General features: G+C 53.8%; 43 protein-coding genes and 4 pseudogenes. 16 read left to right on the top strand and 31 right to left on the bottom strand.

The annotated features are described in order from the left end of the window. The first annotated feature begins 24 nt into the window (after window positions 1–24). Entirely contained in the window at window positions 25–1,638 is a 1,614-nt protein-coding gene (pckA, locus tag EB241_RS12790) for a phosphoenolpyruvate carboxykinase (ATP) (RefSeq protein WP_124233548.1), read from the top strand. A gap of 244 nt (window positions 1,639–1,882) precedes the next feature. Here the strand turns inward: pckA and EB241_RS12785 are convergent, their stop codons facing one another. From EB241_RS12785 to ompR, 3 genes are all read right to left on the bottom strand, one after another. Beyond that, window positions 1,883–2,392, bottom strand: coding sequence for a hypothetical protein (locus tag EB241_RS12785; protein WP_124233547.1), 510 nt, complete (start codon window positions 2,390–2,392; stop codon window positions 1,883–1,885). A 234-nt stretch (window positions 2,393–2,626) separates the two neighbouring features. Next, window positions 2,627–3,979, bottom strand: a complete 1,353-nt coding sequence (gene envZ / locus EB241_RS12780; RefSeq protein WP_124233546.1) for a two-component system sensor histidine kinase EnvZ — start codon at window positions 3,977–3,979, stop codon at window positions 2,627–2,629. Next, on the bottom strand, window positions 3,976–4,695 hold the full coding sequence (gene ompR / locus EB241_RS12775; protein ID WP_001157751.1) for an osmolarity response regulator transcription factor OmpR: 720 nt from the start codon (window positions 4,693–4,695) through the stop codon (window positions 3,976–3,978). Before ompR ends, envZ begins: the two co-directional genes overlap by 4 nt. 300 nt (window positions 4,696–4,995) lie before the next feature. Here ompR and greB point away from each other — a divergent pair, with 300 nt between their 5' ends. The 5 genes from greB to EB241_RS12750 all read left to right on the top strand — a co-directional run bounded on the left by greB (window position 4,996) and on the right by EB241_RS12750 (window position 12,443). Beyond that, window positions 4,996–5,475: a transcription elongation factor GreB gene (greB, locus tag EB241_RS12770; RefSeq protein ID WP_124233545.1), complete on the top strand. Its 480-nt coding sequence runs from the start codon at window positions 4,996–4,998 to the stop codon at window positions 5,473–5,475. 94 nt (window positions 5,476–5,569) lie between these two features. Further along, window positions 5,570–7,906, top strand: a complete 2,337-nt coding sequence (locus tag EB241_RS12765; protein ID WP_124233544.1) for a Tex family protein — start codon at window positions 5,570–5,572, stop codon at window positions 7,904–7,906. A gap of 144 nt (window positions 7,907–8,050) precedes the next feature. Then, on the top strand, window positions 8,051–8,275 hold the full coding sequence (gene feoA / locus EB241_RS12760) for a ferrous iron transporter A (RefSeq protein ID WP_124233543.1): 225 nt from the start codon (window positions 8,051–8,053) through the stop codon (window positions 8,273–8,275). 13 nt (window positions 8,276–8,288) lie between these two features. Beyond that, entirely contained in the window at window positions 8,289–10,592 is a 2,304-nt protein-coding gene (gene feoB / locus EB241_RS12755) for a Fe(2+) transporter permease subunit FeoB (RefSeq protein ID WP_124233624.1), read from the top strand. A 126-nt stretch (window positions 10,593–10,718) separates the two neighbouring features. Further along, complete coding sequence (locus EB241_RS12750; RefSeq protein ID WP_124233623.1) at window positions 10,719–12,443, top strand: alpha-amylase family glycosyl hydrolase; 1,725 nt, start codon at window positions 10,719–10,721, stop codon at window positions 12,441–12,443. A gap of 34 nt (window positions 12,444–12,477) precedes the next feature. On the opposite strand, the gene EB241_RS12745 is transcribed toward EB241_RS12750, so the two are convergent. Further along, complete coding sequence (locus EB241_RS12745) at window positions 12,478–12,747, bottom strand: YdgH/BhsA/McbA family protein (protein WP_124233542.1); 270 nt, start codon at window positions 12,745–12,747, stop codon at window positions 12,478–12,480. A 178-nt stretch (window positions 12,748–12,925) separates the two neighbouring features. Beyond that, window positions 12,926–13,696, bottom strand: a complete 771-nt coding sequence (gene bioH / locus EB241_RS12740; protein ID WP_124233541.1) for a pimeloyl-ACP methyl ester esterase BioH — start codon at window positions 13,694–13,696, stop codon at window positions 12,926–12,928. 34 nt (window positions 13,697–13,730) lie between these two features. Here bioH and gntX point away from each other — a divergent pair, with 34 nt between their 5' ends. Continuing rightward, window positions 13,731–14,414, top strand: coding sequence for a DNA utilization protein GntX (gene gntX, locus EB241_RS12735; RefSeq protein ID WP_124233540.1), 684 nt, complete (start codon window positions 13,731–13,733; stop codon window positions 14,412–14,414). A 58-nt stretch (window positions 14,415–14,472) separates the two neighbouring features. Next, window positions 14,473–15,048, top strand: a complete 576-nt coding sequence (gene nfuA / locus EB241_RS12730; protein WP_124233539.1) for a Fe-S biogenesis protein NfuA — start codon at window positions 14,473–14,475, stop codon at window positions 15,046–15,048. A 33-nt stretch (window positions 15,049–15,081) separates the two neighbouring features. Here nfuA and malQ read toward each other — a convergent pair whose 3' ends face one another. The 5 genes from malQ to glpE form a co-directional block, all read right to left on the bottom strand. After that, a complete protein-coding gene (gene malQ, locus EB241_RS12725) occupies window positions 15,082–17,178 on the bottom strand; it encodes a 4-alpha-glucanotransferase (RefSeq protein WP_124233538.1) in 2,097 nt (698 codons plus the stop codon). Between the two features lie 9 nt (window positions 17,179–17,187). After that, window positions 17,188–19,590 (bottom strand): maltodextrin phosphorylase, encoded by a 2,403-nt coding sequence (malP, locus tag EB241_RS12720; protein WP_124233537.1) that lies wholly within the window; start codon window positions 19,588–19,590, stop codon window positions 17,188–17,190. A gap of 211 nt (window positions 19,591–19,801) precedes the next feature. Beyond that, window positions 19,802–20,560, bottom strand: coding sequence for a DeoR/GlpR family transcriptional regulator (locus EB241_RS12715; protein ID WP_124233536.1), 759 nt, complete (start codon window positions 20,558–20,560; stop codon window positions 19,802–19,804). Between the two features lie 39 nt (window positions 20,561–20,599). Beyond that, entirely contained in the window at window positions 20,600–21,418 is an 819-nt protein-coding gene (glpG, locus tag EB241_RS12710; RefSeq protein WP_124233622.1) for a rhomboid family intramembrane serine protease GlpG, read from the bottom strand. A 68-nt stretch (window positions 21,419–21,486) separates the two neighbouring features. Next, entirely contained in the window at window positions 21,487–21,816 is a 330-nt protein-coding gene (gene glpE / locus EB241_RS12705; protein ID WP_124233535.1) for a thiosulfate sulfurtransferase GlpE, read from the bottom strand. A gap of 223 nt (window positions 21,817–22,039) precedes the next feature. Between glpE and glpD the strand changes: the two genes are divergently transcribed. Next, on the top strand, window positions 22,040–23,548 hold the full coding sequence (gene glpD / locus EB241_RS12700) for a glycerol-3-phosphate dehydrogenase (RefSeq protein ID WP_124233534.1): 1,509 nt from the start codon (window positions 22,040–22,042) through the stop codon (window positions 23,546–23,548). 472 nt (window positions 23,549–24,020) lie between these two features. Here glpD and EB241_RS12695 read toward each other — a convergent pair whose 3' ends face one another. The 4 genes and pseudogenes from EB241_RS12695 to EB241_RS21130 form a co-directional block, all read right to left on the bottom strand. Continuing rightward, window positions 24,021–24,692 (bottom strand): DUF2931 family protein, encoded by a 672-nt coding sequence (locus tag EB241_RS12695; protein ID WP_124233533.1) that lies wholly within the window; start codon window positions 24,690–24,692, stop codon window positions 24,021–24,023. Beyond that, window positions 24,689–26,554: a phospholipase effector Tle1 domain-containing protein gene (locus tag EB241_RS12690; RefSeq protein ID WP_124233532.1), complete on the bottom strand. Its 1,866-nt coding sequence runs from the start codon at window positions 26,552–26,554 to the stop codon at window positions 24,689–24,691. The genes EB241_RS12695 and EB241_RS12690 overlap by 4 nt, the downstream gene beginning before the upstream one ends. Before the next feature lie 2 nt (window positions 26,555–26,556). Continuing rightward, complete coding sequence (locus EB241_RS12685) at window positions 26,557–26,883, bottom strand: hypothetical protein (protein WP_233592604.1); 327 nt, start codon at window positions 26,881–26,883, stop codon at window positions 26,557–26,559. 233 nt (window positions 26,884–27,116) lie between these two features. Then, window positions 27,117–27,352 (bottom strand): annotated as a pseudogene (locus EB241_RS21130) (helix-turn-helix domain-containing protein); the annotation flags it as partial. A 3-nt stretch (window positions 27,353–27,355) separates the two neighbouring features. Here EB241_RS21130 and EB241_RS12675 point away from each other — a divergent pair. Beyond that, window positions 27,356–27,607, top strand: a pseudogene (locus EB241_RS12675) (DUF4158 domain-containing protein); the annotation flags it as partial. On the opposite strand, the pseudogene EB241_RS21515 reads toward EB241_RS12675, so the two are convergent. The 7 genes and pseudogenes from EB241_RS21515 to asd all read right to left on the bottom strand — a co-directional run. Further along, window positions 27,600–27,689: pseudogene (locus EB241_RS21515) on the bottom strand (IS200/IS605 family transposase); the annotation flags it as partial. The pseudogenes EB241_RS12675 and EB241_RS21515 sit on opposite strands and share 8 nt — an antisense overlap. 103 nt (window positions 27,690–27,792) lie before the next feature. Then, window positions 27,793–30,240, bottom strand: a complete 2,448-nt coding sequence (glgP, locus tag EB241_RS12665) for a glycogen phosphorylase (RefSeq protein WP_124233531.1) — start codon at window positions 30,238–30,240, stop codon at window positions 27,793–27,795. A 21-nt stretch (window positions 30,241–30,261) separates the two neighbouring features. Continuing rightward, a complete protein-coding gene (gene glgA, locus EB241_RS12660) occupies window positions 30,262–31,695 on the bottom strand; it encodes a glycogen synthase GlgA (protein ID WP_124233530.1) in 1,434 nt (477 codons plus the stop codon). Window positions 31,696–31,778: 83 nt separating this feature from the next. Beyond that, window positions 31,779–33,065 (bottom strand): glucose-1-phosphate adenylyltransferase, encoded by a 1,287-nt coding sequence (glgC, locus tag EB241_RS12655; protein WP_124233529.1) that lies wholly within the window; start codon window positions 33,063–33,065, stop codon window positions 31,779–31,781. 14 nt (window positions 33,066–33,079) lie between these two features. Continuing rightward, window positions 33,080–35,062, bottom strand: a complete 1,983-nt coding sequence (gene glgX, locus EB241_RS12650) for a glycogen debranching protein GlgX (RefSeq protein ID WP_124233528.1) — start codon at window positions 35,060–35,062, stop codon at window positions 33,080–33,082. Beyond that, a complete protein-coding gene (glgB, locus tag EB241_RS12645; protein ID WP_124233527.1) occupies window positions 35,059–37,245 on the bottom strand; it encodes a 1,4-alpha-glucan branching enzyme in 2,187 nt (728 codons plus the stop codon). Before glgB ends, glgX begins: the two co-directional genes overlap by 4 nt. A 350-nt stretch (window positions 37,246–37,595) precedes the next feature. Next, a complete protein-coding gene (gene asd / locus EB241_RS12640) occupies window positions 37,596–38,705 on the bottom strand; it encodes an aspartate-semialdehyde dehydrogenase (protein WP_124233621.1) in 1,110 nt (369 codons plus the stop codon). Between the two features lie 391 nt (window positions 38,706–39,096). Here asd and EB241_RS12635 point away from each other — a divergent pair, with 391 nt between their 5' ends. The 4 genes from EB241_RS12635 to EB241_RS12620 all read left to right on the top strand — a co-directional run bounded on the left by EB241_RS12635 (window position 39,097) and on the right by EB241_RS12620 (window position 43,791). Further along, window positions 39,097–39,690, top strand: a complete 594-nt coding sequence (locus EB241_RS12635) for a YhgN family NAAT transporter (protein WP_124233526.1) — start codon at window positions 39,097–39,099, stop codon at window positions 39,688–39,690. A 305-nt stretch (window positions 39,691–39,995) separates the two neighbouring features. Further along, window positions 39,996–41,348, top strand: coding sequence for an MFS transporter (locus EB241_RS12630; RefSeq protein ID WP_124233620.1), 1,353 nt, complete (start codon window positions 39,996–39,998; stop codon window positions 41,346–41,348). Next, window positions 41,326–42,666, top strand: a complete 1,341-nt coding sequence (locus EB241_RS12625) for an enolase C-terminal domain-like protein (RefSeq protein WP_124233525.1) — start codon at window positions 41,326–41,328, stop codon at window positions 42,664–42,666. Before EB241_RS12630 ends, EB241_RS12625 begins: the two co-directional genes overlap by 23 nt. Window positions 42,667–42,675: 9 nt before the next feature. After that, entirely contained in the window at window positions 42,676–43,791 is a 1,116-nt protein-coding gene (locus EB241_RS12620; RefSeq protein ID WP_124233524.1) for a lactonase family protein, read from the top strand. Window positions 43,792–43,902: 111 nt separating this feature from the next. Here the strand turns inward: EB241_RS12620 and gntU are convergent, their stop codons facing one another. From gntU to EB241_RS12600, 4 genes are all read right to left on the bottom strand, one after another. After that, a complete protein-coding gene (gntU, locus tag EB241_RS12615) occupies window positions 43,903–45,243 on the bottom strand; it encodes a gluconate transporter (protein ID WP_124233523.1) in 1,341 nt (446 codons plus the stop codon). Window positions 45,244–45,252: 9 nt separating this feature from the next. Further along, on the bottom strand, window positions 45,253–45,786 hold the full coding sequence (gene gntK / locus EB241_RS12610; protein ID WP_124233522.1) for a gluconokinase: 534 nt from the start codon (window positions 45,784–45,786) through the stop codon (window positions 45,253–45,255). A 204-nt stretch (window positions 45,787–45,990) separates the two neighbouring features. Next, window positions 45,991–46,986: a gluconate operon transcriptional repressor GntR gene (gene gntR, locus EB241_RS12605; RefSeq protein ID WP_124233521.1), complete on the bottom strand. Its 996-nt coding sequence runs from the start codon at window positions 46,984–46,986 to the stop codon at window positions 45,991–45,993. Between the two features lie 95 nt (window positions 46,987–47,081). Further along, window positions 47,082–47,777 (bottom strand): pirin family protein, encoded by a 696-nt coding sequence (locus EB241_RS12600; RefSeq protein ID WP_124233520.1) that lies wholly within the window; start codon window positions 47,775–47,777, stop codon window positions 47,082–47,084. Between the two features lie 341 nt (window positions 47,778–48,118). Between EB241_RS12600 and EB241_RS12595 the strand changes: the two genes are divergently transcribed. Beyond that, window positions 48,119–48,613, top strand: a complete 495-nt coding sequence (locus EB241_RS12595; protein WP_124233519.1) for a GNAT family N-acetyltransferase — start codon at window positions 48,119–48,121, stop codon at window positions 48,611–48,613. 273 nt (window positions 48,614–48,886) lie between these two features. On the opposite strand, the gene EB241_RS12590 is transcribed toward EB241_RS12595, so the two are convergent. From EB241_RS12590 to EB241_RS12570, 5 genes and pseudogenes are all read right to left on the bottom strand, one after another. After that, a complete protein-coding gene (locus EB241_RS12590; protein WP_124233518.1) occupies window positions 48,887–49,513 on the bottom strand; it encodes an AvrPphF family type III effector in 627 nt (208 codons plus the stop codon). Between the two features lie 873 nt (window positions 49,514–50,386). Continuing rightward, window positions 50,387–50,452, bottom strand: a complete 66-nt coding sequence (locus EB241_RS21510; protein WP_233592605.1) for a hypothetical protein — start codon at window positions 50,450–50,452, stop codon at window positions 50,387–50,389. A gap of 392 nt (window positions 50,453–50,844) precedes the next feature. Next, window positions 50,845–51,123 (bottom strand): hypothetical protein, encoded by a 279-nt coding sequence (locus EB241_RS21505; RefSeq protein ID WP_233592602.1) that lies wholly within the window; start codon window positions 51,121–51,123, stop codon window positions 50,845–50,847. 436 nt (window positions 51,124–51,559) lie between these two features. Then, window positions 51,560–52,545 (bottom strand): annotated as a pseudogene (locus EB241_RS12580) (IS630 family transposase). Window positions 52,546–52,875: 330 nt separating this feature from the next. Beyond that, a complete protein-coding gene (locus tag EB241_RS12570; protein WP_124233516.1) occupies window positions 52,876–53,481 on the bottom strand; it encodes an OspG family effector kinase in 606 nt (201 codons plus the stop codon). A 398-nt stretch (window positions 53,482–53,879) separates the two neighbouring features. Here EB241_RS12570 and EB241_RS12565 point away from each other — a divergent pair, with 398 nt between their 5' ends. Beyond that, window positions 53,880–54,632 carry a hypothetical protein gene (locus tag EB241_RS12565; protein WP_124233515.1) on the top strand — a complete coding sequence of 251 codons (753 nt, stop codon included), beginning with the start codon at window positions 53,880–53,882 and terminating at the stop codon, window positions 54,630–54,632. A gap of 978 nt (window positions 54,633–55,610) precedes the next feature. Here the strand turns inward: EB241_RS12565 and ggt are convergent. Then, window positions 55,611–57,353, bottom strand: coding sequence for a gamma-glutamyltransferase (ggt, locus tag EB241_RS12560; RefSeq protein WP_124233514.1), 1,743 nt, complete (start codon window positions 57,351–57,353; stop codon window positions 55,611–55,613). Window positions 57,354–57,671: the final 318 nt, after the last annotated feature.

Genomic DNA, 57,671 nt, shown 5'->3' with positions numbered 1-57,671 from the left:
CAGAGTTAAAAAAGGAGCAGTACTATGCGTGACCTGACCCCGCAAGACCTCGTGGCTTATGGCATCACAGATACGGTTGAGATTATCCATAATCCTGATTTCAACACCCTCTGGCAGGAAGAAACCCGCCCGGAACTGCAAGGGTATGAGCGCGGCACCGTTACCCAGTCAGGCGCGGTGGCTGTCGACACCGGGATCTTCACCGGCCGTTCGCCAAAAGATAAATATATCGTTCGTGACGATACCACGCGTGACACGCTCTGGTGGAACGATCAGGGTAAAGGCAAAAACGACAATCAACCTCTGTCACAGGAGACCTGGCAGCAGCTAAAGTCTCTGGTCACGGCGCAACTTTCTCACAAACGCCTGTTTGTGGTCGACGCCTGGTGCGGTGCCAACCCGGACACCCGACTCTGCGTGCGTTTTATTACCGAAGTGGCCTGGCAGGCCCATTTCGTTAAAAACATGTTTATCCGCCCTGATGCAGAGGCGCTGGCTACGTTTGAACCTGATTTTATCGTGATGAATGGCGCCAAATGCACCAATCCACACTGGCAAAAGCAGGGGCTGCATTCGGAGAACTTTGTTGCCTTTAATTTAACTGAACGCATCCAGTTAATTGGTGGGACCTGGTACGGCGGCGAGATGAAGAAAGGGTTGTTCGCTATCATGAACTATCTTCTGCCGCTCAAGGGCATTGCCTCAATGCACTGCTCGGCCAATGTCGGCCCGGCAGGCGATGTTGCCGTCTTCTTCGGTCTCTCCGGCACGGGAAAAACCACCCTCTCAACCGATCCACTGCGTCAGCTGATTGGCGATGACGAGCATGGCTGGGATGATGACGGCGTATTTAACTTTGAGGGTGGCTGCTACGCCAAAACCATCAAGCTGTCTGAACAGGCAGAGCCGGAAATTTATCATGCTATCCGCCACAATGCTCTGCTGGAAAACGTGGTAGTAAGAGCCGATGGTTCGGTGGACTATGATGACGGCGGCAAAACCGAAAACACCCGTGTGTCTTACCCGATCGATCATATTGAGAATATCGTTAAACCGGTGTCGAAGGCTGGCCACGCCCGTAAGGTCATTTTCCTGACCGCTGATGCTTTCGGCGTTCTGCCGCCGGTTTCACGTCTGACACCGGACCAGACACAGTATCACTTTCTTTCGGGCTTCACCGCCAAGCTGGCAGGCACCGAGCGGGGCGTCACCGAACCCACACCGACCTTCTCCGCCTGTTTCGGCGCTGCCTTTCTGACGCTGCATCCCACACAGTATGCCGAAGTGCTGGTGAAAAGAATGGAAGCGGCAGGCGCTAAAGCGTATCTGGTCAACACCGGCTGGAACGGCAGTGGTAAGCGTATTTCGCTCAGGGACACCAGAGCCATTATCAACGCCATCCTTAACGACGATATTGACGATGCACAAACCGTCACGCTGCCGATATTTAATCTGGCAATGCCTACGGCGCTGCCGGGCGTTGACAGTGCAATCCTCGACCCGCGTAACACCTACGCAGATCCTGCAAAATGGCAAGAGAAAGCACAGGAGCTGGCACGACTGTTTATCACCAACTTTGATAAATATACGGATACGCCAGCCGGGGAAGCGCTGATACCTGCCGGCCCTCAGCTGTAATCGCCTTTGATTAACAGAGCGTCATCCAAACACCCGATGACGCCTGTTCTCTTTCAACAATGTAACCTGTCTCAGGACATCCGCAACGAATCATGGGAGCTATTGCTGTCAGTAGGATCATCGCTGGGCTCAATATGCACTCTTTGCACCTTATCATTGAAACTGAAAGATTTTTTTTAAGGGCTGCGCTGACGATCTGCTGACTGCGTTGGTTAATGCTGCTTCTCCTGAACCTGCCTTTACTTTAAGCACTTTTGATGGGCTGTCCTTCACCCGCCATCGCAGATTGCCGCTTTTCAAACGCGATTTTCAGCCCTTTTTGTTGCGGCTGTCCTTCACCCGCCATCGCAGATTGCCGCTTTTCAAACGCGATTTTCAGTCCTTTTTGTTGCGGCTGTCCTTCACCCGCCATCGCAGATTGCCGCTTTTCAAACGCGATTTTCAGTCCTTTTTGTTGCGGCGGTGCTTCACCCGCCATCGCAGATTGCCGCTTTTCAAACGCGATTTTCAGCCCTTTTTGTTGCGGCTGTCCTTCACCCGCCATCGCAGATTGCCGCTTTTCAAACGCGATTTTCAGCCCTTTTTGTTGTGGCGGTGCTTCACCCGCCATCGTAGATTGCCGCTTTTCAAACGCGATTTTCAGCCCTTTTTGTTGCGGCTGTGCTTCACCCGCCATCGCAGATTGCCGCTTTTCAAACGCGATTTTCAGTCCTTTTTGCCTTGTTTGCTTAACCTGGCCTGGCTGATTGGACACATTTTTAAATTTATTCAGAACTGAGTCTGGCGGTCTACCGTTACTGGATTTTTTTGCATTAGCAGGGGGGACTGAGTGTAAAAGAAGTGTGTAATCGGATGATATTTTCATCATAAAATGCCTCTCAATCGAATTTGAGGGATTTTATCGTCGAATCCCGTATTATTTCTGTCAGAAAAAAGCAAAACATGAACCCTGTCCCCCCGCCTCCGCTAAGATCTGGCAGGCGAGCATTTATCCCGTGGTGGCCGACACTGAGGCAACAACCGCTGGCAACGGCAGGTAAGCACGGATACGTAACCCTCCCCGTTCACTTTCTCCCATCTCAAGCGTCCCCTGATGGGCATCAATAATACGCTGAACAATGGCCAGACCCAGCCCGGTTCCACTGGTGCTGCGAGCGCTGTCCCCCCGCACAAAAGGCTGAAAGAGGTGTTTCAGCTGGTCCGGCGCTATGCCGGGTCCATCATCCTCTACCTGGAACCAGGCACGCTCCTGCTCGCTGCCGCTACTGACTTTGATCCAGCCATTGCCATAACGGGCAGCGTTCACCACCATATTGGCGGCGGCACGCTTAATCGACAACGGATTAATATCCAGCATCAGCTCGGCAGGCATTACCGCATTTTCGATTTCACGCTCATAGCCACTTTCAGCCGCGACCACTTCACCCAGCACGCCATTAAGATCCGCCCTTTCCGTCTGCATCTCCTGGCCAGTGCGCAGATAATCAATGAACTGTTCAATGATGGCATTGCACTCCTCAATATCTTTATTGATCGACTCGGCCAGGTAACCGTCTTCCTGCGACATCATCTCTGTCGCCAGCCGGATACGCGTTAGCGGTGTACGCAGATCGTGGCTGACGCCGGCCATCAGCAGCGTGCGATCATCAGCGAGTTGCTTGACTCCAGCGGCCATCTGATTGAAGGCGCGGGTCACTGAACGCACTTCTGATGCGCCATATTCGCGCAGGGGCGGCGGAATAATGCCTTTGCCCACCTGCACAGCGGCATGTTCCAGCTCCACCAGCGGCCGGTTCTGAATACGGATAAACAGCCACGCCCCGCCAATCGCCAGCAGCATAATCGCCAGCGTATAACGGAACAACGGCGAGAAGTCACCCTGATGAATTTCCGTCAGCGGCACACGTACCCAGATATCCGGCGACAGCCAGGTTTTCAGCCAGACCACCGGTGAGTTTTTATTGACCTCAACGCGAACATCAGTCGGCCCCCCCAGCTGCTGTGCCATCTGCTGGCTGAGAAACTCATAATGTTGTGCCCAGCGTAGTCCGCTCTCTTCCGCCGCTGCATTGGTATACAGCGAAATTCCCAGCTCGCGATAAATCTCACGGCGAAACGCCGGTGGCACCTCAAGTTGCGTGCCGTCTTCCAGCTGTAATCGATCGGTCATCAGCATACGCACTTCGTATGCCAGTACTTTGTTAAACTGTTGCAGGCTGGGCAGAATGGCAAAGTTCAGTACCACCAGATAGGTGGTGACCAGGCTGACAAACAACAGCGTAATGATCAGCAGCAGCGTACGGGCAAACGAGCTGCGGGGAGAGAAGCGGATCCGCCTCATGCCTTGCTGCCGTCCGGTACGAATACGTAACCCAGTCCCCAGACGGTCTGGATATAACGTGGATGCGCCGGATCTTCCTCCACCATGCGACGCAGGCGGGAGATCTGCACATCAATAGAACGCTCCATCGCGCTGTATTCACGGCCACGCGCCAGATTCATCAGCTTGTCACGGGAGAGAGGCTCACGCGGGTGGCTCACCAGCGCTTTCAGCACGGCAAATTCACCGCTGGTCAGCGGCATCGGCTCATCTTCACGGAACATTTCACGCGTACCGAGATTCAGCTTGAACTTACCAAAGGCAATCACCGCTTCTTCCTGAGAAGGAGCGCCAGGCAGCTCATTTGCCTGACGGCGAAGCACCGCACGGATACGGGCCAGCAGCTCGCGTGGGTTAAATGGTTTAGGAATGTAGTCATCTGCCCCAATTTCCAGCCCGACGATGCGATCCACCTCTTCACCTTTCGCCGTCACCATAATGATCGGCATTGGGTTGCTCTGGCTACGCAGACGACGGCAGATAGACAACCCGTCTTCGCCGGGCAACATCAAATCCAGCACCATCAGGTGGAAAGATTCACGGGTCAGCAGGCGGTCCATCTGCTCGGCGTTAGCCACGCTACGCACCTGAAAGCCCTGTTCGGTCAGATAACGCTCCAGCAGGGCGCGCAAACGCATGTCGTCATCCACCACCAGAATTTTGTAGTTCTCTTGCATGTCGATACTCCCAAGGGCGCAATTGCCTGAACGAACATTTTTAAAAAAGCTGCCTGAATGTAACAGCCAATAATGGTTTATATTCTAGCCGAAATTGTTACAAAGCATATTAAACAGCAGGTTATCTTTAATATCACCTTAAAAACCGGCGCTGATCCACAGGACTGACGTCGCGTTTGATATCGAATAGTGATGACAAACAAGCAGTAACGATAGTCAGAAAAAATACGGTTCGATTTGCATCACCGTGCGCTTAACAACAAAATAGCGTCAGCATTCCGGCGTAAGAAATGAGCACAAATGAAAACAACACTGATCACCCGCGAAGGATACGACAAGCTGAAACACGAGCTGGACTTTCTCTGGCGTGAGGAGCGACCGGAAGTGACCAAAAAAGTCACCTGGGCCGCCAGTCTTGGCGACCGCAGTGAAAACGCAGACTACCAGTACAACAAAAAGCGCCTGCGCGAAATTGACCGCCGCGTGCGTTATCTCACCAAATGCCTTGAGCAGTTGCGTATTGTCGATTACTCGCCGCAGCAGGATGGCAAAGTGTTTTTTGGTGCCTGGGTTGAGGTGGAAAACGATGACGGCGAAATTAAACGCTTTCGTATCGTTGGCTATGACGAAATTTTTGGCCGCAAAGATTACATTTCCATCGACTCACCGATGGCCCGTGCGCTACTGAAAAAGGCCATCGGTGACGTGGCAACCGTCCATACACCGGCAGGCATTGCGGTCTGGTATATCAATGAAATTAACTACGTCACCCCTTCCTGAAACGATGGTTAATACGCATTGAGCTGCCCGACCGCTGGAAATTGTCGCCTGCAATCCGTATAACTGTCCGCTGTTCTTAGCTACCAAGTAACCGATGATGAAAGATTCGCTGAGCCACATAATTGCAGGTGAGTTGCAGGCACGAACAGAACAGGTTGATGCCGCTGTTCGTCTGCTGGATGAAGGGAATACCGTGCCGTTTATCGCACGTTATCGTAAAGAGGTCACCGGCGGTCTGGACGACACCCAGCTACGCCAGCTGGAAACGCGCCTGAGCTACCTCAGGGAGCTGTCCGAACGCCGCCAGTCGATTCTCAAATCGATTGATGAGCAGGGCAAGCTGAACGACGAGCTGGCTAATGCCATCCGCAGTACCCTGAGTAAAACCGAACTGGAAGATCTCTACCTGCCTTACAAACCCAAACGCCGTACCCGTGGCCAGATTGCGATTGAAGCCGGTCTGGAACCGCTGGCAGACACGCTCTGGCAGGAGCCATCGCACCAACCGGAAGCGCTGGCCGCCACCTTCGTTAATGCGGAAAAAGGCGTTGCCGACACGAAAGCCGCCCTCGACGGCGCACGCTATATCCTGATGGAACGCTTCGCAGAGGATGCCGGCCTGCTGGCAAAAGTCCGTGAATACCTGTGGAAAAATGCTCACCTGGTTTCCCGCGTGCTGGAAGGTAAGGAAGAAGAAGGGGCGAAATTCCGTGATTACTTTGATCATCACGAAGCGCTCTCTTCCGTGCCGTCACACCGTGCGCTGGCGATGTTCCGCGGCCGCAATGAAGGCGTGTTGCAGCTGTCGCTCAATGCCGATCCACAGTTTGACGAACCGCCGCGTGAAAGCCACGGCGAACAGATCATTGCTGACCATCTTAGCCTGCGGCTGAACAATGCCCCGGCTGACGCCTGGCGCAAAGCTGTAGTGAGCTGGACCTGGCGTATTAAGGTAATGCTTCATCTTGAAACCGAACTGATGGGTACCGTGCGTGAGCGGGCAGAGGATGAAGCAATCAATGTCTTCGCCCGCAACCTGCACGATTTGCTGATGGCGGCACCGGCAGGAATGCGCGCGACGATGGGACTCGATCCTGGCCTGCGCACCGGGGTGAAAGTGGCGGTAGTGGATGCCACCGGCAAGCTGGTCGCCACCGACACTATTTACCCCCATACCGGCCAGGCTGCCAAAGCCGCCGCCGCCGTGGCGGCACTCTGTACCCAACATCAGGTTGAACTGGTGGCAATTGGCAACGGCACCGCCTCACGTGAGACGGAGCGCTTTTTCCTTGATGTGCAGAAACAATTTCCACAGATAAAGGCCCAGAAAGTGATCGTCAGCGAAGCCGGGGCCTCCGTATACTCCGCCTCGGAGCTGGCCGCGCTTGAATTTCCTGACCTTGACGTGTCAATTCGCGGTGCCGTCTCCATTGCCCGCCGCTTGCAGGACCCGCTCTCTGAGCTGGTGAAAATCGATCCGAAGTCCATCGGCGTGGGTCAGTATCAGCATGATGTCAGCCAGAGCCAGCTGGCGAAAAAGCTGGATGCGGTGGTGGAAGATTGCGTGAATGGTGTGGGTGTCGATCTGAATACCGCTTCAGTGCCACTGCTGACCCGCGTTGCCGGACTGAGCAAAATGATCGCCCAGAATATTGTCAGCTGGCGTGATGAGCATGGTCGCTTTCAGGATCGCCAGCAATTACTGAACGTCAGCCGCCTGGGGCCAAAAGCGTTTGAACAGTGCGCCGGTTTCCTGCGCATCAACCACGGCGATAACCCGCTTGATGCATCGACCGTGCACCCCGAAGCCTATCCGGTGGTAGAGCGTATCCTGGCAGCCACCCGGCAGGCACTGACTCAGCTGATGGGTAATCCTTCTGAACTGCGTAACCTGCGCGCCGTGGACTTTACCGATGAGCGCTTTGGTGTTCCCACCGTCACCGATATCATCAAAGAGCTGGAAAAGCCTGGCCGCGATCCCCGCCCGGAGTTCAAAACCGCTCAGTTCGCTGAAGGCATTGAAACCATGAACGATTTGCTTCCCGGCATGGTGCTGGAGGGCGCCGTCACCAACGTGACCAACTTTGGTGCCTTTGTTGATATTGGCGTGCATCAGGATGGTCTGGTGCACATCTCGTCCCTGTCAGACAAGTTTGTTGACGACCCGCATAAAGTGGTCAAAGCGGGAGATATCGTCAAGGTGAAGGTGATGGAAGTGGATTTGCAGCGTAAACGCATTGCGCTGACCATGCGCCTTGATGAACAGCCGGGTGAAACCAACGCCCGTCGCAATGGCAACGCCAACGCTGCCCCCCGTGATAACCAGCGAGCGCCTCAGGGCAAAGCGCGCCCGCGTCCGGCAGCCTCACAGCCTGCTGGCAACAGCGCTATGGGCGATGCGCTGGCCGCCGCATTTGGCAAAAAACGTTAATCGTCAGCGGAGCGGATCGCCCGCTCCGCTCCTTTTACGTACCCGGTAAACTTGTCCTGTATCAACCTGAGCAAGAATCATTCTCATTATAATCACCTGTGTTGACAATAATAGTCGGTGAAAATACCGAATCGGTGATTATTTATGCAATATATTCCTGGGAAAGATTACCAAATCCTGAGTTACTCTCCAGACGTCAGTACCGCCTTCCGGCAAAAGCTGCTTTCTCTCGGCCTGCTGCCGGGGGCTTTTTTCAAGGTAAGACGCACCGCACCTTTGGGCGATCCCGTCCAGATTGAAACCCGCCGCTTCAGCCTGATGCTGCGCAAAAAAGATCTGGCATGCCTGCGCATAGCCCCTACTGACTGACGCGAGCGTAATGATGAACAGAATCACTATCGGGCTGATTGGCAATCCCAATTCCGGCAAAACGACCCTGTTTAATCAACTTACCGGTGCCCGGCAGCATGTCGGCAACTGGGCTGGCGTTACCGTCGAGCGTAAACAGGGATCTTTCAGCACCGGGCAGCATAAGGTTCAGCTGGTTGATCTCCCCGGCACTTACTCCCTCACCACTATTTCACCGCAAACATCGCTGGATGAGCAGATTGCCTGCCACTTTATATTAAGCGGAGAAGCCGATCGGGTGATTAATGTGATTGACGCCAGTAATCTGGAGCGCAATCTTTATCTGACACTGCAATTGCAGGAGCTGGGTATTCCCTGCATCGTCGCGCTGAATATGCTGGATATCGCACGTAGCCAGCATATTCATATCGACGTTGCGGCACTGGCTGAGCAGCTTGGTTGTCCGGTCATTCCGCTGGTCTCCAACCGGGGAGAAGGGCTGGATGAACTCAGGCAGGCGATTGATAACCTTCCCCGCCGCACCGGTCATGTCGGGTTAATTTATCCGCAAACCGTGGAAGATAACGTGTCGCGTCTCACTACCGCCATGCCGCAGGACTTTTCTGCGCGTCAGCGCCGCTGGCTGGCGCTGCAAACCCTGGAAGGTGATATTTTCTGCCGTTCACAGTGTAGTGAGGCCGCGGCTTTGCTGCCCAACCTGCCGGGGGTGGAAAACGGTCCCCTTGATATTGCCCGCACCCGCTATCACGCCATTGACACCCTTTGCCACAGGGCAACGGCGATGCAGAATGCCACGCCCCATCGTCTCTCCGCGCGGCTCGACGCGCTGGTATTGAACCGCTGGCTGGGATTTCCGCTATTCCTGGCGGTGATGTATCTGATGTTTTTCTTTGCCATCAGCCTCGGTGGCGCTTTGCAACCCCTGTTTGAAGTAAGTTCGACGGCGATTTTTGTACATGGCTTGCAGTGGCTCGGCGCGATACTCCATTTTCCTGAGGTGCTCACGCTGTTTCTGGCACAGGGGATCGGCGGCGGCATCACTACCGTCATGCCGCTGATCCCACAAATTGGCCTGATGTACCTGTTCCTGTCGCTGATGGAAGACTCCGGTTACATGGCCCGTGCGGCTTTCGTGGTTGACCGACTGATGCAGACGCTGGGTTTACCAGGCAAATCCTTTGTTCCCCTGATCGTGGGTTTTGGTTGCAACGTCCCGGCGGTGATGGGCGCACGAACCCTGGAAGCCCCCCGCGAACGGCTGATAACCATCCTGATGTCGCCATTTATGTCCTGTGGCGCAAGGCTGGCGATCTTTGCGGTATTTGCATCAGCCTTTTTCGGCCAACGCGGTGCAGTGGTGGTGTTCAGTCTTTACCTGCTGGGCATAGTCGCCGCCATTCTCACCGGCCTGTTGCTGAAAAATACCCTGCTACGCGGGGAAGCATCGCCGTTCGTGATGGAACTGCCGACCTGGCATATTCCCCATCTGAAAAGCCTGTTATTACAGGCATGGCAACGGCTGAAAAGCTTTGTTTTCAGGGCGGGTAAAGTGATTGTCGTGGTGAGTATGTTTATTGGCGCGCTGAACAGTTTCTCATTGAATGGGCAGCCGGTTTCCGGCATCAATGATTCAGCACTGGCCAGCGTCAGCCGCCAGTTAACGCCATTACTTGGCCCGCTGGGTGTCACAGCGGATAACTGGCAGGCCACGGTCGGGCTGGTGACGGGAGCGATGGCAAAAGAGGTGGTGGTCGGCACGCTTAACACACTTTATACCGCACAGGCGCTGCACGAAGAGGCATTCAATGTCAGTGAGTTCAGCCTGCTGGCGGAATTGAAAGACGCGGTCATCCAGTCCTGGGAGAGTCTGAAAAGTACTTTCAGCCTGAGCGTCCTGTTTCATCCGATTGACGCCAGTAAAGGTGACGGCGAGATGGACAGCGGGCCGATGGGCGTCATGCACAGCAAATTTGGCAGTGACGCGGCGGCTTACAGCTATCTGATCTTCGTGCTGCTGTATGTGCCCTGCGTTTCGGTGATGGGCGCGGTGGCGCGAGAAAGTGGCCGTCGCTGGATGCTGTTCTCTGTGCTGTGGGGACTCAATCTGGCCTGGTCGCTGGCGACGCTCTTTTATCAGTTTGCCACCTTTGGCCAGCACCCGCCGTCTGCGGCGATAACCATCGCCGCGGTGACAGGCTTTAATCTTCTGATATGGACGCTATTAAAACGGGTGAGACTGGCACCGGAGCGTCTGACGGTCAGGATGGTGACGGAGAAAAACTGCGCAAACTGTACCCGAAGCGGCAACTGCCACTGAACGATAACAGGCCAGCACAGTCGCAACCTGATACCGCCACCGTAAAAGGTTCAGGTTGCGATTTCGAAGCAACTGTCTACAGTGAATTCACATGGCGTTAACGATGCGGTGGCAAGCTGTCTGAGTATGGAAATTATCAATCAGTTAATCGATGAAATCTATGACAATACCTTTCCCGCCGACGCGCTGGCCGCACTGACCCGCGCTATCGGGCAGGCACGCGATGCGCTGACGCATCCCCGCAAAGCACACTGGGATGAAAAAGATGTGGTGCTGATCGCCTATGCCGATCAGTTTCACCAACCGGGTATCCCAACGCTGCAAACCTTCTCCCACTTTTATCAACAACATTTTCAGTCCACGTTCAACCTGGTGCATCTGCTGCCTTTCTTTCCGTATTCCTCAGACGATGGTTTTTCGGTGATTGATTATCATCGGGTTAGCGAGCCATGTGGTCACTGGACAGATGTTGCTGAACTGCACCGGCACACGCGGCTGATGTTCGATTTTGTCTGTAACCACATGTCCGCTCACAGCACGTGGTTTCAGCACTTCCTCAGCCAGGATCCGGGCTGGCAGGATTTTTTTATCAGTATCAATCCTGCCACCGATCTGAGTGCCGTCACCCGCCCGCGAACATCTCCGCTGCTGACGCCTTACCGGATGGCCAGCGGTGAGACAAAATATATCTGGACCACCTTCAGCGCCGACCAGGTTGACCTCAACTATGCCACCCCTGCGGTACTGCTGAAAATGGTGGGGGTGCTGCTGGATTATCTGCTTAAAGGGGCTGACTATGTGCGGCTTGATGCCGTGGGATATATGTGGAAAACGCCCGGCACCTCCTGCATCCATCTGCAAAAAACGCATCAGCTGGTCAAACTGTTGCGTGCCATTGTGAATCAGGTCGCACCGGGAACGGTTATTCTCACCGAAACCAATGTGCCGCATGATGAAAATATCCGCTATCTCGGTAACGGCGGTGATGAAGCTCAGATGGTTTACCAGTTCTCCCTGCCGCCGCTGGTGCTGCACGCCATTCACTACGGAAAGTCGCACGCCCTGAAGCAGTGGGCAAGCTCATTGCCCACCGGCAGGGGCACCACCAGCTGGTTTAACTTTCTCGCGTCCCACGATGGCATTGGCCTGAACGCACTGCGCGGTATCCTGCCCGAAAGCGAAATTACCTCGCTGGTCTGCGACCTTTTGCAGGAGGGGGCGCTGGTTTCTTATAAAACGAATCCTGATGGCACCACCAGTCCGTACGAAATCAATGTTACCTACCTTGATGCACTGAATAAAAAAGATGACGACGACGAGACGCGCCTGCGACGCTTTATGCTGGCCCACGCCCTGCTGCTGGCTTTTCCTGGCGTGCCTGCGGTTTATGTGCAAAGCATTCTTGGTTCAGGTAACGATCTGGCTGGCGTGCAGGAGACAGGCTGTAACCGGGCGATCAACCGGCAAAAATATCACCCTGATGACATTGCAGCAGAGCTGAACAAGGCCAGTTCGCTACGCCACAGGATCTTCCACCAACTGAGCCAGCTGATTCAGTTACGCACCCGGCAATCCGCCTTTCATCCTGATAATGCAATGACCGTGCTGGAAAGCGATAATAGCGTGCTGGCTATCCGGCGTCAGTCAGAGCAAACGCGGCAGCAGCTGCTGTGTGTTTATAACTTCAGCCACCAGGACAGACTTTATACCCTGCCAGAGGCAGAAGGCTGGCGTAACGTTATTAGCGGGGAGAAGGTCGCAGGCGATTGGCCACTGACGCTGACGCCATTTGGCTGGGCGTGGTTACAACGTTGCGAAGGTGAGCAGGCGGGATATGCCAGTTTGTCCTGACAATAAAGGCGGGGTTTCCCCCGCCGGCGGATATTTACTTATACACATCGGCAACGGCGCTGAATTTACCGTGTTCGCGGCCCGCAATTACCAGATAGTATTTACCGCCTTTCTCATCCGCCAGTTTTGACAGCTCGTGTCTGGCATCCATCGGAGATGTCGCTTTAGCAGTAGTGTTAACTGTACCAATTTTCTCCAGTTTCAGTTTTGTCACTTCTTCTTTAGTCACTTCTTTAGCAGCCAATGCACCAAAAGAGACGGTTCCTGCCAGAAGGCCAATAACCACAGCTTGAATCATTTTCATCAAAGACACTCCACATTAATTTTGTTTTAGGTGATAAGCAGCCGCTTGATGAGATTGCAGGGAGAGAGAAAATGCCCGGCTCCCTGGACAGCTCAGAGGTAAAAAGTTAGCGCCCCTGCTTACCCCAATAATTATTGTCGGTTATGTACAATGTGCCAGTTTTTAATGGGAATTTACTTCAGTGCCTGGCGGAAAAATCGATAATTTTCTCGCAAAACGTTTCAGCATGGGAAATGAATGGCGCATGGGCGGCTTTTTCAATGATGACGGACTCACTGCCCGGCCAGTGCACATCAAGTAAGGCGGCGATACCGCGCGGCACCAGCCCATCCAGCGCGCCGTAAATCCGCAACAGCGGTACTCGTAACGCCATCATTTCGCTACGCAGATCGGCGGTGCGCAATATTTCCAGGCCAGCATTCAGCACCGCGATATCAGGGGCCGGTAGCGACAACACCACGTTTTTCAACTGTCGCGCATCCTGGCGAGCCGATTCACTGCCCATCGTCTGTAAGGCAAGAAACCGCTCCACGGTGCGCTGGAAATCGTCGCTCAGTTGCTGTTGAAAACTGCTCAGCGTCTCCGGCAGGATGCCGGGCCAGCCAGCCTCTGCGCTAAAACAGGGAGACGACGCGACGCTAACCAATCCGCGGACCCGCTGCGGATAGTCCAGGGCTAACTGACTGGCGACCAGCCCACCCAGTGACCAGCCCAGCCACAGCGCCTGGGGCGGGGCCACTGGCATCAGCGCTGCCACCATGTCCTTCAGGCTCTGCGGCGCAAAGCCCCGGCTGCGGCCATAGCCTGGCAGATCCACAAGGTGCAGACGAAAATGCGGGCTGAGCCGGTTAATCGTGTTATGCCAGACTTCCGCGTTCAGTCCCCAACCGTGCAGCATCACAAGATCGCGATCGCCGCTGCCAATGGTCTGCCAGTAAAGCTGAGTCATCCGTTAATATCCCGTTTTTGCCATGGAGGCCGCTATGCTATCAATGCCCAGCACCTGTTGGCTATGCCGGATGCCACTTACCTTCAGCGCACACGGCCTGTGCAGTGTGTGCCTGCGCCAGCTCCCCAAAACGTTGCCCTGCTGTCCCCGCTGCGGCCTGCCTGCATTACATAGCCGTTCTCCATGCGGCCGCTGCCAGCTCCATCCTCCCGCCTGGCAACGGATGATTTATGTTACCGACTGGCAATTTCCACTGAGGGAATGGGTTAAACAGCTGAAATTTCACCACGGGACAGCGCTGTCGCCGCTGCTGGCGCGGTTGATGCTCCTCAGCTGGCTGTCGGCCCGTCGTCAGTTTGCACTCGACAGGCCCGATCTGCTGTTGTGCGTGCCGCTCCATCGCCAGCGCGCCTGGCGGCGTGGCTACAATCAGATGGATGATATTACCCGACGGCTGTCACGCTGGATCGGCTGCCCTTATGCCGCCACGGGGATCACGCGCCAGCGGAAAACGCGGATCCAACACCGCCTTCGCGCCAGCAAACGGAAAATAAACGTGCGCGGCGCGTTCTCACTTGAAATCGATGTGCAGGGACGGCATATCGCGCTACTGGACGATGTGATCACTACCGGCAGCACCATGCAGGAAATCAGCCGGATTTTGCTGGCCGCCGGTGCGGCAAGCGTGCAGGTATGGAGCCTTTGCCGGGCCTTGTAGAGCGTCGGTGATGGGCGTATTATAACCAACTAAATTAGTCAACTATTGAGCAATCGCCATGATCCGAATTACAGACTCTGCCCAGGAGCATTTCGCCAAACTGCTTTCCAAACAGGAAGCAGGCACTCAGATCCGCGTATTCGTTATTAATCCGGGTACGCCAACCGCCGAGTGTGGCGTCTCCTACTGCCCACCCGATGCGGTAGAAGCCACCGATCAAGAGCTGAAGTTTGAGAAACTGTCTGCTTTTGTTGATGAACTGAGCGCGCCTTACCTGGAAGAGGCTGAAATTGACTTCGTTACCGACAATCTGGGTTCACAGCTGACGCTGAAAGCGCCCAACGCTAAAATGCGTAAGGTAAACGATGATGCACCACTGATTGAACGCGTCGAGTATCAGTTACAGGCACAGATCAACCCGCAACTGGCCAGCCACGGCGGCAAGGTGTCGCTGATGGAAATTACCGATGACGGCTACGCCATCCTGCAATTTGGCGGTGGCTGTAACGGTTGTTCAATGGTAGATGTCACGCTGAAAGAAGGCATTGAAAAAGAGCTGTTGGCCACTTTCCCTGAGCTGAAAGGCGTGCGCGATCTGACCGAACATCAGCGCGGCGAACATTCGTTTTACTGAAAGCGCCCCGGCGGAAAACCTCCGCCGGGCGGTTCAGGTGGTCTGTTTTCGCTGCCCTATTCTGGCCTTACGCCGCCGGTTAAGATCCTTCAGCAAGCGGTTGATACGTGAGTCGGCAAATATCTCCTCCAGCGTCATACTGAGTTTCCTTCGCCAGTTGGCATAGCTATCGGTAGTACCGGGCACATTGACCGGCAGTGCCATATCAAGCCAGTCCTCCGGCTGCAACCCAAGCAACGCACTGTGACTGTCAGCAATAAACCGCTGCATTGCACGATTCAGATCCGGGGTCATTTTCATCAGGCTGGCGCGTTTCCCGCTGCGTTTCGGCAGGCAGCCATACTGATGTAACGCATTGAGCAACGCCTGTTTTTGTCTGGCCCTGTCCTGATACAGCGACCGTAATATTACCCGGTCGGGATAAACGCCCAGTTTCTCTCCCAGCGACAAATCGCCCGCGCTCCAGAAGCCACGCAGGGTCGGCAGGTCGTGGGTCGTGGCGCTGGCCATCGACTGGCGCGGCCAGGCGTCAGGGGAGCGATAAGTGTCGATATTTTCCTGTTCAAACCACAGTACTTTCCAGGAATAGACGCCGCTGTCGCGAAGCTTCGCCACGATCTCTGGCGGAACGGTCCCCAAATCTTCACCGATCACCATACACCGGTGCCGCTGGCTCTCCAGGGCAAGAATGGCCAGCAAGTCATCCACCGGATAGTAGACATAAGCACCAAAGTCAGCGGTTTCTCCTTTCGGTATCCACCACAGACGAAGCATCGACATAACGTGATCGATACGCAGCGCGCCGCAACTGGCCATATTGGCCCGTAAAAGTTCGATAAATGGCTGCCATCCCCGCGCCGCCATCACATGGGGATCGGCAGGCGGCAGCCCCCAGTTCTGTCCCTGTGGGCCAAGAATATCGGGTGGCGCCCCCACCGAGGCCTGCAAACAATACAATTCACGATCGCACCAGGTTTCCGCGCCGCCTTCCGCCACGCCCACCGCCAGATCGCGGTACAGCCCAAGCGGCATTTCCAACTGCTGGCTCAGTTGCCAGCAGGCGTCAAACTGCCGGTTTGCCAGCCACTGGAGCCACAGCCAGAACTGTACTTCATCCTCATGCTGGCGGCAAAAATGCTGCACCTGTTCACCGTGAACATCCTGTAAGTCCGCTGGCCAGACCGGCCAGCCCCAGCGATGCGCATCCTCCTTCAGCATCGCGCCATGCAGCGCATCAAAGGCCCCCTGCCAGAAAAGACTGCCGCCGCCCTGCCTGATAAACCCCTCGAAGTCCGTCCGGTCCGCATCATCAGCGCTACGCAGACTGAACTGCTGCCAGGCGTATCGCAGCCCCGTCAATTTCAGATCGGCAACCAGCGGGTAATCAACCCAGTCGATCTCTCTGGCCTGCTGCACTCGCCGCTGGGTAGTCTTCTGCTGCCACCAGCGTTGTGCCGCTTTACTGAGCTGAAAATCGGCGACGGCCGCCACATCAATGTAGAGCACATTCAGCCAGCGCCGTGAAGAGGGACTGTACGGGCTGGCATTTTCCGGGCTGGCAGGGTAAAGCGAATGCAGGGGATTAAGGCCAATAAACGCCCCGCCGCGTGCGGCAACTTCTGTTATCAGTTGTGCCAAATCGCCAAAGTCGCCCATTCCCCAGTTGCTACGGGAACGCACGGTGTACAGCTGGACGCAACTGCCCCACAGCTTTTCGCCCTGCAACAGCGCCTGTGGCTCGTAACAGCGTGCGGGGGCCACAATGATGCGGCACGCCCACTGTTTGCTGGCCTGACGTAAATAAAGCTGGTGGTAGCCCAGCGGCAGATTGCGCGGCAGCGCGATAGCATCACCCGCGCTGACCGACCCGCTGTATACCCGGCCATTTTCCGTCACCAGTTGCCACTGATAGTCGCCTTTTCCTGCCACCTTGATTTGCAATGAACGCTTTTGCAGAAAAACCTTGCAGGGTGGCAGCGGGCCGGGTTTCAGCTCACGGGCTGGCGACATCGCCGCCAGCAAACGCTGGCGGATGTCACTGTCGATCTCTTGCGTTTCGCCACGCGCATTAATATACCTGGCGGCAATCCCCGCGGCGGCGGCGGCCTGTTCAAATGACTTACGCTTCATGACATCTCCTCAGCGCTGTGCCTGCCAGATCCGCTGCTGATAGTCACGAATAGAACGGTCAGAACTGAACATGCCGCTACGGGCCGTGTTGAGGATTGCCGCCCGCGTCCATGCCTCCCTGTCACGCCAGAGCGCCTCAACCCGCTTCTGTGCTGCCATATAGCTGGCAAAATCAGCCAGCACCAGCCAGGGATCGCCTCCTTTGCCAAGGCTGCTCAACATCATATCGAAAGCATGTTTATCACCACCGCTGAAGAAGCCTTTTTCCAGCTCTTTCAAAATGGCATCCAGATGCTTGTCCTTTTTTCGCAGCTTAACGGGGTCATAGCGTTTTGCTTTCAGGGCTTTTACCTCGTCCACGGTATGACCGAAAATAAAGATATTCTCTTCGCCCACCTGTTCAGCGATTTCAACATTGGCCCCGTCCAGCGTGCCGATGGTCAGGGCGCCGTTCAGCGCCAGTTTCATATTGCCGGTGCCGGAAGCTTCATAGCCTGCGGTGGAGATCTGCTCAGAGAGATCGGCAGCCGGGATCATCAGCTCCGCCGCCGTGATGCGGTAATCCGGGATGAACACCACCTTCAGCCTGTCACCGATTACCGGGTCGTGATTAATTTTCTCCGCCACCTTGTTGATAGCGTAGATAATGTTCTTGGCAAGGTAATAGCCGGGAGCCGCTTTGGCCCCAAACAGGAAAACGCGCGGCACCATTTCCATCTGCGGGTTATCGCGAAGCTGTTTATAGCAGGAAAGAATGTGCAGCAGGCCAAGATGCTGACGTTTATATTCATGCAGACGTTTGATCTGCACGTCAAAAAGGGCATCCGGGTTGACCTTAATACCTGTCAGGCTATCGATATATTCCGCCAGCCGGACCTTGTTATCATGTTTAATCTGCCGGAAGCGTTGGCGAAAAGCCGCATCCTCGGCCGCTGGCTCCAGGCCTTTAAGTGCATCAAGGTGATTTACCCATTCCACCTTCAGCGTTTCATCGATCAGCCCGGACAGTGCGGGGTTGCACTGTTTCAGCCAGCGGCGCGGCGTAATGCCGTTAGTGACATTATGAAACTTCTGCGGCCACAGCTGGTGATATTCCGGGAACAGATCTTTCACCACCAGATCGGAATGGAGCGCCGCCACACCGTTGACGGCAAAGCCGCTGACCACGCACAGGTTAGCCATGCGTAACTGATGATCATAGAGCACCGCCAGCTTTTCCCATTTTGCTTCATCCCCTGGCCAGTGTTTATCCACCACCTTTTTAAAACGCTTGTTGATCTCTTTTACAATCATGTAGTGGCGTGGCAGCAGCGAACGCACCAGCTTCTGATCCCAGCGCTCCAGCGCTTCCGGCATCAGGGTATGGTTGGTATAGGCGAAGGTTTTACTGGTGACAGCCCAGGCCTGATCCCACGCCATCTGGTGCTCATCAAGCAGGACACGCAACATCTCAGGGATGGCGATGGTTGGATGGGTATCGTTTAGCTGGATCACTTCATAGTCTGACAACTCGCTGATTTTCCGTCCGGCACCAAGGTGGCGTCGCAAAATATCCGCCACCGAACAGGCGCACTGAAAATACTGCTGCATCAGCCGCAATTGCTTACCCTGCTGATGATTATCATTGGGATAGAGCACCTTGGTCAGCTTTGCCGCATCAATACCCTGCTGTTCAGACTGCAAAAACTTACCGTCATTAAACAGGGTCAGGTTGAAAGGTTCCGGGTGGGTCGCCTGCCACAGCCTGAGAGGCTGAACAACGCCATTATGATAACCGGTGACGGGCAAATCCCAGGCTTCGCCACGCAGAGTTACCGCAGGGTGCCACACAAAGCTATCCGCGTTGGTTTTGACTACCTTGCCACCAAAACCAACCGGCACATCCAGCGCCGCATTGTGACGAAACCATGGATAGCGTTCACGATGCCAGTCATCCGGTGCTTCACGCTGCTGGCCGTGGTGAAATGACTGGCGAAACAGGCCATACTGATAGTTAAGACCATAGCCAGTAGCAGACTGCCCCACCGTCGCCATCGAATCCAGAAAGCAGGCAGCCAGCCTCCCCAGACCGCCGTTACCCAACGCCGGATCCACCTCCTCTTCCAGCAGTTCGCTCAGGGAAACCTGATGCTCTGCCAGCGCGGCTTTCACCTCGTTAAACCAGCCGAGATTCATCAGGTTATTGCCGGTCAGCCTGCCGATTAAAAATTCCATTGAGAGGTAATTTACATGCCGCTGCTTCTTTGCCGGTTTGGCGGCTGGCATGGCGGCCAGCAATTCTGCCAGCGCACCGCTCAGCGCCTGCCACCACTGATGGCGGGTCATTTCCGTGGCGGAAGCTAAACCAAGGTGCTGCCACTGGCGGGTCAGTGCCGCCTCAAAACGTGCCAGATTAAATTTCTGCTGCGACATACCGCTTCCTTCTGCAAAGGGAAAAGGGGAATTGGAATTGCAAATTGGCCGGAACTCTTACAGTTAAGACCCGAACAGCAGAAATTGCGCGTTTGCAGGGAGATAAAATTCAGCCCGCACGGCGCGGGCTGAATTTGTGCTACAGAAGGTGGTCGGTAAAGATTGCTATCAATGGGCTTATTTCATCTTACCCTGGGAACCAGAGTCCCTTTCAGCACAGCTCCAGATGCACCTCATGCTGTTGAATGGTTTTCAGCACGCTGGGCGGCGGTAGCCCGTCGGTGAACAGGTAATCGATCAGGCTCATGTTGCCCAGATTTACCATGGCATTACGGCCAAATTTTGAATGGTCAGTCACCAGCATCACACAGCGGGAATTCTCAATAATTGCGCGTTTGGTGCGAACTTCATGATAATCAAAGTCCAGCAGCGACCCATCCATATCAATGCCGCTGATGCCCAGAATGCCGTAATCAAGACGAAACTGGGAAATATAGTCAAGGGTTGCCTCGCCCATGATGCCACCATCGCGGGTGCGCACCTCTCCACCCGCGACAATCAGACTGAAATCCGGCTTGGACATCAGCAGCATCGCCACATTGAGGTTGTTGGTCACCACACGCAAATGATTATGGTTGAGCAACGCATGGGCGACCGCCTCTGGCGTGGTGCCGATATCAATAAACAATGAAGCACCATCCGGGATCTGGCTGGCGACACGCTGGGCAATGCGGGCTTTTTCCGCCGACCACATCATTTTACGGTCCTGCCAGGCGGTATTTTCGGATGTGGAGGGCAGCGCCGCACCACCGTGATGGCGCTGGATTTTGTTCTGCTCCGCCAGATCGTTTAAATCACGGCGAATCGTTTGTGGGCTGACGGTAAAGTGATCCACCAGTTCTTCGGTACTGACATATCCCTGGCGCCGCACCAGATCGATAATGGCGTCGTGACGTTGCGTTTGCTTCACAAAACTCTCCTGTTTGCCGCGTCCCTGCTAACATTCCGGTCAGGATTTTCTCTGCCGGGTATCAACAAATGCCATCGCCAGCCCAACCAGCAGGCCGGTAACGTGCGCCGCGTTGGCGATAGAGAGGCCGAACCAGCCCATATAGCCAACCACCAGCCAGATAATGGCAAACGCCATCATCCCGCGCTCAAGGTAAATACCGCTTGCCGGATCGCGCTCTCCCCGCAGCCAGGCATATCCCATCAACGCATACACCGCTCCTGACAGGCCGCCAAACATCACGCCACTGAATTTTGCCTGCATCCAGCCACTGAGCAGCGCGGAAATCAGCATAATGACAAACAGCTTGCCACTGCCAAGGCGCTTTTCGATTACCCCGCCGAGATACCACCACCACAGCAGATTAAACACCAGATGCAGTAACGAAAAATGCAGTAGCGCATGGGAGAACCAGCGCCACAGCTGGTAATGCTGGTCAGCGTCCGGCCATGCCAGCCAGCTCATCACCGTTGGGTAGCCAATGATTTGCATCAGGATAAACACCAGCACACAGGCTGCCATCACGCTCAGGGTCAGTGGACCGGCACGCTCACGAAGGTGGGTCATTAACGAAGTGTGCCGATAGTGGATACCGCTTTGCGTGGTGCCAGAATGCCAACTCGCCGCCTGATAACGGGGATGATTTGGCTCGCGGATAAACTGATTAAGTTCGTTTTCGACCAGATTCACTTTCGCGTCATCATCCAGCCATAGCGTGTAGTTATTTTCACGTTCAATCCGTAGCCGGACGCCTTTTGTCGCCATGTAATCAACAAAAGCCTGCGCCATGCGGGGATTAGCAAATTCAGTAATGCGCATCATCGCTTTCGGGAGCCCCTGTAAATAAAAGCCGTCAGTATATACCGCAACTCACTCAGATCGCAGGATCAGGATGACGCGGGTTGCACCTGCTGAGGGAACACCGTGCGCCACGCCTCAAAACCACCGTCAATGCTGTAAACCTGCTCAAAACCCTGCGTCAGCAAATACTGAGCGGCACTTTTACTGCTGTTACCGTGATAACACATCACCAGTACCGGCGTGTGCCGATCGCTGGTGGTGATAAATTCATGCAGTGAGTCATTGGTCAGATGAAACGCACCGCTGGCATGGGCTGTCGCAAAACTTTGCGGGTCACGAATATCGACCAGCAACGCAGGCCCGTTCGCCAGATGTGCCTGCGCCTGTTGCACACTGATGCACTCAAATTGTTCCATGATCGGATCTCACTCAATAAGGGGCGGCCATTGTAACGCGAACCCCACTGACAATAACCCGGAAAAAATAAGGGCTAAAGGCCTTTTCTGCCGATGGATATGTTATCTGGATCACGCATAAATGTTTTTATCAGGTTAACGCTGGCATCGGTTCAGGTTTACGATTATTATTATGCTCGAAAACGAACATATAAGAACTATTTCGAACATTGGAGGGGATGACGTGGAAACCAAAGACTTGATCGTAATCGGCGGCGGTATCAACGGCGCTGGCATTGCGGCTGATGCCGCAGGACGCGGCCTGTCTGTGCTGATGCTGGAAGCGCAAGATTTGGCCTGCGCAACCTCTTCTGCCAGTTCAAAACTGATCCACGGTGGCCTTCGTTACCTGGAGCATTACGAGTTCCGCCTGGTCAGCGAAGCGCTGGCCGAACGTGAAGTCCTGTTGAAAATGGCACCTCACATCGCTTTCCCCATGCGCTTTCGTCTGCCACACCGCCCACATCTGCGTCCCGCATGGATGATCCGCGTTGGGCTGTTTATGTATGACCATCTGGGTAAACGTACCAGTCTGCCAGGCAGTAAAGGGTTGCGTTTTGGTGCAGAATCGGTGTTAAAACCTGAAATTGTGCGCGGTTTCGAATATTCCGATTGCTGGGTGGATGATGCCCGTCTGGTGGTGCTCAATGCCCAGGAAGTGGAAAAACACGGTGGTGAAGTGCGTACCCGTACCAGAGTCACCCGTGCATGGCGGGAAAACGGTCTGTGGACGGTGGAAGCGGAAGATGTTGACAGCGGTAAAACCTTCACCTGGCAGGCCAGAGGACTGGTTAACGCCGCAGGACCGTGGGTCAAACAGCTGTTTGATGATGGTCTGCAACTGAAATCCCCTTATGGCATCCGCCTGATCAAAGGCAGTCATATCGTGGTGCCGCGTGTGCATGCCCAGAAGCAGGCCTATATTCTGCAAAACGAAGATAACCGTATCGTGTTTGTCATTCCGTGGATGGATGAGTTCTCCATTATCGGCACCACCGATGTTGAATACAAAGGCGATCCGAAAAACGTGCAGATTGACGAAAAAGAAACCGCCTATCTGTTAAAGGTTTACAATAATCACTTCAAAAAAACGCTCAGCGAGGAAGACATCGTCTGGTCTTACTCCGGTGTGCGTCCGCTTTGTGATGATGAGTCGGATTCACCGCAGGCCATCACCCGGGATTACACGCTTGATGTACGTGACGAGAACGGTCAGGCTCCGCTGCTGTCGGTCTTCGGTGGCAAGCTGACAACCTACCGTAAACTTGCTGAACATGCGCTGGAAAAACTGGTGAAGTACTACCCTAAAGTCGGTTCGGCCTGGACTAAAAACTGCGTGCTGCCGGGGGGTGATATTGCCGGTAGCAGTGAAGATTACGCGGCCAGCCTGCGCCGCCGCTATCCCTTTATCACCGAAGCAATGGCGCGTCACTATGCGCGCACCTACGGTAGCAACAGCGAGCTGTTGCTGAAAGAGGCGAAAAGCCTGGAAGATTTGGGCGAATGCTTTGGCCACCATTTCTATGAGGCAGAGTTGCGCTACCTGGTGAAAAATGAATGGGTACGGGAAACGGATGATGCGCTGTGGCGCCGGACCAAAGAAGGGATGTGGCTTAACGAGACACAGCGCACCCGCGTGGGTGAGTGGCTGGCAGAGCACGGCAAAAAACCGTCGTTGTCACTGGCCTCCTGAGGCGCATTACCTGAGTGGTGTTTGACGCTCAGTCTTGGCTACACTGAAAACACAAAAAGCGGGGACATCATGGTTCCCGTTTTTTATTGCTCGCCAAAAGCCACCGTCCGTTGGATTGCCCTGCGGCAAGCAGATAACAACGGGCAGACGCCGTTTTTTTATCAGTCAGGACGCGCTTATCCTGCACCAGAAGACAGCAACCAGCCCCGGAACCGATAAGCATTAAAACAGCCTGATGGGACGGGTTCTTGATCGAGATATATTCTTTCGCGCTGTTTTATAGCGGAAAAAAACATTACGTTTCATTTTTCCCTCTTACTGAGAAAACCAGAATCCCCCTGGCCAGCGTGTTCTCCTTGGGTAATGCAGTGGTGTAACTTCGGGAAGTGCAAAACATCTTCTCAGTGAGAGAAGATGTTTTGGGAACGCAATGATGAAAAAGGGTCCTGGCAGGATCCTTTGGAGGACACTGTTACCACTTCCCATAAGGATAGGTTTTCCCTTTGATAAAGTCCCTGATGTACTGATCGTATCCATCTGGAATACTGTAGTTGAAGTCAATCCGCGAAGGCACATCCTTACAGGCATCCAGTTTCTCCCCGGACAGCGTGGTGATTTTTACCGGTTCAACCGGCAGATTGTCGCCTCCCGCGCTGTTCTGCAGCCAGATACGCACTTTACCCTCAGGTGCCAGGCCGAGTAACAGGGTGTCATACCAGGCCGTATTGCCCCTCCTGTCTTTACCGGTTGGCGTCGACATGACATCCCGAAGTGACGACGAAAAGGTAATGCGCGTCTCGTAGGTTTTTTTATCAATAATGGAGTCCCAGCAGAACAGCATCAGCGCTGGCGGATGCCGGGCTTTGTTAAACTGAGCGTGTCTGCTTATCCGGCTACTCCAGCGTCCTGTGCTGTCAGGATTTTCCTGTGTACTGTCGAGGGTTCGGTAGGTCGAAACGACTTTCTCATTGTCGATGATAAGCGCTTTTGTCACCACCGCCGGTAAGGCTCGCGGGGTGAAAAATGCAAAACCAACCTCGCCGTAAGGCATTTCGCCGGTGTCTTCCGGCGTCTGTGCCCCACCCATGCGGCAACCGCTGGCCATAACCAGCATCAGCAGGGGGAAAAGTGTTTTCAGTCTCATACCTTCTTCCCGTTCATATTGTAGACGGAGCGTTGCCACTGCTCATCCGGGCGGTTGATAAAACCAATCAGCGCTGAGGGTGATGCGCCCCCGTGAATAAGGCCGTCCGTGTTGACCACAATCGCATTCCAGTTGGCCGAGCAGTGAATATGCTGCTCCGCAATCACGTCCAGCTCCTGCTGGCTGAACGCCTGCGGCGTCCGACCGCTGCGGACCGCCTTACCCATTGCCAGCGCCTTATTACACAGGGACGCAAGCTCATCGGGAATGGAGAGCTCTTTATCTTTATTCAGAATGGGATCAAACACCACCCCGGCCTCCTGCCCGGCCTCAAGCATCACCCGCAGCGCCACCCGTGACCAGTCGTTTCTGACGATCCGCCCACGTATGGTCAGCGCCGCATAGCTGCGCTTCTGCAGCTGGCCGTACCGGTCCGGGGGCAGCCTGTCGTCTGACCAGGTTTCTGCCGAAATGTCATTGGTTCGCAGCAGCGGTGCCAGGCAGGGCGATTTATCCAGGATCTGTAACTGCGCCACGGCCTGTCGGCAGGCCTGCGTCTTTTCACCTGGCTGGCTGTACGGCACCGTTTCCGGGGCCGGGCGGGTCAGAAACAGATCTTCCTTTGTGACGGGCAGATAACCGCCGCCAATATCGGAATGCACGCCCGGCAGCGCCAACTCCGGCCACGCCGGTTTCACGCTGTTCAGCGCAAAGTTAAAGCGGCATTCGTTCGCGGCGGTAATATGAAAAACGTTCTCCGCCACGCCCGGACGCAGGGTGAGCTTCACGTCACCGGTATCCGCGCTGTGCGGGTTCAGGCCGTTCACTGGCGTACCGATAGCGGCAACGGTGTCAAAGATGCCAATAAAGCGGGTCCTGCCGGACGGGGAACCATTGAAGGTCGTGTCCGCCATCCCCTGGCGGATGGCGCGGATAATGGCCGGGTCTTCGGACTGGATGCGGTTGGCAAAATGACGCGCTGCGGCGGCGCCACGGCTGAAGCCAAAGATATCAAACTGCAGGCACCTGATGACAAAATTACTCTCTGGTAGCTGCCTTTCAATATCCCTTACACTCTGAGACAGAATATTACCCAGCTGGCTCACTGCCTTTGCCGTTTTAGCAACAACGCCCGTGTCGAAGGTACCAAATCCCTGGCCAAGCTTGCTGTCAGGCTTACCCGCATCAGTGCCAATACCGTCAATGTAAACAGCGGTCTGAAAAGTACCACCCTCTGCAGGGACGTCCTGCTTATAAAGCGTACTCAGCCAGTGAATATTGGTGTAATACCCGGTATAACTGATTGCCCCACTGCCTGACACGCCAAAATGCTCACGGGCGCATTTTGCCAGAATGAACTCCGCTTCCGCGTCATTCAGGTCATAATGGCCTGCGGTAAAGGCTTTCATCATATTCTGTGTGTTGACGGCGTTATTGCCCGTTCCGTCAAAGAATACGCCAATGGTCAGCGTGATTTCCCGTGCCGGCTTCTCTTTTCTGGCTGACTGCGCATGCTGTTCCAGTTCCGTAACAGACGCGGCCGTTATACTCCAGGGAGTGTCCGGCACTGACAACGTATCCGGGGCTATCAGAAAATGTGTACCTGCCGGGCACCCACAGCGTATCTCCGCCCCATCCACCGCGACGGCAACACCGTTTGTCTGCCGGTGATCGCCGGTGATAATTTCTCCCACCTGTCCGCATTTGGGACAGGGAGTGGTTTTATCGCCGATGTAGAGCTTCAGCTTCCCCATCACCGACATACCGGGGCGACTGGCGATACAAAATGCGCCCGTGGAGGTTTTATCCCCGTCCAGCCCGACATTTTTACCGTGCACATAACAGCCTCTGTGTATCGACATTATCAGGCTCCGGCAGTCAGTACGTCATTGCCCACCGGCATACCTTCGCGTGCAACCAGCATGCCTGTCGACTGAGGTGTGCTGATAATCAGATCACCGTTGCTCAGCCTGCTGCCAACGAGCGCTGTTCCCTGCTCATGTTTCAGGAATTGCTTCCCACCGCCAGTATTAATACGGGCGGTTGAGCCGTCAGGATAAACCACCTCGTCCCCTTCCAAAGCAATATTCGCCTTACGCCCGTCTGCCAGTTCCATCTCTGAGCCATTGTATAAAGGACGAACCACTCCGCCGCGCTGCGTCAGACTGCCGTCCACGGCAATACGGTACACCGCCGTTGCCGGCTGCACACGGCAGAAGGTCTTTCAGGGCGCGGGCGTCGTCGCTTATCGACGCCAGTTGTTCCGTCGTAAACGGTGAGCTATCAAATCCGGCCAGAATCTTCGGGGTCAGTTCATTGCTATATTGCTGTTCCATATCAAATCCCTCTTTTTCCTGTGAGTTAAGTGTCTGTAACAACCAGGTGGGTTCACTTAACCAAAATTTAATGCCGACATCCGCCCGGCTAAGCTGTCTTCTCGTCCTCAGAAATTTTATAAACAGTGAAGCGGGATACTGAGCTGTCGGGCGATATTCGTTGCGCCAGTCCCTTTGCTGTGGAGCGCCATCTGTCGATGGTGCGCCTGCGGCCAAAGCGGATACCTTTCCATTTCGCTGCCTGCCTTAATTGGTGCGATCCAGTATTCTCCGCCATTCTGCCTGAGCGACAGCCAACAAAATGGTGACAACCATTTGCCCCATTAGCTGGCAGGATATTTTCATCCTGATAAAGCAGACAAATAATTTATCGGAAAAAGCCGGGGCGATCACAATCGCCTGGGGATTGCCCTGCCAATCGGGTGCGTGCGCTGCCAGGTAACTTTCTCACTGCCAGGCATTATATTGCTCGGGATCCACGATATAAACGTACTGGCGACAGGGTAGCAGATGCAGCATCGTATTATTCTCCCCGGAACCACCACCTTTATCCGACTGATTTCGGAGGTAAGGGAAAAGTGTAGAGCCTGATAGCACTGCGACCTTTCAGGTGCTCCATCAGAGTTGATATCGGGATTCCAGGTGGGGCGATCACAACAACAGACAATTAAAACCCCGGCCAGTCAGATACAGACTGGCCGGGGAGGATTACCGCCCGAACGTCGTACCATGTCACACCATCGCGGCACAACATGCAAACGCGGCTACAAACGGACTGGCTTAATTGCCCATATTTCGTCAGCGTACTCCTGAATCGTTCTGTCCGACGAGAAATACCCCATATTGGCAATATTCAGCAGCGCCCGTCGTGTCCACTCTTCCGGCTGTCGGTACAGTTCATCCACGTTATCCTGGGTATCGACATAGCTGCGATAGTCGGCCAGCAGTTGATAGTGGTCACCAAGATTCACCAACGAATCAAAAATAGTGCGGTAACGACCTGGCTCCTGCGGACTGAACGTTCCGGTGGCAATTTGTGTCAGCGCCTGGTGTAGCTCGCTATCCTGTTCATAGAACTGGTGCGAGCTGTAGCCGCTGCGGCGTAATGCCTCAACCTGCGGCGTGGTGTTTCCAAAAATAAAGATATTTTCTTCGCCAACGTGTTCCAGCATTTCCACGTTGGCCCCATCCAGCGTCCCGATGGTCAGTGCGCCGTTGAGCGCAAACTTCATGTTGCTGGTGCCGGATGCTTCCGTGCCCGCCAGCGAAATCTGTTCAGAAAGATCCGCCGCCGGAATAATGATCTGCGCCAGGCTGACGCTGTAGTTGGGAATAAAAACCACCTTCAGCTTGTTTTTTACCTGCGGATCGCTGTTGATCACCGCCGCGACATCATTGATCAGATGAATAATATGTTTCGCCATGTAGTAGGCCGACGCCGCCTTCCCGGCAAAGATGTTTACCCTTGGCACCCAGTCCGCCTGCGGATCGGCTTTGATGCGGTTATAGCGGGTGATCACATGCAGCACGTTTAACAACTGCCGCTTGTATTCGTGGATACGTTTGATTTGCACATCGAACAGCGCGTGAGGATCGATCACAATATCCATCTTTTGCGCGATATATTCCGCCAGCCGCTTCTTGTTACGTAACTTGGAATCACTGATCTGCGTCAGAAAACTGGGGTAGTCGATATGCTGTTTCAGTTCGTCCAGCTGGCTCAGTTCCGTGCGCCAGGTACGGCCAATGGTCTCATCCAGCACGTCAGACAGCGATGGGTTGGCCAGCGCCAGCCAGCGGCGCGGCGTGACACCATTGGTTTTATTGCTGAACCGGCCGGGAAAGAGCGCGGCAAAATCAGCAAACAGTGACTGCACCATCAGATTGGAGTGCAGCTCCGAGACACCATTCACTTTATGGCTGACCACCACCGCCAGCCAGGCCATACGCACCCGTCGCCCGTTGTTCTCGTCAATGATCGAAATCCGTGACAGCAGCTCCCAGTTATCCGGGTGATAATCCTGGATGGTTTTCAGGAAGTAGTCATTGATATCAAAGATAATTTGCAGGTGGCGCGGCAGGATTTTACCGATCATATCCACCGGCCAGGTTTCCAGCGCTTCCTGCATCAGCGTATGGTTAGTGTAGGAGAAGACCTGGCAGGTCACTTCAAAGGCATCATCCCAGCTGAATTTATGCTGATCGATTAATAAGCGCATCAGCTCCGGGATCGCCAGCACCGGATGGGTGTCGTTGAGATGAATCGCAATCTTGTCGGCCAGATTATCGAAAGTATGGTGCATCATCCAGTGACGGTTGAGAATGTCCTGCACCGTCGCTGAAACAAGAAAATACTCCTGACGCAGACGTAGCTCACGCCCGGAATAGGTCGAGTCATCCGGGTAGAGTACCCGCGAGACGTTCTCCGAATGGTTTTTATCTTCAACCGCCGCAAAATAATCGCCCTGATTAAATTTCCCCAGGTTGATTTCGTTACTGGCCTGCGCGCCCCATAGCCGCAGCGTGTTGGTGGCATCGGTATCAAAACCGGGAATAATATGGTCGTAGGCCATCGCCAGCACTTCTTCCGTTTCCAGCCAGCGCGAACGACCGCCCTCCTGTTGGATGCGGCCGCCAAAACGCACTTTATAACGGGTATTAAATCGCTGAAATTCCCAGGGGTTGCCGTATTCCAGCCAGTAATCCGGTGACTCTGCCTGCTTGCCGTCAATGATATTCTGTTTGAACATGCCGTAATCGTAGCGGATACCGTAGCCGCGCCCCGGCAACCCCAACGTGGCGAGAGAGTCCAGAAAACAGGCCGCCAGCCGCCCCAGCCCGCCGTTGCCCAGCCCCGGATCGCACTCTTCTTCAATCAGTTCTTCCAGATTAAAGCCCATCTCATCCAGCGCGGCGCTGGCATCCTCATACATGCCGATGGCCAGCAGCGCATTGGACAGCGTCCTTCCGAGCAGAAACTCCATCGACAGGTAGTAAACCTGGCGCACATCCTGTGACAGCTGCGCCCGATTGGAACGCAGCCAGCGCTCCACCACACGGTCACGTACCGCCAGCAGCGTGGCATTTAACCATTCATGTTTATTGGCAATGGACGGATCTTTACCAAGGGTAAACATCAGTTTATAGGCGATTGAATTCTTCAGCGCGTCCACACTCAACGTGGGCGCGTTATAGGAGAAAGGTGCGTTCATATCAAATTTCCCATTTCCTGATTACAACAGACGTTGATAGAGATCGCGGTAAGCCACTGCGGCCACCTGCCAGCTAAAATCCATCCCCATTGCCTGACGCTGGACATAGCGCCACAATGTCGGACGGGACCACAGAACAAAGGTACGACGGATGGCACGTAGCAGTGACCAGGCGTTGCTGTCCTCAAACACAAAACCACTGGCAATACCGTCTGCCAGATTTTCCAGCGAGCTGTCGCTGACGGTATCAGCCAGTCCGCCGGTTCGGCGTACCAGAGGAAGCGTGCCGTATTTCAGGCCGTACAGCTGTGTCAGTCCGCACGGCTCAAAACGGCTGGGAACCATAATCACATCCGCACCACCCATAATGCGGTGGGAGAATGCTTCGTGATAACCAATTTGCACCCCTACCTGGCCCGGATATTCGGCTGCCGCAGCGAGAAATCCCTGTTGTAATACCGCATCTCCGGCACCAAGCAGTACCAGCTGTCCGCCCTGTTCCAGCAGGCCGGGCAGCGCTTCCAACACCAGATCCAGCCCTTTCTGACGGGTCAGTCGGCTGACGACCGCAAACACCGGTACCTTCTCATCAATTTTCAGGCCCATAGCGATTTGCAGCTGGCGTTTGTTATCCTGCTTCGCTTCCAGAACGTCGCGGTTGTAGCGCGACGTCAGCAGCAGGTCATGCGCCGGGTCCCAGATGGCCGGGTCGACGCCGTTAAGGATGCCGGTAAGCCGCCCTTCCAGCTGTCGCTGCCGCAGCAGATCCTCCATGCCATAGCCAAATTCTGGCAGGGTAATCTCACGGGCATAGGTCGGGCTGACCGCCGTAATGTGATCGGCATAATACAGGCCGGCTTTCAGGTAGGATATCTGGTCGTAGAACTCCAGGCCGTACATGGTAAAAAACGACCAGGGCAGCTGGATTTGCTCCATATGATGGGCAGAGAACAGTCCCTGATACGCCAGATTGTGTACGGTAAACACCGATTTAGCCGGACGGCCTCTGGCCGCCAGATAGGCACAGGTCAGCCCGGCGTGCCAGTCATGCGCATGGACCACTTCCGGTCGCCAGTATGTGTCCAGGCCACAGGCGATTTCACAGCCCATCCAGCCCAGTAGCGCAAAGCGCAGATAGTTATCGGTATAGGCGAACTGTGACTCATCATGGTACGGACTACCTGGACGATCATAGAGTCCCGGTGCCTCAATCAGGTAAATCCCCACCCCGCCGTACTGGCCATAGTGCAGCTCAACATAACCGGCGAACGTTTGCAGGCGCGCCACCACCTGAATATCGGGTATCCCTTTTTTCAGATCGGGAAACGCCGGGATCAGCACTCTGGTATCCACACCTTCTGCAATCTGTGCAGCCGGTAATGCTCCAACAACATCAGCTAGCCCGCCGGTTTTTAGCAGCGGGAAAATCTCTGAACAGACATGTAACACCTGCATTATCGGCCCCTTTTTTACGTTCTGACACGTTCCCACGCATCAAACTCTTGTGCTTCTGTCCAACCGTGTTTCCCGGTACGCCGTTAGTTTCGCCAACCCAGCTTTGCCAGCATGGTGCGCGTGACCAGCACAATCCCCTCCTCCGATCGGTAAAACCGGCGCGCATCATCTTCCGGGTTTTCTCCAATCACCGTCCCTTCCGGCAGTTCACAGGCCCGGTCGATCACGCAGCGGTGTAGCCGACAGGAACGCCCCACCACCACATCCGGCGAGAGAACGGAGGAGTCGATATTGCAAAAGGAGTTAACCCGAACGCGTGAAAAGAGCACTGAGTTCACCACCACCGAGCCGGAAATAATGCAGCCTCCCGACACCAGCGAGTTCATCGTCATGCCATGACTCCCCGATCGATCCTGCACAAATTTCGCCGGTGGCAGCGGCTCCATATGCGTGCGTATCGGCCAGTCACGGTCATACATATCCAGCTCCGGCGTGACCGACGCCAGGTCAAGATTGGCTTTCCAGTAAGCTTCCAGCGTCCCCACATCCCGCCAGTAGGGGGAGGATGTGCTGTCACTCTGCACGCAGGAATCGCTGAACGAATGCGCCAGCGCTTCCCCCCTCGCGACCACCCTCGGCAGAATGTCCTGACCAAAATCGTGCTTCGATTGCAGGTCGGCAAGATCCTCTTCCAACAGCTGGTAAAGGTACGCAGCGTCAAATACGTAAATTCCCATGCTCGCCAGTGCCTGGCTTTCATCGCCCGGCATAGAGGGCGGATTGGCAGGCTTTTCGAGGAAATCGACTACCCTGTTATGCGCATTCACCGCCATCACGCCAAAGCCGCTGGCTTCGGCCAGCGGCACCGGCAGACAGGCAATGGTACACTTCGCGTCGTTTTCTACGTGATCCAGCAGCATCCGCGAATAGTCCATCTTGTAGATATGATCCCCTGCGAGGATCACGATGTACTTCGCGCGGTAGCGCTGAATGATATCGAGGTTTTGCGTCACCGCGTCCGCCGTGCCGCGATACCAGTGTTCGGTGGAGAGGCGCTGCTGCGCGGGCAGCAGGTCAACAAACTCGTTCATCTCTTCGTTAAGAAAGGACCAGCCGCGCTGGATATGCTGCACCAGCGTATGCGACTGATACTGTGTGATCACCGCGATCCGCCGGATACCGGAATTAAGACAGTTCGACAGGGCAAAGTCGATAATGCGAAATTTACCGCCAAAGTGCACCGCCGGTTTGGCACGCTTCGCCGTTAAATCTTTCAGTCGCGTACCGCGCCCCCCCGCCAGAATCAGGGCGACCGTTTGCGTCGGCAATTGTCTTGCCAGCATCAGAGAATCGTTTTTATCCAAAGCCATACCTGCCCCCGTTATTATTGTTGGCGGAACACACACACACCGTGAGCGGGTCCGTGCCAGACAGTGACTAAAATCGGGTTATCGTCCCCGGCAAAAGGCGGAATGGCATGCCAGTCGCCGGGGGGTAAGGTCAAATCGCTGACGTCTTCAGTGGCATTTATCGCGATAAGCCAGTGCTGTGAGAGGCGGATTTGTAAGCGTCGGACGCCATGCTGCCACGCGGCATGATCCAACGCCTGGCCCGCCTGATCGAGCCATTCAACATTGCCATCGCCCTCCTGCCACCAGCGGTCTGCCGTTAATGCCGGGATGGTCTTGCGCAACGCAATTAGCGCGGCCGTAAAGGCAAACAGCCCGCTGTCGTTGTGCTGCCAGTCCAGCCAGGTCAGCTCGTTATCCTGACAATAGGCGTTGTTATTGCCGTGCTGACTGTGACCATGTTCATCACCTGCCAGCAGCATTGGCGTCCCTTGCGCCAGCAGCAAAGTGGTCAGCAGCGCATGGACGCTGCGGCGGCGATGCTCGGTCACCAACAGCGGTGCATTCAGGCCCTCCACACCGTGGTTATGACTGAAATTACTGTTGTGGCCATCGCGGTTATCTTCACCGTTGGCTTCGTTGTGTTTGTGATTAAAGCTGACCAGATCACGCAGGGTAAAACCGTCATGGGCAGTGATCAGGTTAATACTGGCAGAGGGTAAGCGCCCCTGCTGTTGAAACACATCGCTGGTGGCGGCGAAGCAGCGGGCAAATTCACCGTTGGCCATGTCGCCATGCAGCCAGTAGCGCCGCATCACATCGCGGAACTGGTCATTCCATTCAGCAAAACGTGCCGGAAAGTTGCCCACCTGATAACCACCCGGACCAATATCCCACGGCTCGGCAATCATTTTGCAGTGTGACAGCAGCGGGTCGGCCTCAATGGCCTGAAAAAGCGCCGAATCGCGGTAGTATTCCGGCGCACGGCCAAGCACGGTGGCCAGATCGAAACGGAAGCCATCGACGTGGCATGTCTCCACCCAGTAACGCAGGCAGTCCAGCGTCCAGCGCATCGCCACCGGATTGCTCAGGTTCAGGGTATTGCCGCAGCCGGTCCAGTTTTCATAGCCGCCGTGCTGGCTGAGCCAGTAGTAACTTTTATTATCCACACCGCGATTCATAAGCGTCGGGCCGGTTTCCTCAAGCTCAGCGGAATGGTTGAACACCACATCGAGGATCACCTCAATCCCCGCCTTATGCAGCGCTTTTACCGCCTGCTGAAACTCGGCGCGGGCAGATGTCCCGCCGATACCAGAAGCATAGCGGTTATGCAGCGCATAGGGGGCAAGTGGGTTATATCCCCAGTAATTGGTCAGTCCCAGACGCAGCAAACGCGGCTCGTGTGCGAAACAGGCCACCGGCAGCAACTCCAGACTGGTGATCCCAAGACGTTTAAAGTAATTAATCATCACCGGATGACCCAGCGCGGCGTAGGTTCCCCGGATCGCTGGCGGGATATCGGGATGGCGTTGGGTCAGCCCACGCACATGGGCTTCATAAATCACCGTCTGGCCCCAGGGCACGCACGGCGGCTGGTCATCTTCCCAGTCAAAATCATCTGCCAGCACCACGCTCCTGGGTGCCACCGGCCCACTGTCTGAGGTATCCGGTTCCGTTTCGCCACACTGAAAACGCGGATCGTCGGTGACTTCACCCTCCACCGCTCTGGCGCATGGGTCCACCAGCAACTTAGCGGGATTAAAACGGTGTCCATCATGAGGCTGCCACGGGCCGTGTACCCGGTAACCATAGCGCTGCCCCGGTTTTATCGCCGCCAGCCAGCCATGCCAGACGCCCTCAGTGCAGGCAGGCAAATCCATGCGACGCTCCTCACCCTGCGCATCAAACAGGCACAGCTCCACCCGATCGGCATGAGGAGAAAACAGGGTGAAGTTAACGCCGTGACCATCATAAAAAGCCCCGGCCGGAGAAGCCTGCCCCGTCTGGATTTTACTCATTTTACCTCCCTGAGCAGCCAAACCGTGGACAGCGGCGGCAGGGTCATCGTAAGGGAGTATTCACGGTTATGGCTGGGTGCCGCCTCGGTATGGAGCGTGCCCTGGTTTCCACTATTACTGCCGTGATAATGGCCGGAATCGGTGTTCAGCACTTCCCGCCAGCAGCCAGGCTGGCTGACGCCAAAGCGATAATCATGGCGCGGAACCGGGGTAAAATTGCTGGCGACAATCACTTCATTACCTTCCCTGTCGCGGCGGACAAAGACAAAGACAGAGTTATCAAAATCGTCCACCACCAGCCATTCGAATCCTGATGGCTCAAAGTCCAGCTGCCAGAGCGGTGCATGTTGGCGATAGGTGTGGTTGAGATCGCGTACCAGACGCTGCACGCCGTGGTGCCAGTTGTCATCCCCTTCCAGCAAATGCCAGTCCAGGCTGATATCATGATTCCACTCTTTACCCTGCGCGAACTCATTACCCATAAACAGCAGCTTTTTACCGGGGAAACCGAACATCCAGCCGTAATAGGCACGCAGATTGGCAAACTTCTGCCAGGCATCGCCCGGCATACGATCAAGAATCGAACGTTTGCCGTGTACCACTTCGTCATGGGACAGGGGCAGGACGAAATTCTCCGTTGCGTTGTACAACATACCGAAGGTGAGTTTGTTGTGATGGTGCTTGCGATACACCGGGTCCAGCTTCATATAATCCAGCGTGTCGTGCATCCAGCCCAGATCCCATTTGTACCAGAACCCCAGCCCGCCGCCCTCTGGCGGCCGCGAGACGCCGGGGAAATCGGTTGACTCTTCCGCAATCGTCACCGAACCCGGCGCCATATGCCCCAGTACCCGATTGGTGTAACGCAGAAAAGAGATGGCTTCGAGATTCTCTCTGCCACCGAAATGATTGGGGATCCACTCTCCCTCTTTACGGCTGTAATCGCGGTGGATCATCGATGCCACCGCGTCCACCCGCAGACCGTCAATGCCAAAACGCTCGATCCAGTAGAGCGCGTTGCCTGCCAGATAATTGCTCACTTCACGACGGCCAAAGTTATAAATCAGCGTGTTCCAGTCCTGGTGATAGCCTTCGCGCGGGTCACCGTGCTCATAGAGTTCCGTGCCGTCAAACCTGGCGAGGCCAAAGTCATCAGCCGGGAAATGCCCCGGCACCCAGTCCAGCAACACGTTCAGTCCGGCCTGATGCGCCACGGCGATAAAATTGCGAAACTCATCGCGGGTGCCAAAGCGCCGGGTTGGCGCGTACATCCCGGTCGGCTGGTAGCCCCAGCTGCCATCAAAAGGATGTTCATTAATCGGCATCAGCTCCAGATGGGTGAAGCCCATCTCTTTGGCATAGGGCACCAGCTGTTCTGCCAGCTCTTTGTAACTGAGCCAGAAATTGTTATCGGTGTGACGTCGCCAGGATCCCAGATGTACCTCATAAATGGAAATGGGGGCATCGAAATCATTGGCGCGCTGACGCTGTTCAGACATCGGTGTTTTTGGCGGCAGGCCGCAAATCATCGACGCGCTCTCAGGGCGCATTTGCGCTTCAAAGGCGTAAGGGTCGGACTTCAGCCGGAGCTGGCCGTGGGCATCAATGATCTCGAATTTGTACAGCTGCCCCTGCACTGCCGCAGGCACAAACAGTTCCCAGACGCCAATTTCCTGGCGAAAACGCATCGGATGGCGACGGCCATCCCAGAAATTAAAGTCACCCACCACCGATACCCGACGGGCATTGGGCGCCCACACCGCAAACCGGGTGCCAATGACGCCATCAATGACATCCGCGTGTGCTCCCATGGTTTCCCAGGGCCGCTGGTGTGTTCCTTCCGCCAGCAGCCAGCTGTCCATTTCCTCCAGCAGCGGGCCAAAGCGGTAAGCATCGTCAATCAGATTTTGCTGACCGTGCCAGGTGACCGCCAGCTGGTAGCGAAACATTTTTTTACGACGTGGCACCACACCGTGAAAAAAACCGCGCGAATCGATGCATTCAAGCCGCACACATTTGCGCCCGGTCTGGGTTTCAATGACCCAGACTTCCGTCGCATCAGGCAACAGTGCCCGTACTTCCAGACCGCTTCCAGTCTGATGCATGCCAAGAAGTGAGAAAGGATCTGCAAAATAACCGGAAATTAAGGCATCAATCACCCGGCGATCGGTAAGCTCTGACATGTCTGTCTTCCCATGATGGTTGGCAGGCGATTCGCTCAGGCCGGAATGGCGAGGAATGAACTGCTCTTCATTGAGCCAAAAAAACGTACAGTTTCAAGCATAGCCAGGGCGGCAATAAAGCCTGCACAGAATGGTGAAAAATAACGTTTAATGATGAAAATATTTTGTTATCAGAGAGAAATAACAGGAAATAAGGCGGGAGCGCACTACAGGCAGAAAAAAAAGAAAATATAACGAAAAGAGAGAAAGGAATTATTGTACAAATAGCGCGCTCGCGGCGTTTTGCCCTTTCCCTTCTCCCCCGATGCTGAAGCAACAAAAGCACTGCTTCAGCATGGTTGGCTGCCGTCTCAGTCCACCAGCAGTCGCAGCATCCGGCGCAACGGTTCAGCCGCGCCCCACAACAGCTGATCGCCCACGGTAAAGGCTGAGAGGTATTCCGGTCCCATATTCAGTTTGCGCAGGCGACCTACCGGGGTTTTCAGCGTGCCGGTTACCGCCGCTGGCGTCAGCTCACGCATCGTCAGATCACGATCGTTCGGTACCACCTTCACCCAGTCATTGTGGGCCGCCAGCAGCTGTTCAATCTCACCCAGCGGCACGTCTTTTTTCAGCTTCAGCGTGAACGCCTGGCTGTGGCAGCGTAGCGCACCCACCCGCACACACAAACCGTCCACCGGAATAGTGGCCGCCGGTTGCAGAATTTTGTTGGTTTCCGCCTGCCCTTTCCACTCTTCGCGGCTCTGACCGTTTTCCAGCTGTTTGTCGATCCACGGGATCAAACTGCCTGCCAGCGGGACACCAAAATTATCGGTGGGTAAAACGCCGCTGCGGCTCATCTCAGTGACTTTACGCTCAATATCAAGGATGGCAGATGCCGGGTTCTGCAGCTCTTTCGCCACATGATCATGTAACATGCCCATCTGGCTGAGCAGCTCACGCATATGACGGGCACCGCCGCCGGAAGCCGCCTGATAGGTAGCGACAGACGCCCACTCGACAAGGTTATTGGCAAACAGGCCGCCCAGCGACATCAGCATCAGGCTGACGGTACAGTTACCGCCAGCGAAGGTTTTAATTCCCCGATCCAGTCCCTCGCGGATCACGTGGTGGTTAACCGGATCGAGAATAATCAGCGCATCCTCTTTCATCCGCAGCGTGGACGCCGCATCGATCCAGTATCCCTGCCAGCCTGCCGCACGCAGTTTCGGGTAAATATCAGTGGTATAATCGCCGCCCTGGCAGGTGATGATAATATCCAGGGCTTTCAGGGCCTCCAGATTAAAGGCATCCTGCAACACGCCAGCGGACTGACCGGCGAAGGACGGTGCGGCCTGTCCGTGCTGAGACGTGGAGAAAAAAACCGGGCGGACAGCGTCAAAGTCACGCTCTTCCACCATACGCTGCATCAGCACGGAGCCAACCATGCCGCGCCAACCAATAAGCCCTACTGTTTTCATGTTGTACCTGCTCCAGACTGGTTTTGTGGCCATGTTACTTTCTGGCAGTGTTCGCAGGTCTCACGGATATGAAAATGCGCGGGTGAAAAGCAAACTGACTGCGACAGTGACGCCTGGCCTGTTAAAATGAACGTCATAAGAATGAAATAGGGTGAATATGCCCAAATATTTCTGGTTGCAGGAAGGCGGCAATCGAAGGGATCCCGATGAACTTACCAGGTAAGTGATTCGGATGAATGAGTGTCGCCAACATACCTGCAACTTGAAATATGAAGGCTATACCTTACAAAATGCTGGGAAAGTGGCAAGTGAATTAAATCGATTAGCGATGATTTTTCAGCAGAGCTGCTTATAACGTGCAGTTAAGCGAACAAATAAGAGAAAAATAACCATGACTGAAATGATCTCCGCAACAATATTATTGTTGTTGATTATGGATCCGCTGGGCAATTTGCCGATTTTTATGTCGGTTTTGAAGCATCTGGAGCCGAAACGTCGCCGGATGGTGCTTATTCGCGAGATGCTGATTGCACTGGTGATTATGCTGCTGTTCCTGTTCGCCGGTGAAAAAATTCTTGCTTTCCTCAATCTGCGCACCGAAACAGTGTCTATCTCCGGCGGTCTGATTCTGTTTCTGATCGCCATAAAAATGATTTTCCCCTCTCATGAAAACAGCAGCAGCGGTCTCTCTGCCGGCGAGGAACCCTTTCTGGTGCCGCTGGCCATTCCACTGGTTGCCGGACCATCGTTACTGGCCACGCTGATGCTGCTTTCGCATCAGTACCCCGATCAGATGTCGTATCTGGTTGGCGCACTGCTGATTGCCTGGGGGACAACGGTGGTGGTACTACTGCTCTCCGGGCTGTTCCTGCGTCTGCTGGGAGAAAAAGGGGTCAATGCTCTGGAACGCCTGATGGGATTAATTCTGATCATGCTGGCGACGCAGATGTTCCTCGACGGCATCAGAACCTATCTCAAAATCTAATCCACATATCACCCGGCAAAAACGGTCCACGTGGCCGTTTTTTGCCCCGCATAACGCCGCAGAGACAGGGAACGCCTCGCTTATCCCGGAGGAAAAGATCGCCACCGTGCCGCCTGGCATATTGTGACAATCGCACCCAGCGCACATTTCTGGCGTAAACTTTTTACTAATAAATCACGTTAATGCGCTGAATTTGTTAAATCTTTGTAATATTGCCCAATCACTCTCTGGCAATCACACATAGCAGTACCGCAGGCCAGTGCGTATATCTGAAACGTTGCTCACAACCCAACAGGTAACGCATGATGGCTCAACAATCCTCTGAATTATCAGTCGATCACGAGGCGCATATCGCCGCCGCTGTCGCTAAGTTCTTCCGTCGCATCATCCCGATGCTGGCGCTAATGCTGATTGTTAATCAGATTGATCGCGCCAACATCGGCTTTGTGAAAGCAGAGCTGCAAGCCGATGCGGGTATCAGCGCCGCCGCCTTCGGCCTGGGGGCAGGACTGTTCTTTATCGGCTATGCGCTGTTTGAAGTCCCCAGCAATATGATGCTGAAGAAATTTGGCGCGCGCGTCTGGCTGACACGCATCATGATCACCTGGGGGATAGTGGTGGTGCTGACCGGATTTGTCAGCACACCGCGCCAGTTTTATCTGCTGCGCTTTCTGCTTGGCGTGGCGGAAGCGGGCTTCTTCCCCGGCGTACTGTTCTATTTTCGTCAGTGGGTGCCCAATGCATGGCGAGGACGTGCCACGGCGATGGTACTGAGCGCCACTGCCAGCGCGTTTCTGTTCTCCGGGCCACTAACTGGCGCAATCCTGATGCTGCATGATGTTGGCGGAATGGCAGGCTGGAAATGGGTGATGTTCCTCGAAGGCGGCGGTTCCATCCTGATTGGCCTGCTGGCGGCGCTGGTGCTGGTCTCCAGACCGGAAGGCGCAACATGGCTCAATGCCCAAGAGCAGCTTGCATTGACACAGCAACTGGCGTCGGAAGAGGCCGCCCGTGAGGCGCACAGCGCGGTGCAGGGGCGCTGGAGTTTACTCAAAGATCGCCGCCTGCTGTTTTACTGCCTTATCTTTTTTACCATGACCATGACCGGCTATACGCTGGTGTTTTGGCTACCGCAAATCATCCAGCGCATTCAGGGCTTCAACAGTTTCCAGACCGGCCTGCTCACCGCCATCCCCTGGCTGTGCGCTATCGTGGCGTTGTTCCTGTTGGGCAAAACCACCGATCGCTACCGCCATAGCCTGGAAAAAGGGCTTGGCATTGCGATGCTGATTGCCGCCTGCGGCACATTTATGGCAACCACTGGCACACCGTGGTTTGGTTTCCTGGCGATGATCGTCGCCTGTATCGGTTCCAAAGTCAGCGCGGCCTTCTTCTGGCCAATGCCGCAGAGTGAGCTGCCCGCGGCCATCGCGGCGCCGGGGATTGCGCTGATTAACTCCGTTGGCAACCTGGGCGGCTTCTTCGCTCCGACGGTATTCGGCTACCTTGAAATGCATACCGGCAGCACCACCGGCGGGCTTTACGCGCTGACCAGCGTATCTGCCGTCACCGGTATCTGGCTGTTGCTACGCCGTAAACCGGCTCCCCCTGCCTTCGGACATTCGGAGAAAATTCATGTCAGACAGTCCAGTCATTAAATCCATGCGCATCGTGCCGGTCGCCGGTTATGACAGTATGTTGCTGAATATCGGCGGTGCCCATAACTGCCACTTCACGCGTATTCTGGTGATCCTGACCGATTCCAACGGGCAGACCGGCGTCGGTGAAACCCCCTGCCATGCCTCAACGTTGCAGCTGCTGGAGCAGTTTCGGCCGCTGACAGAAGGCAGTTCGCTGTTGCGTCTTAACGCCACGCTCAGCCAGCTGTACGCCAGCAAAGCGCGGACTCAGCAGACGGCGCACAACAACAACATTCATATTCCACAGATGAACCCGGAGAAATTTTACAACGCGGCCGCCGCAATTGAAGCCGCACTGCTGGACTTGCAGGGTAAGTTTCTCAATCTGCCGGTGGCCGATTTGCTGGCCAGCGGCAAACAGCGGGATCGCATTCCGGTACTTGGCTATCTGTTCTATATCGCGGACCGCCAGTTAACCAACATGAATTACCGCGCGGCACCGGGAGAGGAGGGGTGGTTTCATCTGCGCCATGAGAAGGCGATGAACAGCGACGCCATCGTGCGGCTGGCCGAAGCGGCCGTGGAACAGTATGGTTTTCGTGACTTCAAGCTGAAAGGCGGCGTTCATGCCGGTGAAATTGAAGTGGAGACGGTGGAAGCCTTGCTGGCACGCTTCCCGGATGCCAGAGTCACCGTCGATCCGAATGCCAGCTGGTCACTGGACGACGCAATCCACTGGGGTAAGCGGCTGGCGGGTAAAGTGCCCTATCTGGAAGATCCCTGCGGAGCGGAGCAGGGTTATTCCGGGCGCGAAACCCTGGCTGAATTCCGCCGTGCCACTGGCATACCGGTCGCCACCAACATGATTGCCAATGACTGGCGGCAGCTGAATCACGCACTGCAACTCAATGCCATCGATATTCCGTTGGCCGACCCACATTTCTGGACCCTGCGTAATGCGAATGTGGTGGCACAGCTGTGCAATGAATGGGGACTGACCACCGGGTGCCACTCTAATAACCATTTCGATATCTCACTGGCGATGGTGGCACATCTGGGGGCAGCCGCACCGGGCAACCGCCAGACCGCCTTTGATACCCACTGGATTTGGCAGGATGGGCAGCAGCTGACCCGCCAGCCACCGCAGATCCGCGATGGCTATCTGGAGCTGCCGCAGGGGCCAGGGCTGGGCGTTGAGCTGGATATGGCGCGTGTCGAACAGGCACATGCGCTCTATCATTCCCTGCCGGATAAAAACCGCAATGATGCGCTCGGTATGCAGTTTTTAATCGATAACTGGCATTTTGACGCCAAACGTCCCGCCCTGCTGCGATAGGAGAAAAGCATGAGAAAACGTCGCTGTGCAGCTGCGTTACTGGCAGCGTTGGCCTTGAGCGCACCGCTGATGGCGCAAACCTTTGTTTACGTGTCCGAAGCCAATGATGGCACCATCGCGCGCTATACGCTTGATGAGCAAACCGGTGCCTTGCAGTTACTGGGCCGCACCGTGACAGGTGGCAAAGTGATGCCAATGGCACTGAGCGCCGATAATCACACCCTGTACACGGCGCTGCGTGGCACGCCGCTAAAGCTGGTTAGCTGGCATATCGACAGTAAAACCGGCAATCTGACAAGAAGCAGTGAAATCCCGGCGTCCGCCAGCTACCCCTGGATAAGCACGGATAAACAGGGCCGTTTTCTGCTCACGGCCTCCTACGACGGTGATGTGGTCGACGTCTACCGTCTGGCACAGGACGGTAACCTGACCGCACCGCCGGTTGGCCACTATAAAACCGGCCATGCCGCGCATTCGGCCATCATTGATGCCAGTGGAAAAACGGTCTATGTCGCTAATCTCGGCACCGATCGGGTGCTGGTGCTAAAACTAAGCCCGGAAGGGAAACTGTCGGCGCTGGGCCACGGCTTTGTCGATACCACGGCTGAAAACGGGCCTCGTCATTCGGTGCTGTCGCCGGATAACCGCTATCTGTACAACGTGGGCGAAATGGGCGGCATCATCACCCAATTCCGCCGCGAAGCCAGCGGGGCACTGATAAAAGTGGCAGAAACGCCCAGCGCCGTTGCCACACAATATCATCTGGCGCATGGGCGCGAACGGACAGCGGACTACCGTGATACCACCCCGCGCATCTGGGCAGCGGATATCCACATCACACCGGACGGGCGTTTTCTCTACGTCAGCGAACGCACCAGCAGCACGCTAAGCGGTTATCGGGTCAATCCGGGCGATGGCAGGCTGAGACTGGCAGGCAGCTGGGTGGTGGAGAAACAACCGCGTAGTATGGCGATCAGCCCCGACGGCCGCTGGCTGATCGCCAGCGGCGAGAAAAGTGCGGTCATCGGCAGCTATGCCATTGACAGACAAAGCGGTGCGCTGAAGCGCGTCGGAGAGGCCCCCGCTGGCGGCGATGCCAACTGGGTCACGGTGGTGAGTGACTGATTTAACGTGGCGTTGCCCGATCGTGCCACCGCCTGGAAAGGCTCGCCGGGCGAGAGTGGAAAACATCTCGTTTCTTTTTATGTCCCGGTCAACCGCACCGGGACATGTCGGTCAGGAGAGCAACTCAAAGGCTACCATCCCCACAAGCGCGCCGGTGGTGCCAAGGATGGTTTCCATCATGGTCCAGGTTTTCAGCGTCTGCCCTTCCGTTGCGCCGGTAAAACGGCCAAACAGCCAGAACCCGGCATCGTTGACGTGACTGATAATAATCGATCCGCCACCAATGCAGATCGACAGCGCCGCCATCTGCGCACCGGAATAGTGTAGTGGTTCAATTACCGGCATAATCAGCCCCACGGTAGTCAGACAGGCAACCGTCGCCGATCCCTGAATGATGCGCACCGCCCCGGCCAGAACAAAGCAGGAGATGGCCACCGGCAGACCGGAACCGGTCAGCGCATTCCCCAGCGCCGGCCCCACACCGGAGTCCACCAGCACCTGCTTGAACACACCGCCCGCGCCAATCACCAGCAGAATAATACCCGCCGGTTGCAGCGCACTGCCGCATATTGTCATGACCTTTTCTTTATCCATTCCCTGGCGGTATGCCAGACCGTAGATCGCCAGCAGGCAGGCCAGCAAAATGGCAATAAACGGATGACCAATAAACTCCAGCCATTCGTACAGTGTGCTGCCCTGCTCAGTGAAACGCGCGCCAATCGTTTTCAGCCCGACCAACAGCAACGGAAACAGGATCAGTGACAGACTGAAAGCAAACGAGGGCAGCCGGTGCTCCTCAAATTCAGGATGCGAGGTGTCTTCAGGCAGGGTGAACGCAACGTGGCGGCTGATAAAACTCCCCCAGAGCGGACCGGCAATCAGCATACCGGGGATCGCGGCGCACAGGCCCAGCAGGATCATCCAGCCAAAATCCACATGCATCTGGGACGCCAGCAGCATCGGCGCTGGCCCCGGCAGCAGAAACGCCGCGGACGCCGCCACCCCGGCAAACAGTGGGATCACCAGCTTCACCAGATTACCATTGGTGCGACGCGCCACGGCAAAAGCGATGCTGATAAGCAGCACCACCGCCACTTCAAAAAACAGCGGTAGCGCACAAATCAGACCGGCAATTCCCATCGCATAGTGCGCCCGGCTCTCACCAAAGGCTTTCAACATGTTGATTGCAATCCTGTCGACCGCGCCGGTTTCGTGCAGGATTTTACCGAACATGGCTCCCAGCGCGACAACCACGGCAAGAAAGCCCAGCGTTCCTCCCATGCCTTTTTGCATGGTGTCCGCGATTTTATCCAGCGGCATCCCGGAGAAAAGACCGGCACCGACGGACACTAATATCAGCGCCAGAAAAGCGTGCATACGCGCTTTCATTACCAGCAGCAGTAACAGTAAAACCGACCCCGCCGCCGTTAACACCAGTGTTAAAGTAGCCATAGACCCAACTTATTTTTTGGTTACACCGTCAATGGTGGTGATGGTGGCAGCAACCACCTCGTTTAACGTCTGGTTGATGTCCACCACCAGCACATCCGGCTCATCACTGCCCGGTTCTTCCAGCGTTTCGAACTGAGTGACCAGCATCTGTGGCTTAAAGAAGTGGCCTTTGCGCTTTCGCAGGCGGGACTCAATGGTGTCAAAATCCCCTTTCATATAGATAAAATGGAGGTTGTCATTGCCCTTGCGCAGGCTGTCGCGGTAGCGTTTTTTTAGTGCCGAACAGACAATCAGCGACACCTCATTAGTACGCTGCATGGCGAACGCTGCGTCGTTAATCGCCTGTAACCAGGGCTTGCGGTCATCGTCGTTCAGGGGATAACCTTCGGACATTTTTTCGATATTGCCGCGGGGATGCAGGAAATCGCCGTCAATAAATGCCGCCTGAAGCTGGTGTGCCACGGCGCTGGCAACGGCAGATTTCCCACTACCTGAAACCCCCATCAGAACAAATACGTGATGAGATGAAGAAGAAGCTTTCATGTTGTTACTCCGGCCTGGCGGTCAACGACCTGTCTGTTTAATGTTAGCACTATGTTATCGGTAACATTGTCGGAAGGGTTGCCAGCGATGGCAACAGCTGGCCGGGAAAAAGCTGGTAACTGTGAGACGGTTCAAAGAAATGACCGTTCAGGAAAATGACCGCACGAAGGGGTAAAACGACCGGCTCTGACGACACGGGCAGGATCAGATGCTCTGCCCTTCGCAGACGGCAAAGCCGACGTCGATGCACGCTGAGCCACTCTGCTCACCACGAATTCTTGCCAGCAACAGTGAGGCGGCTTCACGGCCCATTTTCTCACGCGGAGTGAGTACCGTCGCCAGGGTTGGTGTCACCACCTGAGTAATATCGTGTCCATGAAAGCCGGCTATCGCCATATCTTCCGGGATGCGTAGCCGCTGGCGCTGGCATTCAAACATCGCACCAACCGCAAGATCATCATTGGTACAGAACAGGCTGTCGGTATCAGGATAACGACGCTGTGCTTCCAGCAGCAGCGTGATACCCATTGAAAATGACGACGCCGCTTCCATCATGACGCTACGGGGCACCAGTCCGGCTTCGCGCATCGCCGTTGCATAGCCCTGGTATTTCAGTAACGTCCGTTCATCCAGTCTGGCACCCAGATAGACCGTGTGGCGGTGCCCTTTGCGCAAAATTGCGTGGGTCATCTGGCGGGCCGCCTCGACATTATCAAAGCCCACCGCCAGATCAATACAGGGCGAAACGCTGTCCATCAACTCCAGCACCGGAATACCGGCAGTTTCGATCATGCGCAGACTGCCGGGCGTATGAGTTCGTTCGGTCAGGATCAGTCCGTCAATGTTCCAGCCCAGCAGCGAGCGTAATTGCCGTTCTTCTTTCTCCGCGCTGTAGCCAAAATGACCCAGCATGGTCTGGTAGCCCGCCGCATCGGTGACGGTTTCAATTCCCCGCAGCACATCAGCAAACACCTGATTGGTCAGTGACGGCAGCAGAACACCAATCGCCCGACTGGTAGCATTTGACAGTATATCGGGCGCCCGGTTGGGGATATATCCCAGCTCATCCAGCGCGGCGGCAATACGGCTTTGCAGGGCAGCAGAAACCTGGCCGGGATGACGCAGGTAGCGGCTGACGGTCATTTTGGTAACACCGACGCGGTCGGCTACATCCTGAAGTACCGGCCTTTTTTTCTTCATTATTTTATGACAGTCAGCAAGGGATGGTTGGAGTGTAACAAAAGGACGCGGGAACGGTGAAGGGTGCAGCGAACTACACCCGGTAATTGGGTGGCTCAGACGGGCGGCAGATCGAACAGCAGGATCTCCGCGTCACTGTCGGCGACAACGGCCAGCGCGGTTTCATCCCAGACAGCGAAAGCGTCGCTGAGCGATGCCCGCTCGTCATTCACGGTGACATTTCCTTTCACTACCTGGATCCAGATCCGGCGGCCGGGCGCAATCGCCACAGCGTCTTCCTCACCCTGCTTCAGCGCCCAGCGCGACAATGTCATATCCTGGAACACCTGAAGTGAGCCGTCGCGGGCGTCCGGGGAGAGCACCAGCTGGCGACCCTGTACCTGATCAAAACGACGCTGAGCATAGCGTGGCGTAAGGCCGTTTTTTTCAGGGATGATCCAGATCTGATAGAGATGCAGCGGCAACTCCCGGCTGGCGTTATATTCAGAGTGACGCACCCCGGTCCCGGCGCTCATAATCTGGAATTCACCGGACTGGATCTGCTCTTTATTGCCCATACTGTCCTGATGCTCAACCGTTCCTGAGAGCACATAAGTCAGGATCTCCATGTCCTTATGGGGGTGCATGCCGAACCCCTGCCCCGCCTCGATCACATCTTCATTAATGACGCGCAGCGCCGAAAAGCCCATAAAGCTGGCGTCGTAGTAATCGGCGAAGGAGAATGTGTGCCAGCTGTCGAGCCAGCCATGATGAGCATGACCGCGTTGTTCTGCTTTACGTAGATAAATCATATTCAATCTTCCTCACTATTTTTACCCAGTCTGAACCGGTTATAAGTGGGATGATAGCGGAGAAAATTGTCTTCTCTGTTCAAATTATTCGAACAGGTGGCGACAAGCAGTGATGCCGCAGGACAAAAAAAAGCCAGCACGCAGGCTGGCTAAATAATACTGGAAGCAATGTGAGCAATGTCGCGCTTTCCTGACAGGCCGTGAAGTCCATGCCGGAAAAGCGTGACAATAATAATCATTATCATTCGCACTTGTAAAGGGCCGTTAGTGATTTTTTTAACTTGAACAGATTTTAAAAACCCCTGATATTAAAAAGGATTATTAACCCTGAGGAGAGAGAGATGAGTGAGATCGTAATTCGCCACGCTGCCCCGGAAGATGCTGCCGACCTGCATCGTATCCTTAACCAGCCGGAAACCTATGCTGATACGCTACAGATCCCCCACTCATCTCTGTCGCTAATCCATACCCGTCTGGCGGATCAGCAGCCCGGTAAACATCGCCTGGTCGCCTGTATTGATGGCGTGGTGGTGGGCGATCTGGCTCTGGAGGTCAACAGTCGCGCCCGCCGCCGCCATACCGCCTCTTTTGGCATCTGCGTCGACAGCAACCATCGCCAGCGTGGCGTGGCAAATGCACTGATGCAGGAGATGGTAGGCCTGTGTGACAACTGGCTGAACGTCACGCGTATCGAGCTGACGGTGTTTGCCGATAATCAACCGGCAATCCGGCTTTATCAGCGTTTTGGTTTTGCAAGTGAAGGCCTTGCGCGCCGCCATGCCATGCGGGACGGCAAGCTGGTGGACACGCTGTATATGGCAAGACTGAAAGAATAAGCAGTCGCAAGCGGTGTGGTAACGGTAACAGGTGAAGCACCGTTTTGCTTTTTATGTGTAGAATACAGGCAACGTATGTCGTACAAAACCCGCACCATTTGCAATCATGGCCATTTCTTTCCCCGCTAAATACGCCATGCCGCCAGCCTGTTTCCCGTATCGGACTTGGCCACGCGTATCGCAACCCGCTATTTTGTCTGCGTAAATGGCCAAAAAAAGCAATCGCTGAAGCGTTCCGGCAAAAGCTGGTTTTATCCCTCCGCTGATAATCTGTTAATCGTCCAGCACCTTCACCGGCACTTTTTTTCCTTTGGGCAGGGTGACGATCAGCGCAGTGGCAGTTTCCTCATCACTGGCAACGGCAGATACATCGCTATACACCTTTCCCCCTTTCTCCAGGAAGTCACCCAACCTCATCTCAACAGCGACATGGTTATTATCGGCGTAGCTACCGATTGCCTGCCGCCCCATAGGGCCAGTCATGACATTTAATGAAGGATCTGGCAGTTCGGAAGCGCGTATCTGCTTTGGAAAATAAGCCCTGTGATCATCCGCAGGCAAATTGTAATGCTGCGTATAAGGATTGCTCCGCAATTCTTCATGCAGGGCAATCCTTGCGCAGGACTCCGGGTTTCCGGCAATCCTGCCATCTTTCACATACTTACGATGCGTGGTTCTGTATAGCGGCGTCTCTGCATGCAAATCAAATACAATCATTGGATCATGATTGTTAAGAAACGCACTTCTCGCCTCGTGGGACAGTTGATATACCGAGGTGAGCGGCTGTCCCCCGGCATGGCCAACAGGCGATGATGTACCGGCTGAATACGCACTGTGCCTCGGACTGACAGGCGGACTGTAAACATGATGGGAACCACCCGAACTGCAAATATTACCCATTATCCAACCCCTTGTTAATTTTCTCTTATTTTCTGCTGAAATCCGCTTTTAAAATACCAGTCTGAAATAAACGCGGTTGACCACAATAAATGGAACATGCATATGGAGAATACCGTTTTCATCACTGCCAACGGTGAAAAAGACGCTTCTGAAATAAAACCAGATTGCCATTTTCTGACATAGGTTAATGGCAGAATTTTTTAAATTAAAGATAACCACACTTCATCCTGATGCGTTTTTTCAGGAAGTCGTGGATATTCCATAATCTTTTTTTTACACTCTTAACCGATGAATTAATGTTTTTTCATGTAAAAACGTTTATTTAAATAGCTTAGTGGGAGCTTGCCCAATGTAGTTCCATCAATAACAATAAAAAAGCGATATCTTATATTATGCAACAACGGAGGGTCATTACGGGTAATAACCTACGGATAACCCGCTTCGACAATGACCAGCTTGTCGGGTCGACAGGCCGTCTTTGTTATGCTTACCCAATGGGCTAAATAGCTATATGGGCACCGACCTGATGTAACCAGGGGCAGCTATTTTCCTGACAATCCAGTCACAAACCGATACCCGGCTTCGTGTGCGCTGATGAGCATCCGTACTCTGCCTCATTGGCACCGTGGCTTGTGACGCCAGGTTCACAGAGAGTCGGTTCTGTCTGTCAGTACATTAACGCTTTGACTTTACCTGATAAAGGGTACGTCACTTCGGTATATACGCTGTGTTCTGATTCACTGACGCCCATGTCATTCGTACATTTTTATTCGCCAGCGCCACAACCGCTTTATTCACGCCATTTCGGATGATTATTCCCTTCAGCCAGCGTTACAGGCCGCTACAACGTTCATCAGGGAGGTTTACGACGCGTCACACCACGGAACGGGCGCCATGGATAAGTAACCCTCGCAGGTCACTGTTCCCGCGTTTCGTTATTCCCGGAAGTTTGGTCTTTTCGCCGCCACTGTATTCTTTCAGGAACAGCCCTGATCACAGGCAAAGTGCCAGCCATGTTGAAAATCACTGCTGTCACCCAGTAATACGGTCAGCGCTGATGCCCCCGGTGGCCCGATACCCGGTATTCCCTGTAGCCTGACGGTATTCTCATTTTGCTGACTGATATGGGCAAGACCTACGTCCGCCGCTGCTGACTGCTATGCAGTCCCTGTAGCATCTCGTGGAACAGCTGGCGGCCTGATGTCGCCAGTTCATTTTATGCATCTTCCGGGTCATCAGGCAGACAGACCATAATGTTATGTGCGCCTTCCGGGATGGCAATACCGTATTCCAGGCCCCTCTTATCGGGTTGATGAGGGACGTTGTGTTTTTCATCCGTCGCTGGCGAACCCGGTGCAGACACTGAATATTCTGCTGCTCAACGCTTTTTTTGGCACATAACGCATTCCCGGACGGCTGTCAGCCTCAACGATAGCGATGGCATTATTTAAATCGTTTTCACTTCCCACTCTGAAGGGAGCCACATATTGCGGACTGATTTGTTTAACTTCATGTCCGAATTGACTGAACTGCCCTGCCCGGTAATTGGCACTGCCACAGGCTTCCATAATAATTCTGGACAATGGTGGCTGAGCGATAAAAGTTCTCACGGGTAAGCATTTTGTTGACCTTCTTTTCACCCTGTAGAGAAACGATATGAACCTGAAAACTCGCTTTGCCAGATCAATTCCGATAATTTGTTCCACGGGACACCTCTTTATTTTGCGGTCGGTTTGCGCTTACAGCATGGCCCACTGAAGCCTGCATGGGGAGATGTCCATGTTATTAGCGTCTGATTCCGCTCCAGTTGCTCATTTTGGATAACAGTGCTCCAGTCAGAAGCGAGGGTCGATTATCCCGCATGGTGACGGGATCCTACACCAGTAAGCAAGGGCAGGTAAAAGGTGGAGCACTCTTCTGCGCAACTGTTTAGTAATCATTCTGATTTTATAATTAAAATACTCAAAATCCCTGTTCAGCTTTCCACAGCGAAATAATATGCCTGAATAACGTTACATATTACCACTCCACTTTAGCCAGACCGTATTAATTGCCGGGGAACGGTGAGACGGCGTTCATAAACTGATTTACTCGTTCAGGTAACTGCCACATGTCCCTGCACTGATGATTTCGCGTTATGGTTCCGTGTAACGATAACCGTTCTATCGGATTGAGCCACGGCGAATACGTGGGCAGGAATAACAACCGGCACTTCCTGTTTTTATTCCTGCCAACATTCCACCTTGCGGCTTTTATGGATAATGGCGTTATCAATCAATAACGTAATGGTTTTCGCTCGTCGGTATTTGCCCCGTAATGCCTCTAACTGATTGATAAATAAATCATGCTACCGCCGACGTAATGGACTCGTCCTGTATCCGAATGCCGTGCGCCTGCCAGATAATACTTATGCTTATGTCCCGGCGTAGCAATGCGCTTCTGTTGCCCTTTTCACATCCAATCCGCGCCGATTTTCGGGGTCAGGTCGATATCGACGTCATCCTGACAGAACACAGGGTGTTCCGTCTGCTTCTGAGCCAGCGCCTGCTTAATGGCAAGGCGTTTTTCATCACAGTGCGGGGCTTTATTTTTAGCATCGGCGCGGCTTTGCGCCAGACAATACCCGCCTGTTTCAGATATCGGTGCAAAGTGGTGAGATGAAGCGCCACATTAAAAGACGGGTTTACGATAAGCGCCAGCCGCTCAGTGCTCCCGCAGGAGCGAAGCCAGCCAAAATCCTGTGGAGAACATTGACCCCAAAGCGGCAGGATGTCCGTGACCGGCAAGCGAGGCGCGCGTCCGCGTTTGAGGGTTTTTAGTCCGTCAACACCATATAAAGTAAACCCGTTTATCCATCTTCCGACTGATGAGCGGGCAGCACAAAGTAATCTGACGACAGCGGTAAGAGTCATTCCCTGTTGTAACATCAATAGGGTGAGGAGTCGTCTGGCATCATTTTTATCTTGAGTTTGCTGCGCCTCCTAACGCATCAACAGTCGTTCTTTATCAGGCATTGCAGCCATGATCGGCATCGCTCAGTCCGGTTGTTTTTAGCAATTGATCAGATTGCTCAACCCGGATTGAGTTCCTGTCTGGTGATCTATTATTTGGTGAGGTTATTTAGCTTAAACCATGCTTTATTTCGGGACACGCTGTTCGTCATCACGACGATACTACAGCCCCCGAAATCATCCAGCACTGGTGGGACTCAGGTAATATCAGGCATTTCAGGCCTGTGTTCAGGGCGATTTTATTTGCCGCACGGTCACAGGTGACGAAACCGTCATACATATCGAGGAAAAGACATTGTACCCACCACGGTGCCGACATGTTAAAAATGTGGAAACAGAGAAGTTTTTCATTTATGAAAAGGATGCCTGTAAATGTTTCCTGTTTAATAATGAATAGAAATCGTCAGTACGCATTTGCAGTCGCCTGTCGATAATCTCTTTTTTATTTTTGGTTGCAGAGTAATATTCATCAGAAACGTTACTGAAATCTATTGGGAACAGGCTTTCACTGTCTTTATCGTACAACATGTTACTTGTATTGAGGTCGTAATGGATAATATTTAATTCATTCAGTTTACCTATCAGCTGGAGGTAAAGATGTTCCAGGTTGTCGGGAATATCAGACGTTTCAATTTCACTGAGGGGGGTTCCGGGCACACGTAGCATTCGGAGGTACACATCACCACCATGCCTTATGACAACTGACGCATCATCACCGTAAAAAGCATTAAACAGGACAGATTCTTGCTTTGCCATTGCCAGAACCTCATCGTACTGGTTACCAACAAGATCATACTTTTTATACAAAGAAGATGAATCATTCATATCTTCAAAAACTTCTGCCATTGAACCCTCACCTATTAACCGACCGAGAACCGGCTCATTGCTTACATCAGTGGTGGAAATATGACTCTCGTGCAGAAAAGGTGCATGAATAGTAGAAGAAGTTATTTTCATAATAATCCTTTGCTGTGAAATTTGGACGTCCCATCAAATTTTCACATAAAACAGCATTGCAAACCACCAACCAGGGATTCACTTAAGCATATTTGCCATCGCACTGATAGCCACCATGCCCAGGGCAGACCCGTTTTTTTATGTAACCAGCGGAGTATCCGTTGAGACAGTGCATGTGGGTTGCAGGATAAAAGCGCACTCCATGTCGCCAACGGTAAGCATCTCACGGGGATTTTCATACAGTGAAAATGGCATTCAGAAGATCGGTTTTACCCTGCATACCTGCCCACACTGCAAGCGATAGTGAATTTACCGAGGAATAATCGTTTTTATATATTGATGCGTTGAGCTTTGTGTTAAAAACTCACATTCTCACATTAACCATAAGTAGGATTCACATGGAAAAAATAACTTCAGAGGCGAGTAATTCCCAACCAATTACCCACTACTGTAATAATACAGAGTCCAGACCCCCCCCCAAAAACATGCTGGCGCATGTTACAAATATAACCAACCTCCCTGTTGAATTGCAGCAAAAAATCGCGTTTAATCTCACCCCTCAGGATTACGAAAACTTGCGTAAAAGCGCACCAACTTTAAAAAACAATCTTGAAAGTAGCGATTCTATTTATGAAAAACTCAGGAATGGGCAGTACCATGGTGAATATAAAAAAACGTTGCAAGCCTTTGTCTCTCGCCCCGTCAGGGATTTTTTGAAATCCACTCAGGGTGAAAATCTCTTCAACGCCATAAAAAGTATTGATGTAACAAAAAATGATAATGCCATCTTTATAAAATATAAAAACCCAATAAATGGGACGCTGAATAATATTGACGATATATTTCATTGGAATCTTAACCAAAATAATAACAGCTTCCCTGTTTTATCAAACTATTCGCAAGGTGAAAAAACAATAATACTATCAAAAGAAAAAATAACCAAAAAAGATATAAAAAACATATTTAATTCATTAAGTGAAACTTTTAACAGCACAGAAAAATACGAGCGTTATTTTATAGCAACCGTAGCGATAAAAATAAAAACACTTCTCTGTAACCACCCTCCAAAAGAAATAAGCAAGGATAAAATGGAAGAAATTTTCCATGGCTATACCAATATATTAAAAGCCAGTGAGGATGTGAATTTTTAAGAGGGAGGAGCAAGAGATGCCGACATTTAACATCCCATTAGCTGCATATTTAATAGCGGCTTATGAATAGTTAACACCGTATAGGCCGGGAGGAAGATTTGGTCCTGGCAGAATCAGTGTGCTGGCAGGGGCAGCAATACACTGGCCAGCGGCCATTTTAAAAGGATCTCTGGAGAGGGGTGATTATATTACACGACACGACTTTTTAACCTGACTTCCCCTGCTGTGGTGAAGTTTATTTATCTAAAAAATATGGATATATTTAGCATTACTAATCTACCTTACCATTTTTCAGCAAGGAAGAATGATTATACAACATACTGATATACAATCATATTTCTGGTTGCAACTACGTTGCATCGGCATCGTGCTGCTTCGAGTGCAATTTCATACACATCATTTTTTATCTTCCTCTAAAGTATCCCAACATAATAACCGGAGTCAGGCAATACACCATCTTAATTAAACTTCACACTCCAAAGAATAAATACCTTTCTGATATAAAAATTTATGATAAGGGATAACAGAACAAAGCATGAGCACTGTCTCACATAGCTGGGTATTTCTTCTCCGCCGCTGACAAATAAGAAGTCAATGCGCCATTTCCATTAGCAGCTACCCAGTTTATGCTGAGCCGAAAACGATTAAGCATAAAAGACAGCATGGTGTGTGAATTTACCGTAAGCTTAAAAAGGCAGGCGTAGTAGTCAATATGGCATACTTAACTCTCGCAATAAAACATCACCTGAATTTTGCAATACTCCTTATTTTTGCTGTTATCTTCCTTAATATTACTATACTGCTCAGCGATGCTTCGCTACCGTCTGGTAGATAATGTTTTCCTGCGTTAAGTCTCCTGTAAAGCCGTTTACGTACTGTCACAGCCATACGGGACAACCGTGAAATACCGTCATTTTGCACCAGGAAAAGCGCCAGCATTGCAGGAAAGTTTATCGACAGCGCTGGCGCTAAACAGGATTAATAACCCGCGGTCAAATCATCAATCGCCCGTGGATCGGATGCACCATAGAGTGTGCCATCCGGCCCAATCATAATGCTCTGGGTACTACCCATTGCAGGCATCACCTTCACATGCTGGCCCTTTGCTTCCAGCAACTTCAGCGTGTCCGGGCTGAACCCTTTTTCCACCCGCAGCTGATCTGGCAACCATTGATGATGGAAGCGTGGTGCGGCGGTGGCTTCCGCAATATTCATCCCGTAATCAATGCTGTTTAGCACCATTTGCAGCACGGTGGTGATAATCCTGCTGCCGCCCGGACTGCCGGTTACCAGCCAGGTTTTGCCATCTTTAACAACAATGGTCGGTGACATGGAAGAAAGCGGGCGCTTGTAAGGCTGTACGGCATTGGCTTCGCCGCCCACCAGGCCATAGACATTTGGCGTACCCGGCTTGGCAGAAAAATCATCCATTTCGTTATTCATCAGGATGCCGCTGTTGCCCGCCACAATGCCGCTGCCAAAGTTGGTGTTCAGCGTGTAGGTCACCGAAACCGCATTGCCCTGTTTATCCACCACCGAGAAATGGGTGGTCTGATTACTCTCGTAAGGCGCGAGCTTGCCGGGTTTAATCTCAGCGGAGGGACGGGCCTTATTAATATCAATCTGCTGTGCCAGGGATTTCGCGTAGGCCTTGCTGGTCAGCGCCTGCACCGGAACCCTGACAAAATCCGGGTCGCCCAGATACTCCGAACGATCGGCATAGGCATACTTTTCTGCTTCCGCCACCACCTGCATTGCATCAGCACTGCCAAAACCCATCTTTGCCAGATCGAAATTCTCAAGGATATTAAGGATCTGCACAATGTGGATCCCGCCAGAGGATGGCGGCGGCATGGAGAAGACGTCATAACCCCGATAGCTGCCACTCACCGGTTTGCGCTCAATGGCTTTGTAATTGGCCATATCCCCTTTATCAATCAGGCCGCCATTGGCCGCCATCTCTTTGGCGATCTGCTCAGCGATGGCGCCTTTATAGAACGCATCCGGTCCCTGCCTGGCAATCAGTTCCAGGCTGTGCGCCAGGTTGCGTTGCACCAGCGTTTCTCCGCGCTGATAAGGCGTGCCGTCCGGCCTGAAGAAAATCGCTTTACTGTTGGCATGGTCGAGCAGCACTTCCTTACCGTAGACCTTAAGATCGTCCGCCAGCGACTCATTGACCACAATACCTTTCGCTGCCAGCCTGATAGCGGGTGCAATCAGCGTAGCGAGCGGTAAAGTGCCGTACTCTTTGTTGGCCAGCGCAAAACCGGCTACCGTACCAGGAACACCGGAAGCAAGGTGTGACGTCAGGGATTTTTTGCTGTCGGCGTTGCCCTGCGCATCAAGAAACATATTACGACTGGCTCTGGTCGGTGCCATCTCGCGGAAATCAATTGAGGTGGTGTGGCCTGACGCGGTGCGGATCAGCATAAAACCTCCACCGCCCAGATTGCCAGCCTGTGGATGGGTTACCGCCAGCGCATAACCCACTGCCACCGCGGCATCCACCGCGTTGCCACCACGCTTAAGAATATCCACGCCGACCTGTGTGGCTGTTGCATCGACTGATGCCACCATGCCGTGCTGCTCTTTTACCGGATGGAACGTATCAGCACCAACGCCATATGACACCGGTGAAGCCACAGGGGCTGCCGCAGCGCCCTGCCAGAACAACAATCCTGCCAGTAACGGTGTGGCTATCTGCACTATCTTTCCTGTCATTTTTTTACCTCTGATTATCACCCTGGGTCATTTTTGTTTTTGCAATCAGTCACCGCCCCGAAGCTTACTCAGGTAAAAGAGAGCCTGAGCACGAGCAGTCGGTCTCGTGGCACGCAGAACAAAATGGGTAGTGAGTTATTTACATTTTTTTACCGCCAGTCAGTGTGGACTAAATGCAGGTAATAAAAAAGGCAGCGGTCAGAGCAAATTTCGATACGTCAACGCGGGGCCGGAATGTCACGCGATGACCGCTCAGGGGTGTGGTCATTGCGCTGTAAAAGCAGGAGATAATTTTGTGTGATAGCGGCACGTCTGTGT

Origin of the sequence: Erwinia psidii (assembly GCF_003846135.1) — a bacterium.
GTDB lineage: Bacteria > Pseudomonadota > Gammaproteobacteria > Enterobacterales > Enterobacteriaceae > Erwinia > Erwinia psidii.
The sequence above is the reverse complement of the archived record's forward strand: the minus strand, read 5'-3'. Positions and strand labels throughout refer to the sequence as shown.

Coding starts and splice junctions, on each gene's coding strand:
- EB241_RS12635 (WP_124233526.1), top strand. CDS start 39,097: ATGACTGAAATGATCTCCGCAACAATATTATTGTTGTTGATTATGGAT.
- glpE (WP_124233535.1), bottom strand. CDS start 21,816: ATGGAACAATTTGAGTGCATCAGTGTGCAACAGGCGCAGGCACATCTG.
- glgC (WP_124233529.1), bottom strand. CDS start 33,065: ATGGCTTTGGATAAAAACGATTCTCTGATGCTGGCAAGACAATTGCCG.
- feoA (WP_124233543.1), top strand. CDS start 8,051: ATGCAATATATTCCTGGGAAAGATTACCAAATCCTGAGTTACTCTCCA.
- gntU (WP_124233523.1), bottom strand. CDS start 45,243: ATGGCTACTTTAACACTGGTGTTAACGGCGGCGGGGTCGGTTTTACTG.
- malQ (WP_124233538.1), bottom strand. CDS start 17,178: ATGAAGCGTAAGTCATTTGAACAGGCCGCCGCCGCCGCGGGGATTGCC.
- gntR (WP_124233521.1), bottom strand. CDS start 46,986: ATGAAGAAAAAAAGGCCGGTACTTCAGGATGTAGCCGACCGCGTCGGT.
- EB241_RS12590 (WP_124233518.1), bottom strand. CDS start 49,513: ATGGGTAATATTTGCAGTTCGGGTGGTTCCCATCATGTTTACAGTCCG.
- glgA (WP_124233530.1), bottom strand. CDS start 31,695: ATGCAGGTGTTACATGTCTGTTCAGAGATTTTCCCGCTGCTAAAAACC.
- EB241_RS12765 (WP_124233544.1), top strand. CDS start 5,570: ATGATGAAAGATTCGCTGAGCCACATAATTGCAGGTGAGTTGCAGGCA.
- feoB (WP_124233624.1), top strand. CDS start 8,289: ATGAACAGAATCACTATCGGGCTGATTGGCAATCCCAATTCCGGCAAA.
- bioH (WP_124233541.1), bottom strand. CDS start 13,696: ATGACTCAGCTTTACTGGCAGACCATTGGCAGCGGCGATCGCGATCTT.
- ompR (WP_001157751.1), bottom strand. CDS start 4,695: ATGCAAGAGAACTACAAAATTCTGGTGGTGGATGACGACATGCGTTTG.
- greB (WP_124233545.1), top strand. CDS start 4,996: ATGAAAACAACACTGATCACCCGCGAAGGATACGACAAGCTGAAACAC.
- pckA (WP_124233548.1), top strand. CDS start 25: ATGCGTGACCTGACCCCGCAAGACCTCGTGGCTTATGGCATCACAGAT.
- glgX (WP_124233528.1), bottom strand. CDS start 35,062: ATGAGTAAAATCCAGACGGGGCAGGCTTCTCCGGCCGGGGCTTTTTAT.
- glgB (WP_124233527.1), bottom strand. CDS start 37,245: ATGTCAGAGCTTACCGATCGCCGGGTGATTGATGCCTTAATTTCCGGT.
- ggt (WP_124233514.1), bottom strand. CDS start 57,353: ATGACAGGAAAGATAGTGCAGATAGCCACACCGTTACTGGCAGGATTG.
- EB241_RS12695 (WP_124233533.1), bottom strand. CDS start 24,692: ATGAGACTGAAAACACTTTTCCCCCTGCTGATGCTGGTTATGGCCAGC.
- nfuA (WP_124233539.1), top strand. CDS start 14,473: ATGATCCGAATTACAGACTCTGCCCAGGAGCATTTCGCCAAACTGCTT.
- EB241_RS12565 (WP_124233515.1), top strand. CDS start 53,880: ATGGAAAAAATAACTTCAGAGGCGAGTAATTCCCAACCAATTACCCAC.
- EB241_RS12595 (WP_124233519.1), top strand. CDS start 48,119: ATGAGTGAGATCGTAATTCGCCACGCTGCCCCGGAAGATGCTGCCGAC.
- glpG (WP_124233622.1), bottom strand. CDS start 21,418: ATGCGCATTACTGAATTTGCTAATCCCCGCATGGCGCAGGCTTTTGTT.
- asd (WP_124233621.1), bottom strand. CDS start 38,705: ATGAAAACAGTAGGGCTTATTGGTTGGCGCGGCATGGTTGGCTCCGTG.
- malP (WP_124233537.1), bottom strand. CDS start 19,590: ATGTCGCAGCAGAAATTTAATCTGGCACGTTTTGAGGCGGCACTGACC.
- EB241_RS12620 (WP_124233524.1), top strand. CDS start 42,676: ATGAGAAAACGTCGCTGTGCAGCTGCGTTACTGGCAGCGTTGGCCTTG.
- EB241_RS12745 (WP_124233542.1), bottom strand. CDS start 12,747: ATGAAAATGATTCAAGCTGTGGTTATTGGCCTTCTGGCAGGAACCGTC.
- EB241_RS12690 (WP_124233532.1), bottom strand. CDS start 26,554: ATGTCGATACACAGAGGCTGTTATGTGCACGGTAAAAATGTCGGGCTG.
- EB241_RS12750 (WP_124233623.1), top strand. CDS start 10,719: ATGGAAATTATCAATCAGTTAATCGATGAAATCTATGACAATACCTTT.
- envZ (WP_124233546.1), bottom strand. CDS start 3,979: ATGAGGCGGATCCGCTTCTCTCCCCGCAGCTCGTTTGCCCGTACGCTG.
- gntK (WP_124233522.1), bottom strand. CDS start 45,786: ATGAAAGCTTCTTCTTCATCTCATCACGTATTTGTTCTGATGGGGGTT.
- EB241_RS12570 (WP_124233516.1), bottom strand. CDS start 53,481: ATGAAAATAACTTCTTCTACTATTCATGCACCTTTTCTGCACGAGAGT.
- gntX (WP_124233540.1), top strand. CDS start 13,731: ATGCTATCAATGCCCAGCACCTGTTGGCTATGCCGGATGCCACTTACC.
- EB241_RS12625 (WP_124233525.1), top strand. CDS start 41,326: ATGTCAGACAGTCCAGTCATTAAATCCATGCGCATCGTGCCGGTCGCC.
- glgP (WP_124233531.1), bottom strand. CDS start 30,240: ATGAACGCACCTTTCTCCTATAACGCGCCCACGTTGAGTGTGGACGCG.
- EB241_RS12600 (WP_124233520.1), bottom strand. CDS start 47,777: ATGATTTATCTACGTAAAGCAGAACAACGCGGTCATGCTCATCATGGC.
- EB241_RS12630 (WP_124233620.1), top strand. CDS start 39,996: ATGGCTCAACAATCCTCTGAATTATCAGTCGATCACGAGGCGCATATC.